Origin of the sequence: Bradyrhizobium sp., assembly GCF_030646015.1 — a bacterium.
Lineage (GTDB): Bacteria > Pseudomonadota > Alphaproteobacteria > Rhizobiales > Xanthobacteraceae > Bradyrhizobium.
In genome coordinates, this window is the sequence record NZ_JAUSLT010000039.1 from 1 (window position 1) to 56590 (window position 56590).

55 protein-coding genes (1 of these 55 cut by a window edge) are annotated in these 56590 nt (G+C 64.4%); 27 read left to right on the forward strand and 28 right to left on the reverse strand.

The window, feature by feature from the left end:
- Nucleotides 1–79: 79 nt before the first annotated feature.
- From rplU to Q7T45_RS05825, 3 genes are all read left to right on the forward strand, one after another.
- Nucleotides 80–562, forward strand: coding sequence for a 50S ribosomal protein L21 (rplU, locus tag Q7T45_RS05815; RefSeq protein WP_304868670.1), 483 nt, complete (start codon nt 80–82; stop codon nt 560–562).
- 78 nt (nt 563–640) lie between these two features.
- Nucleotides 641–913, forward strand: a complete 273-nt coding sequence (gene rpmA, locus Q7T45_RS05820; RefSeq protein ID WP_304737199.1) for a 50S ribosomal protein L27 — start codon at nt 641–643, stop codon at nt 911–913.
- A 175-nt stretch (nt 914–1088) separates the two neighbouring features.
- Nucleotides 1089–1685, forward strand: a complete 597-nt coding sequence (locus Q7T45_RS05825; protein ID WP_304868672.1) for a GNAT family N-acetyltransferase — start codon at nt 1089–1091, stop codon at nt 1683–1685.
- Nucleotides 1686–1720: 35 nt separating this feature from the next.
- On the opposite strand, the gene Q7T45_RS05830 is transcribed toward Q7T45_RS05825, so the two are convergent.
- Entirely contained in the window at nt 1721–2638 is a 918-nt protein-coding gene (locus Q7T45_RS05830; RefSeq protein ID WP_304868673.1) for a DMT family transporter, read from the reverse strand.
- A 202-nt stretch (nt 2639–2840) separates the two neighbouring features.
- Between Q7T45_RS05830 and Q7T45_RS05835 the strand changes: the two genes are divergently transcribed.
- The gene (locus Q7T45_RS05835) at nt 2841–3320 is read left to right on the forward strand and encodes a MaoC family dehydratase (protein WP_304868675.1); all 480 of its coding nucleotides are present in this window, start codon (nt 2841–2843) and stop codon (nt 3318–3320) included.
- A 124-nt stretch (nt 3321–3444) separates the two neighbouring features.
- Here Q7T45_RS05835 and Q7T45_RS05840 read toward each other — a convergent pair whose 3' ends face one another.
- From Q7T45_RS05840 to Q7T45_RS05870, 7 genes are all read right to left on the reverse strand, one after another.
- Nucleotides 3445–4881, reverse strand: a complete 1437-nt coding sequence (locus Q7T45_RS05840; protein ID WP_304868677.1) for an NAD-dependent succinate-semialdehyde dehydrogenase — start codon at nt 4879–4881, stop codon at nt 3445–3447.
- A gap of 73 nt (nt 4882–4954) precedes the next feature.
- Nucleotides 4955–5599: an ATP-binding cassette domain-containing protein gene (locus Q7T45_RS05845; protein ID WP_304868679.1), complete on the reverse strand. Its 645-nt coding sequence runs from the start codon at nt 5597–5599 to the stop codon at nt 4955–4957.
- Nucleotides 5599–6300: an ABC transporter ATP-binding protein gene (locus Q7T45_RS05850; protein WP_304868681.1), complete on the reverse strand. Its 702-nt coding sequence runs from the start codon at nt 6298–6300 to the stop codon at nt 5599–5601. Before Q7T45_RS05850 ends, Q7T45_RS05845 begins: the two co-directional genes overlap by 1 nt.
- On the reverse strand, nt 6297–7040 hold the full coding sequence (locus tag Q7T45_RS05855) for an ABC transporter ATP-binding protein (protein WP_304868683.1): 744 nt from the start codon (nt 7038–7040) through the stop codon (nt 6297–6299). Before Q7T45_RS05855 ends, Q7T45_RS05850 begins: the two co-directional genes overlap by 4 nt.
- Nucleotides 7031–8074 (reverse strand): branched-chain amino acid ABC transporter permease, encoded by a 1044-nt coding sequence (locus Q7T45_RS05860; protein WP_304868685.1) that lies wholly within the window; start codon nt 8072–8074, stop codon nt 7031–7033. Before Q7T45_RS05860 ends, Q7T45_RS05855 begins: the two co-directional genes overlap by 10 nt.
- Nucleotides 8071–8991 carry a branched-chain amino acid ABC transporter permease gene (locus Q7T45_RS05865; RefSeq protein ID WP_304868687.1) on the reverse strand — a complete coding sequence of 307 codons (921 nt, stop codon included), beginning with the start codon at nt 8989–8991 and terminating at the stop codon, nt 8071–8073. Before Q7T45_RS05865 ends, Q7T45_RS05860 begins: the two co-directional genes overlap by 4 nt.
- Before the next feature lie 105 nt (nt 8992–9096).
- Nucleotides 9097–10392, reverse strand: a complete 1296-nt coding sequence (locus Q7T45_RS05870) for an ABC transporter substrate-binding protein (RefSeq protein WP_304868689.1) — start codon at nt 10390–10392, stop codon at nt 9097–9099.
- A 125-nt stretch (nt 10393–10517) separates the two neighbouring features.
- Between Q7T45_RS05870 and Q7T45_RS05875 the strand changes: the two genes are divergently transcribed.
- From Q7T45_RS05875 to Q7T45_RS05940, 14 genes are all read left to right on the forward strand, one after another.
- Nucleotides 10518–11354 (forward strand): MurR/RpiR family transcriptional regulator, encoded by an 837-nt coding sequence (locus Q7T45_RS05875; protein ID WP_304868690.1) that lies wholly within the window; start codon nt 10518–10520, stop codon nt 11352–11354.
- 25 nt (nt 11355–11379) lie between these two features.
- Complete coding sequence (locus tag Q7T45_RS05880; protein ID WP_304868692.1) at nt 11380–12204, forward strand: SDR family NAD(P)-dependent oxidoreductase; 825 nt, start codon at nt 11380–11382, stop codon at nt 12202–12204.
- A 150-nt stretch (nt 12205–12354) separates the two neighbouring features.
- Complete coding sequence (gene obgE / locus Q7T45_RS05885; protein ID WP_304868694.1) at nt 12355–13404, forward strand: GTPase ObgE; 1050 nt, start codon at nt 12355–12357, stop codon at nt 13402–13404.
- A 77-nt stretch (nt 13405–13481) separates the two neighbouring features.
- The gene (locus tag Q7T45_RS05890) at nt 13482–13853 is read left to right on the forward strand and encodes a VOC family protein (RefSeq protein WP_304868696.1); all 372 of its coding nucleotides are present in this window, start codon (nt 13482–13484) and stop codon (nt 13851–13853) included.
- Nucleotides 13854–14042: 189 nt separating this feature from the next.
- Nucleotides 14043–15176, forward strand: coding sequence for a glutamate 5-kinase (gene proB, locus Q7T45_RS05895; protein ID WP_304868698.1), 1134 nt, complete (start codon nt 14043–14045; stop codon nt 15174–15176).
- A gap of 194 nt (nt 15177–15370) precedes the next feature.
- Nucleotides 15371–16663: a glutamate-5-semialdehyde dehydrogenase gene (locus Q7T45_RS05900; protein ID WP_304868700.1), complete on the forward strand. Its 1293-nt coding sequence runs from the start codon at nt 15371–15373 to the stop codon at nt 16661–16663.
- A 22-nt stretch (nt 16664–16685) separates the two neighbouring features.
- The gene (locus tag Q7T45_RS05905) at nt 16686–17330 is read left to right on the forward strand and encodes a nicotinate-nucleotide adenylyltransferase (protein ID WP_304868702.1); all 645 of its coding nucleotides are present in this window, start codon (nt 16686–16688) and stop codon (nt 17328–17330) included.
- Between the two features lie 226 nt (nt 17331–17556).
- Nucleotides 17557–17910 (forward strand): ribosome silencing factor, encoded by a 354-nt coding sequence (rsfS, locus tag Q7T45_RS05910; protein WP_304868704.1) that lies wholly within the window; start codon nt 17557–17559, stop codon nt 17908–17910.
- 105 nt (nt 17911–18015) lie between these two features.
- Complete coding sequence (gene rlmH, locus Q7T45_RS05915; RefSeq protein ID WP_304868706.1) at nt 18016–18498, forward strand: 23S rRNA (pseudouridine(1915)-N(3))-methyltransferase RlmH; 483 nt, start codon at nt 18016–18018, stop codon at nt 18496–18498.
- Nucleotides 18499–18584: 86 nt separating this feature from the next.
- A complete protein-coding gene (locus tag Q7T45_RS05920) occupies nt 18585–19895 on the forward strand; it encodes a murein hydrolase activator EnvC (RefSeq protein ID WP_304868708.1) in 1311 nt (436 codons plus the stop codon).
- On the forward strand, nt 19892–21247 hold the full coding sequence (locus tag Q7T45_RS05925; RefSeq protein WP_304868710.1) for a S41 family peptidase: 1356 nt from the start codon (nt 19892–19894) through the stop codon (nt 21245–21247). The genes Q7T45_RS05920 and Q7T45_RS05925 overlap by 4 nt, the downstream gene beginning before the upstream one ends.
- Before the next feature lie 181 nt (nt 21248–21428).
- Nucleotides 21429–22628 (forward strand): divergent polysaccharide deacetylase family protein, encoded by a 1200-nt coding sequence (locus tag Q7T45_RS05930; RefSeq protein ID WP_304868712.1) that lies wholly within the window; start codon nt 21429–21431, stop codon nt 22626–22628.
- Between the two features lie 117 nt (nt 22629–22745).
- Nucleotides 22746–23249, forward strand: coding sequence for an RNA pyrophosphohydrolase (locus Q7T45_RS05935; RefSeq protein WP_304868714.1), 504 nt, complete (start codon nt 22746–22748; stop codon nt 23247–23249).
- 6 nt (nt 23250–23255) lie between these two features.
- Nucleotides 23256–23768, forward strand: coding sequence for an RNA pyrophosphohydrolase (locus Q7T45_RS05940; protein WP_304868716.1), 513 nt, complete (start codon nt 23256–23258; stop codon nt 23766–23768).
- An 86-nt stretch (nt 23769–23854) separates the two neighbouring features.
- On the opposite strand, the gene Q7T45_RS05945 is transcribed toward Q7T45_RS05940, so the two are convergent.
- The 5 genes from Q7T45_RS05945 to Q7T45_RS05965 all read right to left on the reverse strand — a co-directional run bounded on the left by Q7T45_RS05945 (nt 23855) and on the right by Q7T45_RS05965 (nt 28958).
- Nucleotides 23855–24262: a F0F1 ATP synthase subunit epsilon gene (locus Q7T45_RS05945; RefSeq protein WP_304868718.1), complete on the reverse strand. Its 408-nt coding sequence runs from the start codon at nt 24260–24262 to the stop codon at nt 23855–23857.
- Between the two features lie 84 nt (nt 24263–24346).
- Complete coding sequence (gene atpD / locus Q7T45_RS05950) at nt 24347–25789, reverse strand: F0F1 ATP synthase subunit beta (protein WP_304868720.1); 1443 nt, start codon at nt 25787–25789, stop codon at nt 24347–24349.
- A 51-nt stretch (nt 25790–25840) separates the two neighbouring features.
- Nucleotides 25841–26719: a F0F1 ATP synthase subunit gamma gene (locus tag Q7T45_RS05955; RefSeq protein ID WP_304868722.1), complete on the reverse strand. Its 879-nt coding sequence runs from the start codon at nt 26717–26719 to the stop codon at nt 25841–25843.
- 149 nt (nt 26720–26868) lie between these two features.
- Nucleotides 26869–28398, reverse strand: coding sequence for a F0F1 ATP synthase subunit alpha (gene atpA, locus Q7T45_RS05960; protein ID WP_304868725.1), 1530 nt, complete (start codon nt 28396–28398; stop codon nt 26869–26871).
- On the reverse strand, nt 28398–28958 hold the full coding sequence (locus Q7T45_RS05965) for a F0F1 ATP synthase subunit delta (RefSeq protein WP_304868727.1): 561 nt from the start codon (nt 28956–28958) through the stop codon (nt 28398–28400). Before Q7T45_RS05965 ends, atpA begins: the two co-directional genes overlap by 1 nt.
- A 654-nt stretch (nt 28959–29612) precedes the next feature.
- Here Q7T45_RS05965 and Q7T45_RS05970 point away from each other — a divergent pair.
- A complete protein-coding gene (locus tag Q7T45_RS05970) occupies nt 29613–30104 on the forward strand; it encodes a septal ring lytic transglycosylase RlpA family protein (protein ID WP_304868728.1) in 492 nt (163 codons plus the stop codon).
- A 261-nt stretch (nt 30105–30365) separates the two neighbouring features.
- Here Q7T45_RS05970 and Q7T45_RS05975 read toward each other — a convergent pair whose 3' ends face one another.
- Nucleotides 30366–32573, reverse strand: coding sequence for a primosomal protein N' (locus Q7T45_RS05975; protein WP_304868729.1), 2208 nt, complete (start codon nt 32571–32573; stop codon nt 30366–30368).
- A gap of 241 nt (nt 32574–32814) precedes the next feature.
- Here Q7T45_RS05975 and Q7T45_RS05980 point away from each other — a divergent pair, with 241 nt between their 5' ends.
- Nucleotides 32815–33717, forward strand: a complete 903-nt coding sequence (locus tag Q7T45_RS05980; protein WP_370691218.1) for a tyrosine recombinase XerC — start codon at nt 32815–32817, stop codon at nt 33715–33717.
- 106 nt (nt 33718–33823) lie between these two features.
- Nucleotides 33824–34414 carry a DUF4337 domain-containing protein gene (locus tag Q7T45_RS05985; RefSeq protein WP_304868731.1) on the forward strand — a complete coding sequence of 197 codons (591 nt, stop codon included), beginning with the start codon at nt 33824–33826 and terminating at the stop codon, nt 34412–34414.
- Nucleotides 34415–34487: 73 nt separating this feature from the next.
- Here Q7T45_RS05985 and Q7T45_RS05990 read toward each other — a convergent pair whose 3' ends face one another.
- From Q7T45_RS05990 to Q7T45_RS06045, 12 genes are all read right to left on the reverse strand, one after another.
- A complete protein-coding gene (locus Q7T45_RS05990) occupies nt 34488–35018 on the reverse strand; it encodes a hypothetical protein (protein WP_304868733.1) in 531 nt (176 codons plus the stop codon).
- A 27-nt stretch (nt 35019–35045) separates the two neighbouring features.
- Complete coding sequence (lpdA, locus tag Q7T45_RS05995; protein WP_304868735.1) at nt 35046–36449, reverse strand: dihydrolipoyl dehydrogenase; 1404 nt, start codon at nt 36447–36449, stop codon at nt 35046–35048.
- Between the two features lie 35 nt (nt 36450–36484).
- A complete protein-coding gene (locus Q7T45_RS06000) occupies nt 36485–37234 on the reverse strand; it encodes an SDR family oxidoreductase (protein ID WP_304868737.1) in 750 nt (249 codons plus the stop codon).
- A 92-nt stretch (nt 37235–37326) separates the two neighbouring features.
- Nucleotides 37327–38571, reverse strand: a complete 1245-nt coding sequence (odhB, locus tag Q7T45_RS06005; protein WP_304868739.1) for a 2-oxoglutarate dehydrogenase complex dihydrolipoyllysine-residue succinyltransferase — start codon at nt 38569–38571, stop codon at nt 37327–37329.
- A gap of 161 nt (nt 38572–38732) precedes the next feature.
- A complete protein-coding gene (locus Q7T45_RS06010; RefSeq protein WP_304868741.1) occupies nt 38733–41696 on the reverse strand; it encodes a 2-oxoglutarate dehydrogenase E1 component in 2964 nt (987 codons plus the stop codon).
- Between the two features lie 132 nt (nt 41697–41828).
- The gene (sucD, locus tag Q7T45_RS06015) at nt 41829–42713 is read right to left on the reverse strand and encodes a succinate--CoA ligase subunit alpha (RefSeq protein ID WP_304868743.1); all 885 of its coding nucleotides are present in this window, start codon (nt 42711–42713) and stop codon (nt 41829–41831) included.
- A 37-nt stretch (nt 42714–42750) separates the two neighbouring features.
- Complete coding sequence (locus tag Q7T45_RS06020; protein WP_304868745.1) at nt 42751–43230, reverse strand: DUF1579 family protein; 480 nt, start codon at nt 43228–43230, stop codon at nt 42751–42753.
- Between the two features lie 4 nt (nt 43231–43234).
- On the reverse strand, nt 43235–44431 hold the full coding sequence (sucC, locus tag Q7T45_RS06025) for an ADP-forming succinate--CoA ligase subunit beta (RefSeq protein ID WP_304868747.1): 1197 nt from the start codon (nt 44429–44431) through the stop codon (nt 43235–43237).
- 174 nt (nt 44432–44605) lie between these two features.
- Nucleotides 44606–45574: a malate dehydrogenase gene (mdh, locus tag Q7T45_RS06030; protein WP_304744191.1), complete on the reverse strand. Its 969-nt coding sequence runs from the start codon at nt 45572–45574 to the stop codon at nt 44606–44608.
- A 172-nt stretch (nt 45575–45746) separates the two neighbouring features.
- Entirely contained in the window at nt 45747–46931 is a 1185-nt protein-coding gene (gene zapE, locus Q7T45_RS06035; RefSeq protein WP_304868750.1) for a cell division protein ZapE, read from the reverse strand.
- Between the two features lie 220 nt (nt 46932–47151).
- Nucleotides 47152–47688 (reverse strand): RNA 2',3'-cyclic phosphodiesterase, encoded by a 537-nt coding sequence (gene thpR / locus Q7T45_RS06040; protein WP_304868752.1) that lies wholly within the window; start codon nt 47686–47688, stop codon nt 47152–47154.
- A 135-nt stretch (nt 47689–47823) separates the two neighbouring features.
- Nucleotides 47824–48540, reverse strand: coding sequence for an arylesterase (locus tag Q7T45_RS06045; RefSeq protein ID WP_370691216.1), 717 nt, complete (start codon nt 48538–48540; stop codon nt 47824–47826).
- Between Q7T45_RS06045 and Q7T45_RS06050 the strand changes: the two genes are divergently transcribed.
- The 6 genes from Q7T45_RS06050 (at nt 48539) to Q7T45_RS06075 (ending at nt 55451) form a co-directional block, all read left to right on the forward strand.
- A complete protein-coding gene (locus Q7T45_RS06050; RefSeq protein ID WP_304868753.1) occupies nt 48539–49276 on the forward strand; it encodes an ABC transporter ATP-binding protein in 738 nt (245 codons plus the stop codon). The two genes, Q7T45_RS06045 and Q7T45_RS06050, sit on opposite strands and share 2 nt — an antisense overlap.
- The gene (locus Q7T45_RS06055; RefSeq protein ID WP_304868754.1) at nt 49273–51867 is read left to right on the forward strand and encodes an ABC transporter permease; all 2595 of its coding nucleotides are present in this window, start codon (nt 49273–49275) and stop codon (nt 51865–51867) included. The genes Q7T45_RS06050 and Q7T45_RS06055 overlap by 4 nt, the downstream gene beginning before the upstream one ends.
- A gap of 283 nt (nt 51868–52150) precedes the next feature.
- Entirely contained in the window at nt 52151–52966 is an 816-nt protein-coding gene (locus Q7T45_RS06060; RefSeq protein ID WP_304868756.1) for a Bax inhibitor-1/YccA family protein, read from the forward strand.
- A gap of 252 nt (nt 52967–53218) precedes the next feature.
- Entirely contained in the window at nt 53219–53749 is a 531-nt protein-coding gene (locus tag Q7T45_RS06065; protein WP_304868758.1) for a GNAT family N-acetyltransferase, read from the forward strand.
- Between the two features lie 362 nt (nt 53750–54111).
- Nucleotides 54112–54597: a DUF2087 domain-containing protein gene (locus Q7T45_RS06070; RefSeq protein ID WP_370691217.1), complete on the forward strand. Its 486-nt coding sequence runs from the start codon at nt 54112–54114 to the stop codon at nt 54595–54597.
- Nucleotides 54594–55451, forward strand: coding sequence for an alpha/beta fold hydrolase (locus Q7T45_RS06075; RefSeq protein ID WP_304868762.1), 858 nt, complete (start codon nt 54594–54596; stop codon nt 55449–55451). Before Q7T45_RS06070 ends, Q7T45_RS06075 begins: the two co-directional genes overlap by 4 nt.
- Before the next feature lie 142 nt (nt 55452–55593).
- Here the strand turns inward: Q7T45_RS06075 and Q7T45_RS06080 are convergent, their stop codons facing one another.
- The gene (locus tag Q7T45_RS06080) at nt 55594–55965 is read right to left on the reverse strand and encodes a DUF2794 domain-containing protein (protein ID WP_304868763.1); all 372 of its coding nucleotides are present in this window, start codon (nt 55963–55965) and stop codon (nt 55594–55596) included.
- Between the two features lie 489 nt (nt 55966–56454).
- On the reverse strand, nt 56455–56590 hold the 3' end of the coding sequence (locus Q7T45_RS06085; protein WP_304868765.1) for a thioredoxin family protein. It continues 629 nt past the right edge of the window; only the last 136 of its 765 coding nucleotides appear in the window; the start codon falls outside the window, past its right edge — the gene reads right to left on this strand; it ends in the stop codon at nt 56455–56457.

The window sequence follows — 56590 nt, forward strand, 5'->3', positions numbered from 1 at the left end:
AAATTGAACCCATAACGACTGAAGAAAAAGCCGGCCCGGACTTGTCCGAGGCCGGGATCGAACACGAAGGAATTAAACGATGTTCGCAGTCATCAAAACCGGCGGCCGGCAATACCGCGTCGTTCCGGATGATGTGCTCGAGATTGGCAAGATCGCCGGCGATGTCGGAACGATCGTGCAGCTTGGCGAAGTTTTGCTGGTCGGCGGTGATGCGCCGGTGCTCGGGGTGCCGACGGTGGCCGGCGCTTCCGTTGCGGCCGAAGTGCTGCAGCACAAGCGCGGCCCCAAGGTCATCTCGTTCAAGAAGCGCCGCCGCAAGAATTCGCGCCGCAAGCGTGGCTATCGTGACGAGATCACGGTGCTGCGCATCACCGAGATCCTGACCAACGACAACAAGCCGACCATCGGTCCGCGCCCGAAGCGCGAGAAGCCGGTTGTAGTGGCGCCGGTCGATGGCGACGATGATGACGCGCCGGTGGCCAAGAAGAAGGCGCCCGCCAAGAAGCCGGTGGCCAAGGCCGCGGCCAAGCCCGATGCGAAGAAGCCTGCCGCGAAGAAGTGATAAAGACTGCGCGACAAAATGTGAGATGATTCCGTCAGGGAATTGATCTAGAATTTATACAGAAGTTGGAGACGGGCTATGGCTCATAAAAAAGCAGGCGGTTCATCGCGAAACGGACGAGATTCCGCAGGCAAGCGCCTCGGCATCAAGACGTATGGCGGCGAGCACGTGATTCCCGGCAACATCATTGCGCGTCAGCGCGGCACCACCTGGCATCCCGGCCTTAATGTCGGCATGGGCACCGACCATACTCTGTTTGCCAAGGTCGAAGGCCATGTCGAGTTTCGTGCCAAAGCCAACGGCCGCACTTTCGTATCGGTTGTTCCGATGATGGAAGCCGCGGCCGAGTAAACGGTGGACAACATGAGTCCGCCGGTCCTGTTGAACCGGTGGAGCTCCTGAAAGGCTCCGAAGGGGAGGCGGGAAACCGGCCTCCTCTTTTTTTGTGCGTGTACCGCAAAAGTGGACACCGGTTTTGCGACCAGAACACGCACCATGGTCAAAGAGCTGCCTACAGGAGCCCGACATGCTGCAGGATATCCCGACCCCGACATTGCGCGAGGGCAGTCCCTGCGTCCTCGAGACCGAACGGCTGATGCTGCGCAGGCCGACGCTCGCGGACGTAAAAGCGATCGCGGCTCTGGCCAACGACCGCCGCATTGCAGAAATGACCCGCCGCCTGCCGCATCCCTACACCCAGGATCATGCGATCGAGTTCGTGCGCGCGATGGCGAGCGATGCCCGCGAGACCATGTTCCTGATCGAAAACAATTTCGTGCCGGTCGGCATGGTCGGCGTCGACTGGCGCGAACCGGACGCGCCGGAACTCGGCTACTGGCTCGGCGTCGACCATTGGGGCCAGGGCTTTGGCACCGAGGCGGCACGCGCCGTGATCGATTTTACCTTCGAGGAATTCGAGGTCGAACACCTGATCTCCGGCGCCCGGGTCGCCAACCCGTTGTCGCGCAACATTCTGGAGAAATGCGGCTTCCAGTGGAGCGGCGTCGAGTTGCACCGCTTCGAGGCACTGGGATCGTCGACCCCGGTCGATCGCTTCCGGCTGAGCCGAAGCGTCTGGTCGTCGCTGAAGAACTGGGGCAGTTCGACACGGCGGGAGGGGTAGTTTGCTCTTCACCCTCCCCTGGAGGGTAAGAAAGATCACGCCGGCGGGTTGACCACCGCTTCCTCGCGTCCGAGCTTTTGTTCGCGCCAGAAAATATAGATCCCCGCGCCGATGATGATGGCCGCGCCGATGATGGTCGGCGGCTGCGGTACGTCGCCCCACACGAAATAGCCGAACATCACCGCCCACACGATCATCGAATATTGATACGGCACCACCACGCTGGCCGGCGCGAGTTTCAGCGAGCGGTTGACGCAGAGCAGCGCCCCCACCGAGATGAAGCCGGCCGCCGCGAACAGCCCGAGGCTGCCGAGGCTGGGCGTCACCCATCCGAACGGCGCCATCAGCGCGCCGAGCGCGAAGGTGCCGACAAATTGCGAGGTCGCCAGCACGATATCCGGTGTCGCGCGCAGCGAGCGGGTAATCAGCATCAACAACGCGAACGACAGGCTGCCGCCGAGCGCGATCATGGCGGGCCAGCTCACCGTCTGTGCCGACGGCCGCAGCGCGATCAGCACGCCGCAAAATCCGATCAGCACCGCGGTCCAGCGCCGCCAGCCGACATGCTCGCGCAGTACCAGCGCCGACAGCGCGGTGACGAAAATCGGTGCGGCCAGATAGTATGTGATGACGTCCGCGAGCGGCAGATAGACCGTCGCGATGAAGAACGCCGCGACTTCGAGGGTGGAGAGCGTCACCCGCAACAGCTGCAGCCACGGCCGCTCCAGCCTGCCGAACGCCGCGCGCTGCCGCCAGACCATCGGCAGCAGCACCAGCAGCGCCGCGCAGGCACGCAGCCACAGCAATTGCCCGACCGAATAGGTCGCGACCATGTACTTGCCCAGCGCGTCGCCGAACGAGAACATGAAGATCGCCAGCAGCATCAACCCGATGCCGGCCAACCGCGCGGAACGCTCGTCCAGCCCGGTCGAGATTCTTGAAAGCAGAGTCATGGCACCCGGGCGTTTCCCATTTATTCTTTGCGATGGCTCGCTCCGGCCATCCGCGTCTCTTGCGCACCGCTGTTTTAAAGGCGTGGAGACCTGAGACAAGCCCGGGCATGACGAATTGAACCAATTGTCGCAGGTTCGGCTCTGCGATACCGGTACGTCGCTCTTGTACGTCGCTCTTGCAAACCATCACAGGAAATCAGGCATGACCGAGTTCGATCCCGCCTTGCACCGCATGGTGCCGGAACAACGCTGGTTCGAGGATTTCGTGCTCGGCGAGCGTTTCGTCATTCCCAGCCGCACCCAGACCTCGGCGGTGTTCGCCGCATTCCAGACCGCGAGCGGCGACACCCATCCGATCCATTACGACGTCGAATATTGCCGCGCGCGTGGCATGCCGGACCTGCTGGCGCATGGCTTCCAGACCCTGGTCCACACCGCGCCGGGGGCCGGCCTGTTTCCCTATATCGTCGAGGAATCGCTGGTCGGCTTTCTCGAGCAATCGAGCAGATTTCTGAAGCCCGTCTATGCCGGCGACACCATCTATCCCGCGCTGGAAGTAACGGAGCTGGTGCCGGGCCGAACCACCGGCGTGGTGACCCTGCGCAGCACCGTGTTCAACCAACGCCGCGAACTGGTGCTGGAAGGATTACAGAAATTCCTGATCAGGCGGCGACCAGCCTAGGCGGTGCACGGCAGGGCCTGGACAAAAATCGCGAAAACAACCCCATGCACAGTAGAGATGACCCGGATCGCAGCACTCATGCTGCGCTGCGTCCGGGGGCAGATCGACTTGGCTCAAAGCTCGCTCAGACGCCGGTCTGTGAAATGAACTTGGTGTTGAAATAGGCATCCATCGCTTCGGTGCCGCCTTCCGAACCATATCCAGAGTCCTTCACGCCTCCGAACGGCACCTCCGGCAACGCCAGACCGAAGCTGTTGATCGAAACCATGCCGGCTTCGATGTTGGCGCCGATTGCGGTGGCGGTCCTGGTCGAGCTGGTGAAGGCGTAGGAGGCCAGACCGAACGGCAGGCGATTGGCCTCTTCGGTCACCTCGTCGAGTGTCGAGAAGCGCGAGATCAGCGCCAGCGGTCCGAACGGCTCCTCGTTCATGGCGCGGGCGTCCTTCGGCACGTCGCTGACGACCGTGGGCTCGTAGAAGTAGCCCTTGTTGCCGACGCGATGGCCGCCGGTCTCCAGTTTGGCGCCCTTGCCGAGGGCATCCTGCACCATGCCCTCGATCGCGGTGACGCGGCGCGGATTGGCGAGCGAGCCCATCTTCGAGTCGGGGTCCATGCCGTTGCCGACATTCATGGACCTGGCGCCCTCGACGAACTTGTCGACGAATTCGCGGAACACGTCGTCCTGCACCAGCATGCGGGTCGGCGAAATGCAGACCTGGCCGGCGTTGCGGTATTTCGCCGCCGACAGGATTTTGGCCGCCGACGTCACGTCGGCGTCGTTAAAAACGATCGCCGGCGCGTGTCCGCCCAATTCCATGGTGGCGCGCTTCATGTGCAATCCGGCCAGCGCCGACAATTGCTTGCCGACCACGGTCGAGCCGGTGAAGGAGATTTTTCGGATCACCGGATGCGGGATCAGATATTCCGAGATCTCCGACGGCACGCCATAGACCAGATTGATCACGCCATCCGGCACGCCGGCGTCGGCAAAGGCGCGGATCAACTGCGCGGGCGAGGCCGGGGTTTCCTCCGGCGCCTTGACGATGATCGAGCATCCCGACGCCAGCGCGGCGGAGAGTTTTCGCACAACCTGGTTGATCGGGAAATTCCACGGCGTGAAGGCCGCGACCGGGCCGACCGGCTCCTTGATGGCCATTTGATAGATGCCCGGCCCGCGCGCCGGAATCAGCCGCCCATAGGCGCGCTTGGCTTCCTCGGCGAACCATTCGATGACGTCGGCGGCCGCCATCGCTTCCATTTTGGCTTCGGCCAGCGTCTTGCCCTGCTCCATCGTCAGCAGCGGCGCGATTTCGTCGTTGCGCTCGCGCATGATGGCGGCGGCCTTGCGCATGATCTTGCAGCGGTCGAACGCCGATACTGCGCGCCAGACCTTGAAGCCGGCGGCCGCGGCGGCCAGCGCTTCATCGAGGTCGGATTTTTCCGCATGCGCGACCGTGCCGATCGTCTCTTCCGTCGCGGGATTGAGCACCTCGATGGTCTTGCCGCTGTGGGCGGCACGCCATTTGCCGTTGATGAATAATTGTGTGTTCGGATAGGCCACGAAAGTCTCTCCCTGATCGGACGTTATTGCGGGCGCAACATGCGAAGTGTTTTGCGAAAGATCAAGCCGGAGCCTATGCGGGGCCGGCCAGCGTTTCGGCAGCCCGGGTCATCTCCGGGCCAAGATAATTGCGAAACCTCGGCTCCTTCACCAGCGTGCGGAAATCCGGCTGGCGGGTGACGCCGCCATCCGCGACCAGCAAAAACTGCTCTGATATCTCGGCGAGGATTTCCAGGTGCCAGCTCGCGGTCGGATGCAGGCACAACACCACCAGCCGGCCCTCGGCGCGCAGCTTGCGGAAGAAATCGAGCATGAAGCCGATATAACCGTCCTGCAGGTTGAACTGCGGCTCGTCGAACAAATGCACCATCGGTGCTGTGCTCGGGGATGCCTGCAGAAACGCCGACGGCACCAGCTTGCGGAAACGGCGGACCTGATAGGACTGGTGATAGTGGATCGCCAGCCGGTCGCGCTCGCGATATTTTACCCGGTGGATGTCGGTGCCGGCGACATAGACATGGCCCGCGGACGGCACGTTGGAGCCGGTCATCATCTCGAACAACGTGGTCTTGCCGGCCCCGTTCGGGCCGACCACGCCGATAATGCCGGGTTGATCGATCACGAGATCGGCTTCCAGGGTAAACGTCGGACGGCGCACGATGCGCCCTCGCGTGTAAACCTTGCGAACGCGGTCGAGGGCGAGCAGCGGCGCGGCCATCAGTGAACTCCCAGCAGGCGCGCGCGCAACGCGCCGTCTTCGCGCAAGGTCCGGGCGTCGCCGCTCCAGGAAATCCGGCCGCGGTCGATCACGGCGGCATGGTCGGCGACCGAGAGCGCAATCTCCGCATTCTGCTCGACGACCAGCGAGGCGACGCCCGCCTCCCGCAGCTTGCGGATGGTCGCCAGCACGTCGCCGACGATTTTGGGCGCCAGACCCTGGCTCGGCTCGTCGAACAGGATCAGGCCGGGGGCGCCGACCAGCGCGCGGGCGATCGCTACCATCTGCATCTCGCCGCCGGAGAGATTCTCGCATTCCCGCTCCATCAGATATTCGAGCGGCGAGAAAATTTCGCAGGTTTCCTTGATGCTCCAGGCTCTGAAGCGCGTTCGCTTTTGGGCGATGCGCAGATTGCGCGCCACCGTCAGGGTCGGGCACAGCCGGCGGTCGTCGGGCACCCAACCGATGCCGGCGCGTGCGATCTCGTGGGTCGGACTGCGGGTCACTTCCTTGCCGTCGAACCTGATCGCGCCGCGGCGCGGCCGGGTCAGGCCGAGGATCGAGCGCAGCATCGTGGTCTTGCCGGCGCCATTGGGGCCGAGCAGCGCAAACACTTTTGCGCGCGGCACGACCAGCGAGGCCCCGAACAGCGCCTGCGTCTCTCCATAAAACGTATCGACCGCATCGACCTGGAGAATCATGCGAACCGCCCGAGGTTGGAACGCCTGACCCATTCGTTCTGCTGCAGCTCCTGCGGCGTGCCGCGCGCCACCACCTGGCCCCAGTGGATCACCGAAATGCGGTCGGCGAGCGCGAACAGGAATTCCATGTCGTGCTCGATCGCCACGATGGTGAGCTTGCCCTTCAGCCGCCCCACCAGCGCCGCCAGCCGCTGCACGCCGTCGGAGCCGAGGCCCGAGGTCGGCTCGTCGAGGCAGAGCACGCGAGGGCTCTGCGCCAGCGCCACCGCGATTTCGAGCGCCCGGCGGTCGCCGTAGGAGAGATCCTTGGCGCGGACATCGGCCTTGTCGGCAAGACCGACAGTGGCGAGGATTTCCAGGGCGCTTTCGGCAAAGCCGGGATCGCTGGCGGCGGCGTGGCGCATGTCGAATCCACGGGCGCGAAATGCGGGCAGACCAACCGTGACGTTCTCGCGGGCGGAAAACTCGTCGAACAGCGTCATGATCTGGAACGATCGCGCGACGCCGTGGGCGGCGATACGATGCGAGCTCAGGCCAGTGACATCCTTGCCGTCGAGCCGAACCTTGCCACGGCTCGGTTTTACCCGCCCGGTGAGCACATTGAAGAACGTAGTCTTGCCAGCGCCATTCGGGCCCATCAGGCCGTGGAATTCACCTTCGGGCACCGCGAGATCGATGCTCTCCAGCACCACGCGGTCGCCGAACCGGACATGCACGCCTGCGGCTTCGATCAGCGCCATCGTTCGCCTCCGAACAATAGCCGCATCGCCGAATTGCCTTGCCGCCGAATGAGCGAGTGCTTCTGGAACGCGGCGCTGACCGCGCCGGCGATGCCCTCGGGCCGGAACAGCACGATGGCGATGAACAGAAGCCCGAAGTAGAGCATCCAGGCGTTGGTCAGCGCGCCGATCACGTCGCGCGCGATCAGGAACACGAAGACGCCGACCACCGGCCCCCAGAAGCTGACGAGGCCGCCGCCGACCAGCGTCATCATCACGACATAGCCGGATTGATGCAGGCTCATCACGTCCGGGAAGGCCGCGAGCTGCGCCATCGCGAACAGGCCGCCGGCCAGTCCCGAAATCGCCGCCGATAGCGTGAAGATCGAGGCCTTGTAGATCCAGACGTTGTAGCCGAGATGGGCAGCGCGGGTTTCGCTTTGCTTGATCGCGGCGACGACGCGGCCGTACGGCGAATGCGTCAGCCGCCACATCGCCATGACAGCCAGCGCAAACAGCACCAGCACGAAATAATAGAACGCGACATTGTCGTTGAGGTTGAACGAAGCCACGCCGAAATCCGCCGGCAGCCGGGCGATCTTCAGGAGGCCGTCCTCACCGCCGGTGATGCCGTGCGACTTGATCGCCAGCGTCCAGAAGATCTGCCCGAAGGCGATGGTCATGAAGGCGTAATAGATGCCGCGCCGGTGCGAGATGAACAGCGCCACCAGCGCGCCGGCCAGCCCCGCGACCGCAAACGCCGCCACGAGACAGACCCAGAGATTGGCGACGACGTTGAACTGGCAGAGGCCGAACGCGTAGGCGCCGATGCCGAAATAGGCGCCGTGGCCGAACGACGGCAGCCCGGCGGTACCCAGCACCAGGTTGAATGCCAGCGCGTAGAGCGACCAGATCAGGATCTCGATGCCGAGATAGGGATAGAGTCCGACCTTGGCGATCCACAGCGGCACCGTGGCGAGCACCAGCCAAAGCACCAGCATGGCCGGAGTAACCAGACGCGTCGCATCGGAGGAAGGCGGCGGGGTTATGGTCATGCTTCGAGCACGCTCTTCTTGCCCCACAGGCCGCGGGCGCGGAAAGTGACGACCGCGACCAGCAGGATGTACATCGACAGCAGCGACCATTCCGACGCATAGGCGCCTGACAGCCCGACACAGAGCCCGACCAGCAGGCCGGCCACCACAGCGCCCCAAAAGCTGCCGACGCCGCCGAGCACGATGACGAGGAACGCCGGGATCACGGCATCGACACCCATATGCGGACGGATGCCCCAGATCGGCGCCACGATAATGCCGGCAATCGCGGCCAGCACGGTGCCGAGCACGAACACCAGAAGCCGCAGCCGCGTGAGATTGATGCCGAGCGCGCGCACGATCTCGCTGTCATGCGCCCCGGCCTTGACCGTGGCGCCGAACGAGGTCTTTTCGATCACCAGCCAGACCACGCCGATGATCGCGACCGAGATGCCGGCGGCATAGAAGCGATAGGTCGACCAGATCAAATCCCCGAACAGGAAGCCGCCCGAGACCGCTTGCGGCACCTGCAGCACGTAGTCGCGGGTGCCCCATACCAGCCGGATGGTTTCTTCGATCACCATCGCCGCGCCGAAGGTGAGCAAGAGGCCGTAGAGCGGATCCTTGCCATAGGTGCGGCGCATGCAGAATTCGATGGCGATGCCGACGAGGCCGACCGCGGCCGGCGCGATCACCAGCGTCGCCGCGTAGCGCCAGCCGAGCGGCATCGCGAACCAGACTTTTACCAGCTCGGCCGGGAACGGCGGACGCGAGCCCATCAGCTGCATGGCGAAATAGGCGCCGAGCGCGAACAGCGAGCCGTGCGCCAGATTGATCTGTTCCATCAATCCGACGATCAACATGAAGCCGAGCGCGATCAGCGCGAACAGCAGTCCAAGCGTCAGGCCATTGAGGAGGTGCGGAAGAAGGTCGAACAAGCTCTGTCTCGTTTTTCTTGATTGTGAGACGGCTGCCCGGACTCTGAATGGGAGTCCGGGTGGCCACTGACCAAGCACGGGCGCGCGGAGTCGGCCGATTGAGGATCAGGAATCGACCGTCGGCACCTGCTCGTAGGGAACAAGCTTGCACTTGGCCGCAGCAGCCGTATCCTCGGCGGCCTTGGGCTCGGTCCAGCTGATGATGTCGAACAGGTCGGTCTTGTCCACCGGCTTGGCGTTGCGGCGCGCGAGATAGATGGTCTGCTGCATCTGGTGGGTGACCGGATCCATGTAGGCATCGAAGTGCTGCATGCGGTCGGTAGCCGGGACCTTCAGGTTCTCCAGCTCCTTGATGATCTTGACGTTGTTGGTCGAACCCGCGCGCTCGATCGCCTTTAGCAATTCGCGGGTCGCCATATAGCCATTGTAGGAGACGTTGCCGGGGACCGGGATGCCGCCTTCCTTGTTGGTGGCTTGCCATTTCTTGACGAACTCGGCGACGCCGGGCAGTTGCAGCTTGTGATACCAGGTGGTGCCGAACACGCCGAACAGGCTGTCGGGCGAACCCCACACGTCGGGCCAGTCCTGCTGGTTGTTGATCCAGGCCGGCTTGCCGTCGAGCTTGAGCTGCGCGACCTGCTCGCGTAGCGCCTTGATGTCGTCGCCGCCGATCGCAGTCGCCACCACGTCCGGTTTTGCCTGTTGAATCTTCAACAAGTACGCGGTGAAGTCCCGGGTGTTCTGCGGCACCAGCAGATTGTCGACGATCTTTCCGCCGGAGCTCTCGACCAATCCCTTGGTCGACGCCGAGGTGGTGTGGCCCCAGACATAATCGTTGGTCAGCAGCATCCAGTTCTTGCCGATCGAATCGACCGCGTTCTTGACCGACGCCTTGGAGAAATTGGTGCCGTTGCCGTCCCAGACGAATTTGACGCGCGAACAGTTCTCGCCAGCCTCGCTCGGAGCGGACGAATTGGTGTTCATGTAGATCACGCCGTATTTGCTGGCGACTTGCGTGATCGCGTTGGCGACACCGGAGTGGATCGCGCCGAGCAGGATAGTGCAGTCTTCCCTTGTGATGAAACGCTCGGCGACCCGGCTGCCGGTGGCCGGCGTGGTTTCGGTGTCAGCCGTGATCCAGGTGATCTTGCGGCCCATTACGCCGCCCTTGGCGTTGACCTCGTCGATCGCCATCAAGATGCCGCGCATATCATCCTGGCCGCTGTTGCCGTACTGGCCGCTGGCGTCGCAGGTCAGCCCGAGCTTGATCGGCTTGGCGGCGCCCTGCGCCCAAACCCGGTTTTCCTTCCAGGGGCCGAAGAAACTGCCGGTGCCACCGATGACGCTGGCCATCAGGCTGCCCTTCAGAACGCCCCGTCGCGAGATCCCACGCTTCTTCATCGCTTCCTCCCTTGGTCCTGTTCAGTTTCTTGTTGCGGGACTTAGAATGAACGTTCTATTGTCACCTGTAAAGTGGAATATTTGATCCAAGCGGCGAAACGCCGCGACTGGGGTAGAGTGCGGCGATGAACAAGGCTGCCGACAAATCCATGAGTTATGACGAGCTGCGCGGCGCGATCGCCCAGCGACACCGCGCGCTGTCAGGCCGGCTGCAGCAGATCGCCGAATTCGTGCTCGATCATCCAACCGAGGTCGCGCTCGGCACCGTGGCCGAGGTCGCGGCGCGCTCGGGCGTGCCACCCTCGGCGATCGTCCGCTTCGCGCATGCGCTGGGCTTCGGCGGTTTTACCGAGATGCAGCAGGTGTTCCGCTCGCGGCTCGTGGCCGGCGTGGCGCCGAGCTACAAGGCGCGGCTCGCACGCATGAAGCACGAGGAAAAATCGATCCTCGGCCGCAAGCCCGCGGCGGTGCTCGGGCGCTTCGTCGCGGAGGCGCAATCGGCGCTGGTGACGCTGAGCGAGTCGGCGCATGCGCGTGAAATGGACGCTGCGACCGCCATCCTGGCAAACGCGCGCGACATCTATCTGCTTGGCCTTGGCGGTTCATTTCCCGTGGCCATCCATCTGGCCTACGTGCTGCGCAAACTCGGACGACGGGTGATGCTGCTCGACGGCATCGGCGGCAGCATCCACGAACAGTCGCATCCGGCCGGCCCCGAGGATGCGCTGGTGGCCATCAGCTTTCGCAACTATTACCCGGATACGGCGCGGCTGTTTCCCGAACTGGTCGCGCGCGGCGTTCCCGCGATCTCGATCACCGACAGCCTGCTGAGCCCGATCGTCGAAGGCGCCGAGGTCGTGTTCGAGATCCAGGACATGCCGGAACCGGCGTTGCGCACGCTGGTCGCGCCGATGTGCCTGGTCCAGGCCCTCGCCATCGGCCTCGATCTGGCGGCAGACTGACATCTTCAAAATCGAGGAGAACGACATGACGTCATCCGACGGCGCTCGACCGCTAACGGGCAAGGTGGCGCTGGTGACCGGCGCCGGACGCGGGCTCGGCCGCGCCTTTGCCGAGCGGCTCGCCAGCCTGGGCGCCGATATCGCCATTCACGGCATGCGCGAGAACGGCCCGGCAGAATATGGCGAAGGCACCACGCTGACGGCGGTGGCGGAAGCGGTGGCGGCGGATCACGGCGTGCGCACCGTCCGCGTGCTCGGCGACCTGACCAAGGGCGGAGACATCGACCGCATCGTCGAGACGACATCCCGCGCGCTGGGGCCGATCGATATCCTGGTGCACAATGCCGGCGGAGACATTGCCGCGGCCGGCGGCAAGCCGAACCCGAACGATGCCGTCGGCATTCGCGAGGAGGACGTGCGCGCGGTGCTGGATCGCAACCTGCTTTCGACCATCCTGACCTGCCAGGCGGTGGCGCGCGGCATGATGGAACGGCGCTCCGGCCGCATCGTCACCATCGGCTCGGTCGCCGCCTTCAAGGGCCGCACCCAAGGGTCGATCTATGCCGTCGCCAAGGCCGGCATGACGCACTATACGCGCTGCCTCGCCGACCAGTTGCGGCCCTACGACATCAACGTGAACTGCATCGCGCCCGGCGACACCCGCACCGGCCGGTTCATGGGAACGCGCGCCGTGGATCAGGCCCGGCTGGCCGAGACCGGCACGCTGGACCGTATCGCCACCGTCGACGAGGTGGCGCGGGTGGTCGAGGTCTTTGCCGGCCCGCTCGGTGCGTTCGTCTCCGGCCAGGTGCTGCGGGTCGATGGCGGCGGCCAGTGCTGGCCGGGCTGAGGCCTTTCCGATCTGGCCAATTCGGGCCCGTTCACCCTATCGCGGGGAATACCGCCAAAAGCCTCAAAAAGGCCCGAAAATGCGAGCTTTTCGCGGATATTCCAGCATCTAAAGGTTGCCCCGACGGGCCCCCTGCACTACCTGTAGCCCATGAAATTCCTTGACGAAGCAAAGGTCTATATCCGCTCCGGCGACGGCGGCAACGGCTGCGTGGCGTTCCGCCGCGAGAAGTATATCGAGTTCGGCGGCCCCTCCGGCGGCAATGGCGGCCGCGGCGGCGACGTCATCATCGAAGTGGTCGACGGGCTGAACACGCTGATCGACTACCGCTATCAGCAGCACTTCAAGGCGCAGAAGGGCACCAATGGCATGGGCAAGGACCGCCATGGCGCCAACGGCAAGCCGATCGTGCTCAAGGTGCCCGTAGGCACCCAGCTGTTCGACGAGGATCGCGAGACCCTGATTCACGATTTTACCGCGCTCGGCGAAAAATTCGTGCTGGCCGAAGGCGGCAATGGCGGCTTCGGCAACGCGCATTTCAAGTCGTCCACCAACCGCGCCCCGCGCAACGCCAATCCCGGCCAGGAAGGCGAAGAACGCTGGATCTGGATGCGGCTGAAACTGATTGCCGATGCCGGCCTGGTCGGCCTGCCCAATGCCGGCAAGTCGACCTTCCTCTCGGTGGTCAGCGCCGCCAAGCCGAAGATCGCCGACTATCCGTTCACGACGCTGCATCCGCAGCTCGGCGTGGTCGACGTCGACGGCCGCGAATTCGTGCTGGCGGATATTCCGGGCCTGATCGAGGGCGCGCATGAAGGCGCCGGCCTCGGCGATCGCTTTCTCGGCCATGTCGAACGTTGCCGCGTGCTGCTGCATCTGGTGGATGCAACCTGCGAGCATGCCGGCAAGGCCTACAAGACGGTGCGGACCGAGCTGGACGCCTATGAAGGCGATCTCGCCGACAAGATTGAGATCGTCGCGCTCAACAAGATCGACGCGGTGACGCCGGACGAATTGAAGAAGCAGAAGGACCGGCTGAAGCGCGCCGCGAAGAAGACCCCGCTGCTGATCTCGGGCGTCACGGGCGAGGGTGTGAAGGACGCGCTGCGGGCGCTGGTCGCGGTGATCGGCGAAGCGCCGGTGTCGCTCAAGGCCAAGGGCACCCCGGCCGAGCCGTGGTCGCCGTCGCCGCAGGGCTGACATCAGCCCTGACTTGCGCCGGTTCCGGCCCGCTGCGAAACTCCGCCATTCCACAACAATCCCAGGGAGGACGATCGATGATCGGCTATGTCACGTTGGGCACCAAGGACTTGAAGAAGGCCGCGGAATTCTATGACAAGATCGCCGCCGAGTTGGGCATAGGGCGCTTCATGGAGTCCGACACCTTTATCGCCTGGGGTTCGGCAGGCGGTGGCGCGGGCCTCGGGCTGACCAAACCCTTCGACGGCAAGCCGATGTCGGTTGGAAACGGCGTGATGGTCGCCCTCGCCGCCAAGGACAAGGCCCAGGTCGATCGCATCTACAAGCTCGCGCTGTCGCTGGGTGGCACCGATGAAGGTCCTCCCGGCCCGCGCGGCGAGGGCGGATTCTACGCCGCCTATTTCAGGGACCCCGAGGGCAACAAGCTCAACGCTTTTGTCATGGGCTAACCTGTGGCCGACATGGGAATCTTCTGACCTTCACCTCCCCCATCGGGAGAGGTCGGCGCGTAGCGCCGGGTGAGGGGTTAAGGCATAACGATGGACCGTACCCCCTCACCCCAACCCTCTCCCCATGGGAGAGGTAGCGCACCTTCACTGTCGCGACCTTCTCGAAGCCTTCCTGTAAAGTCTGCATCCATGACCCGCCCCAGCCTGAAAAATTTCCGCCGCATCGTCGTCAAGGTCGGCTCCTCGCTGCTGATCGACTCCGACGCGGGCGAAGTGCGGGCAGCGTGGCTCGCCGCGCTGGCCGCCGACATTGCCAAACTGCACGGCGAGGGTCGCGAACTCCTGATCGTCTCCTCAGGCTCGATCGCGCTTGGCCGCAGCCGCCTGAAGCTGCCGCGCGGCGCGTTGAAGCTGGAGGAGAGCCAGGGCGCCGCCGCGGTGGGGCAGATCGCGCTGGCGCGGATCTGGTCGGAGGTGCTGGGACATCACGGTATCGGCGCCGGGCAGATCCTGGTGACGTTGCAGGACACCGAGGAACGCCGCCGTTACCTCAACGCGCGCTCGACCATCGCCAAGCTCTTGGAATGGCGCGCGGTGCCTGTCATCAACGAGAACGACACCGTCGCCACCAATGAAATCCGCTACGGCGACAATGACCGCCTCGCCGCCCGCGTCGCCACCATGGCGAGCGCGGACCTTTTGATACTGCTGTCGGATATCGACGGCCTGTATGATGCGCCGCCCGGCGCCAATCCCAACGCAAAGCTGATTCCGATTGTCGAGTCCGTCACCTCGGAGATCGAGGCGATGGCGGGGGCGGCGGAATCGGAATTGTCGCGCGGCGGCATGCAGACCAAGATCGAGGCGGCCAAGATCGCCACCACCGCCGGCACCCACATGCTGATCGCCTCCGGCAAGATCGATCACCCGCTGCAGGCCATCGCCGATGGCGGGCCCTGTACCTGGTTCCTGACCCCCGCCAATCCCGTCACCGCGCGAAAGCGCTGGATCGCGGGCTCGCTGGAGCCGAAGGGCACGCTGACCATCGACGCCGGCGCCGTGAGCGCGCTGCGCGCCGGCAAGAGCCTGCTGCCGGCCGGCGTGATCCGGGTCGACGGACAATTCGCCCGTGGCGACGCCGTGGTGGTGCGCGGCCCCGACACCCACGAAATCGGCCGCGGCCTCGTCGCCTATGACGCCGAGGACGCCGAGAAGATAAGAGGCCGCTCGTCGCCGGACGTGATGATCATCCTCGGCATCAGCGGCCGGGCGGAGATGATCCACCGGGATGATTTGGTGGTCGGTACTGTGGCGCGGGGGTGATCCAGCTAGGCCGATGGCCTACCGGGGGGACCTTTACCAAAATCGCGAAAACAACCCCATGCACAGAATGGCTAGTCGCGACCCGATCCGATCCCACCACATCTAGCCGCCGCCCGCCAGCCATGCCGCCCCGGCCCTTCGCAGAACCGGGATTTCCGTGCTAGGACATAACCTTAATTGACCAGGGAACCGCCATGAGCGCGCCGCTCAAGGCGATCGACGGCAACGCCGATTTGCCTGCCTTGATGACCGAGCTTGCCTCCCGCGCGCGCGCCGCCGCCCGGGTGCTGGCGCTTGCCTCGCCGGAGCAGAAAAATCGGGCGCTGGAGGCGATCGAGCGCGCCATTCGCGCCAATGCCCCTGATATCCTCGCCGCCAATGCCGAGGATGTCGCGGAAGTCCGCCATGGCGGCGCGACCAGCGCCTTCATCGATCGCCTGACACTGACGCCGGCGCGCATTGACGCGATGGCCGATGGTGTCGCGACCGTGCGCGGGATCGCCGATCCCGTCGGCCTCGTCACCGAGAGCTGGCAGCGCCCGAATGGCATGACCATCGAACGCGTGCGGGTACCGCTCGGCGTCGTCGCGGTGATTTTCGAAAGCCGCCCCAACGTCGCCGCCGACGCCGGCGTGCTGTGCCTGAAATCCGGCAATGCGGTGATTTTACGCGGTGGCTCGGACAGCTTCCGCTCCTGCCGCGCGATCCACGATTGCCTGGTGCAGGGCCTGCGCGAAGCCGGCCTGCCGGAGGCCGCGATCACGCTGGTGCCGACGCGGGATCGCGCCGCGGTCGGCCTGCTGCTGACCGGACTGAGCGGCGGCGTGGACGTCATCGTGCCGCGCGGCGGCAAGAGCCTGGTGGCGCGGGTCGAGGCCGAGGCGCGGGTGCCGGTGTTCGCGCATCTCGAAGGCGTCAACCACGTCTATGTCGATGCCGCCGCCAACCCCGACATGGCGAAGTCGATCGTGCTGAACGCCAAGATGCGGCGCCCCGGCGTCTGCGGCGCGGCCGAAACCCTGCTGGTCGATCGCGCCGGCGCGCCCGCGATGCTGAAACCGCTGGTGACGATGCTGATCGACGCCGGCTGCGAGGTGCGCGGCGACGACGCCGTGCAGCGCGTCGATCCCAGGGTGAAGCCGGCTTCCGAGGAGGACTGGGACACCGAATACGAGGACGCGATCATGTCGGCGAAGGTCGTCGACGGCGTCGGCGAGGCGATCGCGCATATTCACAACCACGGTTCGCATCACACCGATGCGATCGTAACGGAGGACGCGGACACCGCCCGCCAATTTCTCAACGAGGTCGACTCGGCGATCGTGCTGCATAACGCCTCGACCCAGTTCGCCGATGGCGGCGAGTTCGGGTTTGGCGCCGAAATCGGCATCGCCACCGGCAAATTCCACGCCCGCGGCCCGGTCGGCGCCGAGCAACTGACCAGCTTCAAATACCGGGTCCACGGCACCGGACAGACGCGGCCGTGAGAACAACATCGCGGTGGCGCGTTTGAGTAAACCTTCGGCCGCCGCGCTTTCGGTCGCCCAATCCATCCCGCTCTACAGCAACGGCATGCGCATCGGCCTGCTCGGCGGCTCGTTCAATCCGCCCCATCTCGCGCATCGCGCCATCAGCCTGTTCGCGATCAAGCGGCTGAAGCTCGACCGCGTTTGGTGGCTGGTGACCCCGGGCAATCCGCTCAAGGAAACAGGTGGATTGCATGATCTCGACGCGCGCGCCGAAGCGGCGCGAAAGATGGCCGATGATCCGCGCATCGATATCAGCTGTCTCGAATCCGTCATTGGAACGCGTTACACTGTCGACACCGTCAGCTACCTGCGCCGCCGCGCTTCCGGCCTGCGCTTCGTCTGGATCATGGGCGCCGACAACCTTGCGCAATTCCACCGCTGGCAGAACTGGCGGCGGATCGCCTCCGAGATGCCGATCGCGGTGATCGACCGTCCGCCGCAAAGCTTTCGTGCGCTCGCAGCCCCCGCGGCCCAGGCGCTGGCGCGCTATCGCCTGCCCGAGAATCAGGCAGGCCGGCTGGCGGACCAGCGCGCGCCGGCCTGGGTGTTTCTGACCGGCATGAAGCTGAACCTGTCATCGACCGGCCTGCGGAACCCGGACGGCAGCTGGAAGACAAAGAAGTAACAGTCGGAGTCGAAGTGAGAGCCGGGGTTCACTGGAATATTGAAACCATTAACCCCACATGCCTAGAATAGCCCGCGGATGCCAAGATTCGGTGTTCGCGATACAGTGAAAGGAATGGTCCCTGACCACATCTGTATTGTCCAAGTCTGTTTTACCCAAGGTTGCGAAAACGGCCGCAAAAACCGCACCCAAAACCGCGCGTAAGACATCGACTAAAGCTGTCGCCTTGAAGGCGCTACCCGACGCCGACAAGACCCTGAACCTGATCCTCTCCCGCCTCGACGACATGAAGGCGGAAGAAACGGTCACCATCGACCTTCGCGGCAAATCGGCATTTTCCGACTACATGATCGTCACGACCGGCCGGGCCAACCGGCATGTCGGCGCGATCGCGGAAAATGTCGCCAAGAGCCTCAAGGAAAACGGAATCAAGAAGCTTCACATCGAGGGCTTGCCCAATTGCGACTGGGTGCTGATCGATTCCGGCGATGTGATCGTGCACGTGTTCCGACCCGAAGTGCGCGAATTCTACAATCTCGAGAGATTGTGGACCCAGGGCCCGACGGCGGCGGCGACTTAGGCTGATCGGTTTGGGCCGATCGGTTTGGGCTGATCGGTTGCGCCGATGCAGATCGGCTGAGCGCACGGTAACGTGCGGCGCGCGAATGCGCGTGGAAATGCAGATATGCGCCTCGTCGTCGTCTCAATCGGCCGGCTGAAGCAAGGCCCGGAACGGGAACTCGCTGAGCGCTATCGCGAGCGGTTCGGCGACATCAGCCGCAAACTCGGCTTTCGCGGGCTCGAGATCCATGAAATTCCGGAAAGCCGCGCGCGCGACGCCGCAACCCGGATATCAGAGGAAGCCGCGGCGATTTCGGCCGCAATCCCGGACAAATCCGTGCTGGTGGCGCTGGATGAGCACGGCGACAACATCGACAGCGCCGCCTTCGCCCGGCTTCTTGGTCGCTGGCGCGATGAGGGCCTCGCTAATACTATTTTCGCGATCGGCGGCGCGGACGGACTTTCGCCCGATTTGCGGCGCAAGGCTAAACTCTGCGTTGCGTTCGGCGCCGCGACCTGGCCGCACCAAATGGTTCGCGTGATGCTTCTGGAACAAATTTACCGGGCCGCGACGATATTGGCCGGGCACCCCTATCACCGCGTTTGAAGCTTAGAGCACGATCGGAATCGATGCAGCCAAGGCGGAACATTCAATCGTACCCAGACACCGCCAGTCGCGGTCAGCTGTGTTCGATGCGTATGCCCCTTTCCATCGCCTTGCTGACCGCCGGTCTTGCCGGCATTCACCTTGCGCCGGCAGCCGCCCAGGTTGCGGCCGCCCCGCCGCAGACCGTTTCAACCTCACCCGACGCCATCAAGCAGCGCGAGCAGGAACTCGAAGCCACCCGCGCGCAGCAGAAGAACGCCGCGGAATTGCAGGCGAAGCTCAAGGCCGATATCGCGGCGATCGGACAGGATCGCAGCAAGCTCAACGCGCAGCTGATCGACATCGCCGCCCAGGTGCGCGGCGTCGAGACAAGGATCGGCGATGCCGAAGCCCGGCTGCGCCCGCTCGACAGCCGCGAGCAGCAAATGCGCGGCTCGCTGGATTCGCGCCGTTCCGAAATTATCGAAGTGCTGGCGGCGCTGCAGCGCGCGGGAAGGCGCACGCCGCCGGCGCTGCTGGTGCGACCGGAAGACGCGCTGCAGTCGCTGCGTACCGCCATGCTGCTGGGATCCGTGGTCCCCGAGCTGCGCGGGCGCGCGGAGAAACTGGCCAGCGACCTCACCGAGTTGGTGGCATTGCGCAAGACCATCGCCACCGAGCGCGACCGGCTTGCGGTCGACCGCGACAAGCTCCGGGACGACCAGACCCGGATGGCCGCCCTGGTCGAGGAACGCCAGCGCAAGCAGAGTGCGGCCGAGAAGGACATGGAGGCGGAGGGCGCCCGCGCCATCGCCCTCTCCAAACAGGTCGACAGCCTGCAGGGCCTGATCGGCAAAATGGAGCAGGATCTGAAGAGCGCCGCGAAAGCGGCCGCGACCGCCAATCTGCAGGGCGCCCCGACCGGCAAGCCCAATCTGGGGGCGTTGAAGGACCCCGCCCGGATGAGCCCGGCCATTGCCTTTGCGTCCGCCAAGGGCTTATTCGCAATGCCGGTTAATGGCAGCAAGATTCGCGAATTTGGCGGTTCCGACGGTGCTGGTGGCGTAGAAAAGGGCATTTCTTTGGCAACCCGGGTCGGCGCCCAGGTCACAACACCGTGTGACGGCTGGGTTGTTTACGCCGGACCCTTCCGCAGCTACGGACAACTCTTGATCCTCAACGCCGGGGGCGGGTATCATGTGCTGATCGCCGGGATGGAGCGCATTTCGGTTAACATCGGCCAGTTTGTACTTACGGGGGAGCCGGTCGCGACCATGGGAACGAGATCCCAGGTTGCATCCATCCTCGCCACCAATGCGAGTCAGCCCGTGCTCTATGTCGAGTTTCGTAAGGACGGCACTCCAATCGATTCAGGTCCATGGTGGGCCGCAAATGAAGGCGAAAAGGTTCGCGGATGATGCGCAAGACTTCTGTAATTCTCCTTAGCGCCGCGACCGGCGCGGCATTGACGCTGTTCGTGACCCAGCCCCGCGCCGTCCTGATGGGATCGAGCGCGCGTGCCGCGACATCGGACACCTATCGCCAGCTCAATCTGTTCGGCGATGTGTTCGAGCGGGTCCGCAGCGACTATGTCGAGAAGCCCGACGACAGCAAGCTGGTCGAATCCGCCATCAGCGGCATGCTGACCGGCCTCGATCCGCATTCCAGCTACATGGACGCCAAGAGCTTCCGCGACATGCAGGTGCAGACCCGCGGTGAATTCGGCGGTCTCGGCATCGAAGTCACGATGGAAGACGGCCTGATCAAGGTGGTCTCGCCGATCGACGACACGCCCGCCTCCAAGGCTGGCGTGATGGCCAACGACATCATCACCAATCTCGACGATGAAGCCGTGCAGGGCCTCACCCTCAACCAAGCCGTCGAGAAGATGCGCGGCCCGGTCAACACCAAGATCCGGCTGAAGATCATTCGCAAGGGCCAGGACAATCCGATCGACGTCACCCTGGTGCGCGACAACATCCGCGTCCGTTCGGTCCGTGCGCGCACCGAAAGCGAAGATATCGGCTATATCCGCATCACCACCTTCAACGAGCAGACCACCGAAGGCCTGAAGCGGGAAATCGCCAACCTGACCACGCAGATCGGTGCCGACAAGCTGAAGGGCTTCATCATCGACATGCGCAACAATCCCGGCGGGTTGCTGGAGGAAGCGGTGACCGTTTCCGACGCCTTCCTCGAGCGCGGCGAGATCGTCTCGACCCGCGGCCGCAATGCCGAGGAAACCCAGCGCCGCGCCGCCCATGCGGGCGACCTGACCAAGGGCAAGCCGGTGATCGTGCTGATCAATGGCGGTTCGGCATCGGCATCGGAAATCGTCGCCGGCGCGCTGCAGGACCACAAGCGGGCAACGCTGGTCGGCACCCGCTCGTTCGGCAAGGGCTCGGTGCAGACCATCATTCCGCTCGGCAGCGGCAACGGCGCGCTGCGTCTCACCACCGCGCGCTACTTCACGCCGTCGGGCAAATCGATCCAGGCCAAGGGCATCGTTCCCGATATCGAGGTGCTGCAGGACGTGCCGGACGAATTGAAGTCGCGGACCGACACCAAGGGCGAGGCCTCGCTGCGCGGCCATCTGAAGTCCGAGGGCGACGAGAAGACCGGCTCGCAATCCTACGTGCCGCCGGACGCCAAGAACGACAAGGCCCTGAAGATGGCGGCCGACCTGCTGCACGGCATCAAGGTCAATGCGTCAGCGCCGACCGGCGACAAGGCCCAGATCGACAAGCCCGCCAGCAAGGTGGCGAACTGATTGGACCCCCTCCCACGGGGTTTGCGAACAGGGCGGCCTTTGGGCCGCCCTTTTTGCTGGATGGCCCCACCGGTTCCCGGCCGCGTCCTGACTGCGTCTTTCGCCGGACTCTCGGCGTGGCGTATCTGCCGCGGTCTCGCCCCGCCGTGGTATCGTCGACCCCGTTGATTCGGGGAGACCTATGGCAGAGACGGCCGACGATCTGAGCACACCGCTCGGACAGCAGACGGCGCACCGCAAGCGCCGTTTCCGGCTGCCGTTTACCGGTATTCAGGCACTTGCCGTCTTGCTAGGCCTGTTTCTGGCTGTCTTTGCGGGCTTCGCCATCTTCGGCGACAATCCGCTGGGCGGCGAGCCGGTGGTGCGCATCGCGCTGCGTCCGCCAGCCACGCCGGCCGACCAGGGCGAAAAATCCGCCATGGCGCCCCCCGGCGCCGCCGAGCCCGCCAAATCTGCGACCAAACAAGCAGCCGAGCAAAAGACCGTCACCATTATCGACGGCTCTAGCGGCAAGCGGCAGGACGTCGTGATCGGCGACGCCGCTGACAAGGCCGAGGCCGACAAGGCGCCCGCCATGATGGCCGGGGTGGAACAGCGCCTGCTTGAGAAATCACGCTACGGCATGATCCCGGTGGTGTTCGAAGGGCTGAAGCCTTTCACGGTTTACGCGGCCGAAGCCGACCGCGCCAAGGCTGCCAAAATGCCGGTGGTGTCGATCGTCGTCGCCGGTCTTGGGGTCGGCGCGGCCAAGACCACCGACGCGATCATGAAGCTGCCATCCGCCGTGACGCTGGCATTTACGCCCTACGGCTCGGATCCCTCCAAACTGGCCGAACGGGCGCGTGCGCAGCGCCACGAAATTCTGCTGCAGATTCCGATGGAGCCGTTCGACTATCCCGACAACGACCCCGGTCCGCAAACCCTGCTCACGACGCTCTCGGCCGATGCGAATCTGGACCGGCTGTACTGGCATCTCAGCCGCTTTCAGGGCTATGCCGGAATCGCCAATTTCATGGGCGCGCGTTTCGTCGTCACCGACGCCGTGATGCAGCCGATCATCCGCGAGGCCGCCAAACGCGGGCTCGGCTATCTCGACGACGGCTCGGCGCCGCGCTCCACCGCGCCCGCTCTGGCGGCGGCCCAGGCGATGCCGTTCGCCAAGGCCGATTTCGCCATCGATGCGGTGCCTACCGCGGGGGAGATCGACCGGGCCCTCGCCAGGCTGGAGAATCTGGCGAAGGAGCGCGGCACCGCCATCGGCGTCGCCTCGGCGCTGCCGATTTCGATCGAACGGATCGGCATCTGGACCAAGGCACTCGAGAGCCGTGGCATCATGCTTGTGCCATTGACAACCGCGATGCTGAAATCAAAATCGGGCTGATTGCCGGCTGGCATGACTTCGGACCAAAGGTTTTGGGACCCGAGGTCTTGCCGCCAGATCAGCACCTGTGACTGCAAGAGGGCTACAAGAGGTTTGACGGCAAAGGGCTTGAACGGAATGGCGCGCTACGAAGACCTGCCCTATCGAACATGCGTCGGCATGATGCTGATCAACGCAGCGGGGCTCGTCTTTATCGGCCGCCGCGCCGGCGGCATCGAGCATGTCGACGAGACCCACGTCTGGCAGATGCCGCAGGGCGGGGTCGATCCCGGTGAAGACACCTGGGAGGCGGCCAAGCGCGAACTTTACGAGGAAACCAGCGTCCGCTCGGTCGAGAAGCTCGGCGAAGTCCAGGACTGGCTGATCTACGACATTCCGCGCACCGTGGCCGGCCGCACCTGGAAGGGCCGCTATCGCGGCCAGCGCCAGAAATGGTTCGCGGTCCGCTTCACCGGCAAGGACAACGAGATCAATGTCGCGAGCCCCGGCGGCGGCCACAAGGCGGAGTTCGTCAACTGGCGCTGGGAGCCGATGAAGAATCTGCCCAACCTGATCGTTCCGTTCAAGCGCCCGGTCTATGAGCGCGTGGTGAAGGAATTTTCCGACCTGGCTGGCAGCTAGGGTCGGATGTCCGTGGGCAAACCCTACCGCCCCAATGTGGGCATCGCGCTGTTCAACGCCGCCGGTCAGGTTCTGATCGGGCGGCGTTTCAGGGACGACGGACCGGAAATCATTCTTCCAGGCCTGGAATGGCAGATGCCGCAGGGCGGCATCGATGCCGACGAGAATCCGCGCGACGCGGTGATGCGCGAATTATGGGAAGAGACCGGCGTCAAGCAGGCCAACTATCTCGGCGAAACCGGCTGGCTGACTTACGAGTTTCCGGCCTGGGACGGACCGCCGTCGCACCGGCTGGCGAAATTCCGCGGCCAGCGCCAGAAATGGTTCGCGCTGCGCTTTGCGGGGAACGACGCCGACATCGATCCTTTGACGCCGCGCAACGGCCAGCCGGCGGAATTCGACCAGTGGCGCTGGGAACGGCTCGATGCCGTCGCCGATCTCGTGGTGCCGTTCCGGCGCGAGGTGTACCGGACGGTGGCGCGGGAATTTGCGGGGTTCGCGCTGCCCCAGGCGGTCTAATTCGGTCCGCACGCGAACGGATCGATCGCCCCGGCGTGCTCGAATGAGAAGATTATGACGGGTCTGATTCCGAGCTGAATCGGACCCTAATGCATCGCCGTCGAAGTGAGCTGATGCTGGATGCTCTTGAAGTGATCGAGCCGCTCGAGGGCGCGGTCGAGTTCGGAGCCCGCATGCTCGGCGAGCTTTTCTTCCATGACGGAAATCGTATCGGCGAACTGCGCCCGGTCCAGGTCCTGCACCGAGGTCGCGACGTCGGCCAGCACCGTGAGGCCCTTGTCGGAGACTTCGGCGAGGCCGCCGAGCACGATGATTTTCTGCTGCGTGCCGCCTGCCGTCACCGTCAGGATTCCCGGGCGGATCACGGCCACCACGGGCGCGTGGCCGGCGAGCACGCCGAAATCGCCCTCGATGCCGGGCACGTCGACCTGATCGACCTCGCCGGAGAAGGCGAGTTTTTCGGGCGAGACGAGATCGAAGTGGAAGGTGGCCATGAAGAACCTGCGAATGGTGAGTGGCGAATAGCGAGTGGCGAAGGAAGAGGAGCTATTCGCTACTCCCTATTCGCCATTCGCCCCTTAAGCTGCTTCCGCCGCGAGCTTCTTGCCCTTCTCGACGGCTTCTTCGATCGCGCCGACCATGTAGAAGGCGGCTTCCGGGAGGTGATCGTACTTGCCTTCGCAGATGGCGCGGAAACCCTTGATGGTGTCGGCGAGGTCGACGAACTTGCCCGGCGATCCCGTGAAGATTTCGGCGACGTGGAACGGCTGCGACAGGAAGCGCTCGATCTTGCGGGCGCGGGCGACCGCGATCTTGTCCTCTTCCGACAGTTCGTCCATGCCGAGAATGGCGATGATGTCCTGCAGCGACTTGTAGCGCTGCAGCACCTGCTGAACCATACGCGCGGTCTGGTAGTGCTCCTCGCCGACGATCAGCGGCGACAGCATGCGCGAGGTGGAGTCGAGCGGATCCACGGCGGGATAGATGCCCTTTTCCGAGATCGCGCGGTTCAGCACCGTGGTGGCGTCGAGATGCGCGAACGAGGTGGCGGGCGCGGGGTCGGTCAAGTCGTCGGCCGGCACGTAGATCGCCTGCACCGAGGTGATCGAACCCTTGTGCGTGGTGGTGATGCGTTCCTGCAGCGCGCCCATGTCGGTGGCCAGCGTCGGCTGATAGCCCACCGCCGAAGGGATACGGCCGAGCAGCGCCGACACTTCGGAACCTGCCTGGGTGAAGCGGAAGATGTTGTCGATGAAGAACAGCACGTCCTGGCCCTGATCGCGGAAATGCTCGGCGACGGTGAGACCCGACAGCGCGACGCGCATGCGGGCGCCGGGCGGCTCGTTCATCTGGCCGAACACCAGGGCGCATTTCGATTTGACGCTCGGGTCCGGATTGTGCGGATCGGCGTTGACCTTGGACTCGATGAACTCGTGATAGAGGTCGTTGCCTTCGCGGGTGCGCTCGCCGACGCCGGCGAACACCGAGTTGCCGCCATGCGCCTTCGCGACGTTGTTGATCAGCTCCTGAATCAGCACGGTCTTGCCGACGCCGGCGCCGCCGAACAGGCCGATCTTGCCGCCCTTGGCGTAGGGCGCCAAGAGGTCGACGACCTTGATGCCGGTGACCAGAATTTCGGCTTCGGTGGCCTGGTCGGTATAGGTCGGCGCTTCCGCATGGATCGGGCGCAGGCCTTCATTGGTGATCGGGCCGGCTTCATCGATCGGCTCGCCGATCACGTTCATGATGCGGCCGAGCGTGCCGGCGCCGACCGGCACCTGGATCGGGCCACCGGAGTCGCTGACTTCCTGGCCACGGACCAGACCTTCGGTGGTATCCATCGCGATGGTGCGCACCGTGGATTCGCCGAGATGCTGCGCCACCTCGAGCACCAGACGGTTCTTGCCGTTCATGGTGGTGATGGCGTTCAGAATCGCCGGCAGATGTCCTTCGAACTGCACGTCGACGACGGCGCCGATGACTTGCGTGACGCGTCCGGTCTGGTTGGCGGGGGTGGCCATAAAACTATCTCCTTGAAGTCCGAAAACTTAAACGATGGTCAGCTGCGGTTCTCAGAGCGCCTCGGCGCCGGAGATGATCTCGATCAGCTCCTTGGTGATCATCGCCTGACGGGTGCGGTTGTAGATAAGGGTCTGCTTGCGGATCATGTCGCCGGCGTTGCGGGTGGCGTTGTCCATCGCGCTCATCTGCGCGCCGTAGAACGAAGCGTTGTTTTCCAGCAGCGCGCGGAAGATCTGCACCGCGAGATTGCGCGGCAGCAGGCCGCTCAGGATCTCGTCTTCTTCCGGCTCGTACTCGTAGGATGTCGCCGGACCGGCATTGGCGGCGGGCGCTTCCACGACCAGCGGAATGATCTGCTGCGCGGTCGGGATCTGCGAGATCACCGACTTGAAGCGCGAATAGAACAGCGTGCAGACGTCGAACTCGCCGGCATCGAAGCGCGCGATGACTTTCTTGGCGATGTCCTCGGCATTGACGAAGCCGAGCTGGCGGACCGAGCGCAGCTCGACGTTCTCGACGATCTGCCGCTCGAAATTGCGGCGCAGCTGCTCGAAGCCCTTGCGGCCGACGCAGAAGAATTTGACTTCCTTGCCCTGGTTCATCAGGGCCAGCGCGCGCTCGCGGGCGAGCCGCACGATCGACGAGTTGAATGCGCCGGACAGGCCGCGCTCGCCGGTGCAGACCAGGAACAGATGCACCTGATCCTTGCCGGTGCCCGCCAGCAGCGCCGGGGCGCCGGGGGAGCCTGCGGCAGCGCTGGCGATGTTGGAAATCACCGCATCCATTTTTTCGGCGTAGGGCCGCGCCGCCTCGGCGGCGCTCTGCGCGCGGCGCAACTTGGAGGCTGCGACCATCTGCATGGCCTTGGTGATCTTCTGCGTCGCCTTGGTGGAGGCGATGCGGACCCGCATGTCTTTCAGTGAAGCCATTCTCAGTTCACCCCGGCGATCCGGTTCATGACCCGACCGCAAGCCCATTTTTCGTCATGCCCGGCCTTGTGCCGGGCATCCACGTCTTGTCGTCATCCACGCCCCAAGACGTGGATGGCCGGGTCAAGCCCGGCCATGACGGCATTATTTTAAGCAAACGTCTTGGCGTAACCCTCGACCACGGCCTTGAGCTTGGCGGCAGTATCGTCGCTGAGATCGCGGCTGTCGCGGATGGTATTGAGGATGTCGACGTTCTTGCCGCGCAGCAGCGACAGCAGGCCGTCTTCGAAGCTACGGACCTTGGCGACCGGCAGCGTGTCGAGATAGCCGTTGACGCCGGCGTAGATCACCACGACCTGCTCTTCCATCTTCAGCGGCGAGAATTGCGGCTGCTTCAGGAGTTCAGTGAGGCGCGAACCGCGGTTCAGCAGGCGCTGCGTCGAGGCGTCGAGATCGCTTCCGAACTGCGCGAACGCCGCCATTTCGCGGTACTGCGCCAGCTCGCCCTTGATCTTGCCGGCGACCTTCTTCATCGCCTTGGTCTGCGCCGATGATCCGACGCGCGACACCGACAGACCGACGTTCACCGCCGGGCGGATGCCCTGGAAGAACAGGTCGGTTTCCAGGAAGATCTGGCCGTCGGTAATCGAGATCACGTTGGTCGGGATGTAGGCCGACACGTCGTTGGCCTGGGTTTCGATGATCGGCAGCGCCGTCAGCGAGCCCGAGCCCTGGGAGTCGTTGAGCTTGGCGGCGCGCTCGAGCAGGCGGGAATGCAGATAGAACACGTCGCCGGGATAGGCTTCGCGGCCCGGCGGACGGCGCAGCAACAGCGACATCTGGCGGTAGGCGACGGCCTGCTTCGACAGATCGTCATAGATGATGACGGCGTGCATGCCGTTGTCGCGGAAATATTCGCCCATGGTGCAGCCGGTGAACGGCGCGATGTACTGCATCGGCGCCGGATCGGACGCGGTGGCCGCGACGATGATGGAATATTCCAGCGCGCCCTGCTCTTCGAGCACCTTGACGAACTGGGCGACGGTGGAGCGCTTCTGGCCGATCGCGACATAGACGCAATACAGCTTGATCTTCTCGTCGGTCTGCGCGTTGAGCGGCTTCTGGTTCAGAATGGTGTCGAGCGCGATCGCGGTCTTGCCGGTCTGACGGTCGCCGATGATCAACTCGCGCTGGCCGCGGCCGACCGGGATCAGGGCGTCGATGGCCTTGAGGCCGGTTGCCATCGGCTCGTTGACCGATTTGCGCGGGATGATGCCGGGCGCCTTGACGTCGACGCGCATGCGCTTGTCGGCCTGGATCGGACCCTTGCCGTCGATCGGGTTGCCTAGCGCGTCGACGACGCGGCCGAGCAGGCCCTTGCCAACCGGCGTATCGACGATGGCGCGGGTGCGCTTGACGGTCTGGCCTTCCTTGATCTCGCGGTCGGCGCCGAAGATCACGATGCCGACGTTGTCGGTTTCGAGGTTCAGCGCCATGCCGCGGGTGCCGTTCTCGAATTCGACCATTTCGCCGGCCTGGACGTTGTCGAGGCCGTAGACGCGGGCAATGCCGTCGCCGACGGACAACACCTGTCCGACTTCGGAAACTTCAGCCTCCTGGCCGAAATTCTTGATCTGGTCCTTGAGGATCGCGGAAATTTCCGCGGCGCGGATGTCCATCAGCCTGCCTCTTTCATCGCGTGCTTGATCGAATTGAGTTTGGTGCGAAGCGAACTATCCACCATGCGGCTGCCAAGCTTGACGACGAGGCCGCCGATGATCGAGGGATCGACATTCACGTTGAGCGCGACGTCCTTGCCCGTTACCGATTTCAGGGCGGTCTTGAGGGCGTCGAGATTCTTGTCACTGAGCTTTTCGGCGACCGTCACGTCGGCGGTGGCCTCGCCCTTGAACTTCGCCACCAGCGCGCGGAACGCGCGGATCACATCGGTGACGGCGAACAGGCGGCGGTTGGCGGTGAGGACCTTGAGGAACTTGGCGGCAACGCCTGAAATTCCAGCCTTTTCGAGCACGGCGGCCAGCGCCCGCGACTGCTCGCCCGCCGAGAAAACCGGACTGCGGACCAGCCGCTTCAAATCGATGCTATCGGCCAGCATGGCCTCGAATTTCTCGAGATCGGCCTTGACCGCATCGATGGATTTTTCATCGCGCGCCAACTCGAACAGAGCCGTTGCGTAACGACCGGACACTCCCGAAACCGACGGATCTTCAGCAGCCACTAGCGCGCTCTTTTTTGCTGTCAAACTCGCAAGGGAAAAACCGTCGCCACGATGCGGCGCCTAGCGATCCAAGCCCTTGGAATTCAAGCGGGACTTCGATTTACGACCGGCACTGACAGCACCGGGCTCGTTAAAATCGCGGCTTTGCTAACATAGCAAGAGCGCAGGTGCAACATGACCGCGGCGACTGGCGATGCCTTGTCGCAGGTTCTTTGCAAAGGGCCACCGGAGGCATTTTGCGACCAATCCGGCGCCGCCAATTTGGTGACCATCCGTCCCACCATTGGCGCGCTGTTCGCGATCTGCCCTCTCGTTCCTGCGGCTGCTGCATGGCTCCCATGACCGACCGGCGGGAACGTCAGCCTCCCCCGAACCATTCCGTCTTGGCCAATACTTGCGTAAATCCCGTCGCGACTGACGATGACTTTGCTTGTCAATATTTCCAAGTAATAATTAGTTAAAAATGTGTTAACGCGCGAGATTACGGAACATTTGTTGATTACCTGTGTTCAGTCACAAGATGTTTCAGGCCAACCTGAAAACGATATACTGCCCAGCTTACGCCTTATTAGCCCACCAAACGGCGTTCACTCACATTGGGACGGGGGTTCCACTTGCCACATATGTGGCATTACTATCTCGAGGGACGTTTTTATGCAGACTTCCAATAACCCGGCACTGGGAAAAATAACCCGGTCGCACACGGCGCTAGCTCTTTTCGCCGCAACTCTCCTGATCGGTGCAGGCGTCACCGAGGCCTCGGCCAAATCCAGGCACCATCGCCACCACCATTCCCACCACGCGGCCAAATCCCAGGCATCCCTGCTCAACGCCAACGCGGCGATCGCGCCTTCGTCCGGTTCCGGACGCAGCTTCTCGGGAATGGCTTCCTTCTATGGCAACGAGTCCGGCAGCAAGACCGCGTCCGGCCAGCGCTTCAACCAGAACGCCATGACCGCGGCTCACCGCTCCCTGCCGTTCGGCACCAAAGTGAAGGTGACCCATGGCAGCCAGAGCGTCGTCGTCACCATCAATGATCGCGGTCCGTTCATCAAGGGACGCGTGCTCGACCTGTCGACCGGTGCTGCGCGCGCGGTCGGCCTGACCAGCCGCGGCGTCGGCCGCGTGGTCGCCGAGGTCATGTGATCGCTTCGGGCGATTTGACCGCCCATTCCTTCGAACAGCTTCAGTAAGCGTTGCGTCCGAGTACGGCCGCGAGTTTCCTGCGTGCCGAAACAGAGCCTGCCGTCAGCCATGACGGCAGGCTTTTTCGTTGTTTCATGCGCCCCGCCCCCCTCAACGTCATTGCGAGCGCAGCGAAGCAATCCATTCTTTCTTCGTGCTGTGAGATGGATTGCTTCGTCGCAAGGGCTCCTCGCAATGACGTTGAGAGAGCAGTTGCGCTCATCACAAAAAACTCTGCGGATCGACGTCGACCTCGAGCTTGAGCGTGCCTTTGGTCTTCGGCGCGGCCGCGAGCCATTCGCGCAGATACTCCGACAGGTCGACATTGCGCAGCGATTTTATCAACAGCCGGAAGCGATAGCGGCCCTTGATCACGGCCAGCGGCGCTTCGGCGGGACCCAGCACCTGGATCCGCTCGTCGATCGGCGCGATCGCCGCCAGTTTTCGCGCAAAACCTTCCGCGGTGGGGCGGTCGCCGGCCGAAATGATCAGGCTGGCGAGCCGGCCGAACGGCGGATAGCCTGATCGTTCGCGTGCCTCGATCTCGCTGGCGTAGAACGCCTCGCGGTCGCACGCCACCAGCGCTTTCATCACGGGATGCTCGGGCTGATGGGTCTGCAGATAGCCGACGCCGCGGCCCTGGTCGCGGCCGGCGCGGCCGATCACCTGGTTGAGCAGTTGGAAGGTCCGCTCGGCGGCGCGCGGATCGCCGTTGCTGAGGCCCAGATCGGCGTCGATCACGCCGACCAGATTGAGCCGCGGGAAATTATGGCCTTTTGCGACGAGCTGGGTGCCGATGATGATGTCGACCCGGCCGGCGGCGATCTCGTTCAATTCGCTGCGCATGGTCTCGATCGAGGTGATGAGATCGCTCGACAGCACCATGGTGCGCGCTTGCGGAAACAATTGTGCGGCTTCTTCCTGCAAGCGCTCGACGCCGGGGCCGACCGCGACCAGCGATTCCTCGGCCTGGCAATGCGGGCAGACCGGTGGACGCGGCATCGAGAAGCCGCAGTGATGACAAACCAGGCGCTGGCGAAAGCGGTGATCGACCAGCCAGGCATCACAGATGGTGCAGGCAAAGCGATGGCCGCAGGCCCGACATAGCGTCAGCGGCGCGTAGCCGCGGCGATTGAGGAACAGCAGCGCCTGCTCCTTGCGTTCGATGGCGACCTTTACCTGCTCGGCCAGCACCGGCGAGATGAAACGGCCGCGTGGCGGCGCCGCGCGGCGCAGATCGATCGCCTCGATATGCGGCATGTGCTGGCCGCCGAATCGCGCCGGCAGCACCACGCGCTGATAGCGGCCTTTTCGCGCATTGACCTCGGTCTCGACCGACGGCGTCGCCGACGCCAGCACGATCGGAATTTTCGCGATATGCGCCCGCACCACCGCCATGTCGCGGGCGTGGTAATGCGCGCCCTCGTCCTGCTTGTAGGCTTGGTCGTGCTCTTCATCGACGATGATCAGCCCGAGATTGCCGTAAGGCAGAAACAGCGCGGAGCGCGCGCCCACCACCACGGGCGCCTCGCCCGCCGCGATGGCCGCCCAGTTGCGCTGCCGCGTGCGCGGGGTCAGTTCGGAATGCCACTCCAGCGGCCGCACCCCGAAACGCTCGGCAAAGCGGTCGAGGAACTGGCCGGTCAGCGCGATCTCCGGCATCAGGATCAGCGTCTGCTTGCCGCGACGGATCACTTCCGCGATGGCTTCGAAATAGACTTCGGTCTTGCCGGAGCCGGTGACGCCGTCGAGCAGCGCGACGTGAAAACTGCCGTTGGCCGCCAACGCCCGCATCGCGTCCACGGCGATGCGCTGCTGGCTGGTAAAGTCTGGCTGGGCAAAGGACGGATCGGGCGCCGGCGGCGGCAGTGCGCGCGGCATCGGCTCGACTGTCAGCGTGCCCTCATCGACCAGGCCGTCGATCACGCCGGCGCTGACGCCGGCTTCCCGGGCGGCCTCGGATTTGCCGTGCAGCAGGCCATCCGACAGAATATCGATCAGCCGCCGCCGCGCCGGCGTCAGGCGTTTTGGCGCCGCCCCGATCAGGCGCACGCCCATCCGCACCCGCTCGGGCCCGAGATGTTCGCCCATTCGCAAGCACATCCGCAGCACCATGCCGCGCGGCGACAACGTGTAGTTGGCGACCCAGTCCACCAGCGAACGCAGTTCCGGCTTCAGCGGCGGGACATCGAGTTTCTCGCCGACGTCCTTGAGCCGGTTATGCAGCCGCGGATCGGGATTGGCGTTTTCCGCCCATACCACCGCGACCACCTCGCGCGGCCCCAGCGGCACACACACCACATCGCCCGGCTTCAGATCCATGCCGCGCGGCACCCGGTAGGAATAGTTTTGATTGAGCGCCACCGGCACCAGCACATCGACGACGCGCGTCGATGATGCGGATGAGGTGGCGCGCGCGGAATGGTCCATTTGAGAATCAGACTCGAAGCCGGAAAGGCGGGCTAACTTAAGACCGTACGCCGGCCGGTGCCAGTGCAGCCGCCGTCCCCTTCGCCAGTTAGCGAACGGTAAACGAAAGAAGTGCGATATAGTCCATCAGAATCAGCAAGGCAGCGCCGTGGCCAAGTCCATTAGCAAGCCAATTCCAGCATCAGTTCCAGCCGTCCAGCCGATCGAGCTCGAATGCGCCGCCGACGACGTCGCGCTGCAGATGACGCGCTGGCTGTCGCATCTGTGCGCCGAACGGCGGCTGTCGCCGAAGACGCGGGAAGCCTATGCCCGCGACCTGCGCCAGTGCCTGGTGTTTCTCAGCCAGCACTGGGGCGGCCGCGTGACGCTGGCGCAGTTTGCCGCCCTCGAGGCCAGCGACGTCAGGGCGTTCATGGCGATGCGCCGCGCCGAGGATATCGGCGGCCGCTCGCTGATGCGGGCACTGGCGGGGCTGCGCTCGTTCGGGCGTTTCCTCGAACAGGAAGGCAAGGGCAAGGTCGGCGCGCTCTCCGCGATCCGCGCGCCCAAGGTCGGCAAGAGCCTGCCGAAGCCGATCCAGATGGCGGCGGCCAGGCGTTTTGCCGACGCCGACGAACGCGCCGGCGATACCCGCGATCCCTGGATCTGGGCGCGCGACGCCGCCGTGATGGCGCTGTTGTACGGCTCGGGCCTGCGCATCTCCGAAGCGCTGGGCCTGAAGCGCCGCGAGGTGCCGTTGCCCGGCGAAGGCGACGTGATCATCGTGACCGGCAAGGGCAACAAGACCCGCATGGTGCCGGTGCTGCGGAACGTGCTGGCGCTTGTGCAGGACTATGTCGCGATGTGCCCGCATCAGCTCAAGCCGGAAGGCCCGATTTTCGTCGGCGCGCGGGGCGGCCCGCTCAGCCCTCGAATCATTCAGCTCACCATGGAACGGCTGCGCGGCGCGCTCGGCCTGCCCGACAGCGCCACGCCGCATGCGCTGCGGCATTCCTTTGCCACCCACCTGCTGAACCGCGGCGGCGACCTGCGCGCGATCCAGGAGCTGCTCGGGCACGCCTCGCTCTCGACCACGCAGATCTACACCGGGATCGACTCTGAGCGGCTGCTGGAAGTCTACAAGTCGGCGCATCCGCGGGCGTGAGCCGCCGGCTTTCAACCCTGACACACTGGCGTCACATCGGCTTGGCACTTGCGCAGGCGGCGGTGTTCGGTCAATCGTGGATGCATTCCACAAGGGGGAGAGAATCATGGGCGCACATGAAAGCATGGAGCACGCGGAGCACGCCGAGCACGCTTCCGGCTCCAACAAGAACATCGCACTGCTGATCGCCGTTATCGCGTTGTTTCTGGCGTTCTCGGAAACGCTGGGCAAGGGCGCGCAGACCGACTCCATCAGCAAGAACGTCGAGGCCTCGAACCTGTGGGCATTCTTCCAGGCCAAGAGCATCCGCCGCACGGTGGTCGAGGCGACATCGGATCAGGCCCGCTTGAGCCTCGGCGTCATGGGCGACGACGCCGCCAAGGCGGCGCTGGAAAAGCAGATCGAGAACTGGAAGAAGACCGCGGCGCGCTACCGCTCGGAGCCGGAAACCGGCGAAGGTTCGGAGCAGCTGGCCAACCGCGCCAAGGAGGCCGAGAAGGCCCGCGATCTCTCGATGGCGCGCTATCATCATTACGAGGTCGCCTCGGCGGCGTTCCAGATCGGCATCGTGCTGGCGTCGGCCACCATCATCACCGGCATGATCGCGCTGGCCTGGGTCGCGGGCCTGTTGGCGGTCACCGGCCTGGTCTTCACGGCAATCGGCCTGTTCGCGCCCCATGCGGTGCATTTGATGTAGTCTCTTCACCTCTCCCCATCGGGAGAGGTAAGATCGACTTCGCCGTGAGACTGAATTCAAACGACTGACAGAACTACCGCGCTTCGTGCGCGTTCTTGCGGAAGCGCTGGATCAACTGCCGCGTCCGCGACAGCCAGCCGTCGCCTTCGCTGCGGATGAATTCCCTGATCCGCAGCTTGATCGGATTGACCAGCTCGGCGGCCTTGGCCCGCAATGCCAGCACCCATTCGTAGAGCTTGGCGAACCACTGCATTTGCAGCAGTTTCGGCCGCGTCACATCGAAGACGAAGGCGGTCACGCCGAGGCCGAGGAATTTCGCGAACACCATCAGCGTGACGGCGCTGATCCAGTATTCATGGGCGAGCAGCCAGAGCCCAAGCAGCTTCAGCGGAAACAGCAGGATGGCGGGCACGACGAACACGATCAGCGTGAGCGCCGGCGACAGCGCAGCGATTTTTTCGGCGAGCCAATGCTTGAAGGCGCGCAGCGGAATCCGCGCGACCACCCGCTCCACGACGGGTTCGAGGTGATCCCACAGCCATGCTTCGATCAGGAAGATGACCGCGAGCAGGACCCAGAGTGGCTTGAACACGCGGCGCATCAAATTTGTCTCCGCCCGGCCGGGCGCAGATCACATATGGATGGCGCGTTTGCCGACCGCAAGCGCGGCTTCCTTGACGGCTTCCGAGCGGGTCGGATGGGCGTGGCAGGTGCGCGCCAGATCCTCGGCGGAACCGCCGAACTCCATCAAGACGCAGGCCTCATGGATCAATTCCCCGGCTTCGCGGCCGATGATGTGCACACCGAGCACCCGATCGGTCTTCGCATCTGCGAGAATTTTCACGAAGCCATCCGTGGTCTGGTTGACCTTGGAACGGCCGTTGGCGGTGAATGGGAACTTGCCGACCGTATAGGCGACGCCGGCCTGCTTCAGCTCTTCCTCGGTCTTGCCGACGGACGAAACTTCCGGGGTGGTATACACAACGCCTGGAATAGCGTCGTAGTTCACATGCCCGGCTTGCCCTGCGAGAATCTCGGCGCAGGCGACGCCTTCGTCCTCGGCCTTGTGCGCGAGCATCGGGCCCGCCACGACATCGCCGATCGCATAGATGCCCTTCACGCTGGTGGCGAAATGCAAATCGATCTGGACGCGGCCGCGATTGTCGAGCGCGACGCCAGCTTCCTTCAGGCCGAGGCCCTCGGTGTAGGGAACGCGCCCGATGCAGACCAGCACCACGTCGGCTTCGAGCTTTTCGGCAGCCCCGCCCGCGGCCGGCTCGACGCTGGCCGACAATGTCTTGCCCGAGGTATCGACGCCGGTGACCTTGGCGCCGAGCTTGAACGCAAAACCCTGCTTTTCGAGAATGCGCTGGAACTGCTTTGCCACCTCGCCGTCCGTGCCGGGCAGGATGCGGTCGAGGAATTCCACCACGGTGACTTTCGCGCCGAGCCGGTGCCACACCGAGCCGAGTTCGAGCCCGATCACGCCGGCGCCGACGATCAGCAGGCTCGAAGGCACCTTGTCGAGCGACAGCGCGCCGGTCGACGACACGATGCGCTTCTCGTCGATCTCGATGCCCTTCAGCCGCGCGATATCGGAGCCGGTGGCGATCACGATGTGTTTGGTCTCGACCACCTGCGTCTTGCCGTCGCCGCCTGACACTTCCACCTTGCCGGTGCCGAGCACCTTGCCCTTGCCGTGGATGACGTCGATCTTGTTCTTCTTCATCAGGAAGTCGACGCCCTTGACGTTGCCGTCGATGCCCTGTTGCTTGAAATTCATCATCGCCGGCAGATCGAGTTTCGGCTCGGACACGCTGATGCCCATTTTGGCAAACGAGTGCCCGGCCTCCTCGAACATTTCAGAGGCATGCAGCAGCGCCTTCGACGGCATGCAGCCGACATTGAGACAGGTGCCGCCGAGCGTGGCGTTCTTTTCGACCACGGCGACCTTCATGCCGAGCTGCGCCGCACGCACCGCGCAGACATATCCGCCGGGGCCGGTGCCGATGATAACGAGATCGTAGGAAGCCATGGTTGAAGTCCTGTAGCTAGGATGTGTGACAGCTATTAGCGCCCGCCCGACACATCAAGCGTGGTACCGGTGACGTAGGAGGCTTCGTCCGACATCAGCCAGACGACGGCATTGGCGATTTCTTCCGCCTTGCCGACACGCTTCATCGGTACCATCGGCGCAAGGCGCTGCGCCCGATCGGGCTCGCCGCCGGAGGCGTGAATGTCGGTATCGATCAGGCCCGGGCGAATGCCTGCAACGCGAATGCCGTCGGTGGCGACCTCGTGGCTGAGACCGATGGTGAGGGCATCGATCGCGGCCTTCGAGGCGGCATAATCGACATAGGTGTTGGCCGAGCCGAGCCGCGCGGCGACCGAGGAAATGTTGATGATGACGCCGCCCTTGCCGCCGAATTTGGTCGACATCCGCTTCACCGCCTCGCGCGCGCACAGTATCGCACCGGTGACGTTGACCGCCATCACTTCCTGAATCCGCTGCGCCGTCATGTCCTCGACACGCACACCGCTCTTGCCGACGATGCCGGCATTGTTGACCAGCGCACCAAGCGTGCCAAAACCGTCCGCGGCCTTGAACAGCGCGAGGATGTCACTCTCGTGACCGACATCGCATTTTACGGCGATGGCCTTGCCGTTCTTGCCCTCGATCATGCCGACGACCTCATCGGCCGCCGCCTTGTTGCTGGCATAACCGACCACGACACGATAGCCGCGCGCGGCGGCCGCTATCGCGGTGGCGCGGCCGATGCCACGGCTGCCGCCGGTGATGATCACCACTTTGTCGGTCAAGATTTACCCCCCTCGCTCACCATTCCCGCCCGACTGTCAGCGCCAGCAGGACTGCGACGCCGCGTTGAAGCGGCAGCCGGTTGCGGAATGCGTCAGAGATCCAGCACCAGCCGTGCCGGATCTTCCAGGCTTTCCTTGACGCGGACCAGGAACGTCACCGCTTCCTTGCCGTCGATCACGCGGTGATCGTAGGACAGCGCCAGATACATCATCGGCCGGATCTCGACCTTGCCGGCGATCGCGACCGGGCGCTCCTGGATCTTGTGCATGCCGAGAATGGCGGATTGCGGCGCGTTCAGGATCGGCGTCGACATCAGCGAACCGTAGATGCCGCCATTGGTGATGGTGAAGGTGCCGCCCTGCATCTCGTCGATCTTGAGCTGGCCGTCGCGGGCGCGGCGGCCGAAATCGGCGATGTTCTTTTCGATATCGGCGATCGACTTGTTATCGCAGTCGCGCACGACAGGCACCACCAGGCCCTTGTCGGTGCCGACAGCGACGCCGACGTGATAGTAATTCTTGTAGATCAGGTCGGTGCCGTCGATTTCGGCATTGGCGGCCGGGATATCCTTCAGCGCCTGCACGCAGGCCTTGGTGAAGAAACCCATGAAGCCGAGCTTGGCTCCGTGCTTCTTCTCGAACACGTCCTTGTACTGGGCGCGCATCGCCATGATGTGGCTCATGTCGACCTCGTTGAAGGTCGTCAGCATCGCGGCGGTGTTCTGCACGTCCTTGAGGCGGCGCGCGATGGTCTGGCGCAGCCGCGTCATCTTCACGCGCTCCTCGCGCGCGGCATCGTCGGCCGGCGATGGCGCCCGCACCTGCACCGCGGCGGCCGGCTGATTGACCGGGGTCGGCGCCGAAGCCGCCTTCTCGATCGCAGCCAGCATGTCGCCCTTGGTCACCCGTCCATCCTTGCCGGAGCCGGGCACCGTGGCGGCATCGACGCCGCTCTCGGCGGAAATCTTGCGCACTGACGGCGCCAGCGGCGCGTCTGATGGCGCAGCTTTTGGCGCAGCCGCAGGGGCTGCGGCAGCGGGCGCCGGTGCAGCAGGTGCGGCAGCCTTGGCGGGCGCCGCGGCGGGCTTGGCGGCAGCGACGGCGCCGTCATTGATCTGGCCGAGCAGCGCGCCGACCGCAACGGTCTCGCCGTCCTTGGCGATGATGTCGCCGAGGGTGCCCGCGGAAGGCGCCGGAACCTCGATCGTGACCTTGTCGGTCTCGAGTTCGACCAGGGGTTCATCGACCGCCACGGCGTCGCCGGCCTTCTTGAACCAGCGGCCGATGGTGGCCTCGGTCACGGACTCGCCGAGTGTCGGAACGCGAATTTCAGTCATCGTTTTGCTTCCTCAATAGTCGCTTCTGCTGTCGTCGTCCGCCTTGTGCGCGATTGCGCACGGAGGCGGACGATCCAGTAATCCGTGACGGTCCCGATTGAAGGAGGCAGCGCGGTTACTGGATCCCCCGCTTTCGCGGGGGATGACGAATGAAAGTTTGTTCAGCCCAGCGCGTCGTCAAGAAACGCCTTGAGCTGCGCCAGATGCTTCGACATCAAACCGGTGGCGGTCGCCGCCGAGGCCGCACGTCCGGCGTAGCGCGGACGCTTGTTCGGCGCGTGGATCTGGTTCAGCACCCATTCGAGATAGGGCTCGATGAAATGCCACGCGCCCATGTTGCGCGGCTCTTCCTGGCACCAGACCAGTTCGGCGCCCTTGAAACGCGCGAGTTCGTGCACCAGCGCCTTCAGCGGCACCGGATAGAGCTGCTCGACGCGCATCAGATAGATGTCGTCGATGCCGCGCTTTTCGCGCTCCTCGTACAGATCGTAATAGACCTTGCCCGAGCACAGCACGACGCGGCGGATCTTGTCGTCCGGCACCAGCTTGATCTTCTCGTCCGGCAGCATCGCCGCGTCATCGTAGAGCAGCCGGTGGAACGTGGTGTCGGCGCCGAGTTCGTCGAGCCGTGAGACGGCGCGATTGTGCCGCAGCAGCGACTTCGGCGTCATCAGGATCAGCGGCTTGCGGATTTCGCGATGCAGCTGACGCCGCAGCACGTGGAAGAAGTTGGCCGGCGTGGTGGCGTGGACCACCTGCATGTTGTCTTCGGCGCACATCTGCAGGAAGCGTTCGAGCCGGGCAGAGGAATGTTCCGGTCCCTGCCCTTCGTAGCCGTGCGGCAGCATGCAGACGAGGCCGGACATGCGCAGCCATTTGCGCTCGCCCGAGGAGATGAACTGGTCGAACAGCACCTGGGCGCCATTGGCGAAATCGCCGAACTGCGCTTCCCAGACCGCCAGCGCCTTCGGCTCCGCCAGCGAATAGCCGTACTCGAAGCCGAGCACCGCTTCTTCCGACAGCAGCGAGTTGATGACTTCGTAATGGCCCTGATCGACGCCGAGATGATTGAACGGCGTGTAGCGGCTCTCGTCTTCCTGATCGATCAGCACCGAGTGCCGCTGCGAGAAGGTGCCGCGCTCGGAATCCTGTCCCGACAGCCGGACATGATGGCCTTCCTCCAGCAGCGTGCAGAACGCCAGCGCCTCGCCGGTCGCCCAGTCGATGCCGACGCCGTTGTCGATCGCCTTGGCACGGTTTTCCAGGAACCGCTGCACCGTGCGATGGACCCGGAAGCCGTCGGGCACCTTGGTGATCCTGCGGCCGATATCCCGGAGAACCTCGACATCGACGCCGGTGACGCCGCGGCGCGGATCCTCTTCCTGGTCGGCCGACTTGAACCCGGCCCATTTGCCGTCGAGCCAGTCGGCCTTGTTGGGCTTGTAGCCCGAGCCGGCCTCGAGCTCGGCATCGAGCCTGGCGCGCCAGTCGGCCTTGGCCTTCTCGACCTCGCCCTCGGTGATCACGCCTTCGGCGATCAGCCGCTTGGAGTAGATCTCGACCGTGCCGGGATGCGTCGCGATCTTCTTGTACATCACCGGCTGGGTGAACGCCGGCTCATCGCCTTCGTTATGGCCATGCCGGCGGTAGCAGAACATGTCGATAACGACCGGTTTGTGGAATTTCTGCCGGAATTCGATCGCCACCTTGGCGGCGAACACCACCGCTTCCGGATCGTCGCCGTTCACATGGAAGATCGGCGCGTCGATCATCTTCGCCACGTCCGACGGATAGGGCGACGAGCGCGAATAGCGCGGATAGGTGGTGAAGCCGATCTGGTTGTTGACGATGAAGTGCAGCGAACCGCCGGTACGGTAGCCCTTCAGGTCCGACAGCGCGAAGCATTCCGCCACCACGCCCTGTCCGGCGAATGCGGCGTCGCCATGCATCAGCATCGGCAGCACCGAAATGCGCATGTCCGGCGGATCGCCATGCTGGTCCTGCTTGGCGCGCACCTTGCCGAGCACCACGGGATCGACGATCTCGAGATGCGAGGGGTTGGCGGTCAGCGACAGATGGATCTTGTTGTTGTCGAACTCGCGGTCCGACGAGGCGCCGAGATGATATTTGACGTCGCCGGAGCCTTCGACCGCGTCCGGATTGGCGGAGCCGCCCTTGAATTCATGGAACAGCGCGCGATGCGGCTTGCCCATCACCTGGGTCAGCACGTTGAGGCGGCCGCGATGCGGCATGCCGACCACGATTTCCTTCACGCCGAGATTGCCGCCGCGCTTGATGATCTGCTCCAGCGCCGGAATCAGCGATTCGCCGCCGTCGAGGCCGAACCGCTTGGTGCCGGTGAATTTGACGTCGCAGAATTTCTCGAAGCCTTCGGCCTCGATCAGCTTCATCAGGATGGCGCGACGCCCTTCGCGGGTAAAACTGATTTCCTTGTCCGGGCCCTCGATGCGCTCCTGGATCCAGGCCTTCTGCGCGGCGTTGGTGATGTGCATGAACTCGACGCCAAGGGTCTGGCAGTAGGTGCGTTCGCAGATCGCGACGATCTCGCGCAGCGTCGCATATTCGAGGCCGAGCACGTGATCGAGGAAGATCTTGCGGTCGTAATCGGCCTCGGTGAAGCTGTAGGACCGCGGATCGAGCTCCTCGCGGTCGCGCGCCGGCTCGATCCCGAGCGGGTCGAGCTTGGCGTGGAAGTGGCCGCGCATGCGGTAGGCGCGGATCAGCATCAGGGCGCGGACCGAATCGCGGGTGGCCTGATGGATATCGGCCGCCGTCAACTCGCTGCCTTTGGGCTGCGCCTGCGCCTTGGCGACGAGCTTGGCGCCGACGGCCTTTTCGACCTGCGCCCAGTTCCCGTCGAGCGCGGAGGTCAGGTCGTCGCGCGGCGTCAGCGGCCAGTTGTCCCGGCCCCAGGACGGCCCGTCCGCGTTCTTTTGCGCGTCGGCGGGAGCGTCCTTCAGGCTCTTGAAGAAGGCCTGCCAGTCGGCGTCGACCGAATTGGGGTCCTTCTCGTAGCGGGCGTAGAGATCGTCGATATAGGGAGCATTGGTGCCCTGCAAAAACGAGGAGAGGGCAAAGGCGGCGTTCGCATCTTGGCGAGACATAAGGGCGTCCTGGTGATTTTCGAGCGCATGGAATACGGCGCAACGGCCGATCCGGGCACCGGATCAGCCTGATAGGGCACCTTTTACCCTATTTAGGGCGAATGTTCGCCCCGAAAAGAACCAAGGATTGAATTAAGACTTCAACTTTTCGACAAGAGTCTTGCCGAGCCGCGCCGGGGACGGCGAGACCGTGATTCCGGCCGCTTCCATCGCGGCGGTCTTGGAACCGGCGTTGCCCTTGCCGCCAGAAATGATGGCGCCGGCATGGCCCATGCGGCGGCCGGGGGGAGCGGTAACACCGGCGATGAAGCCGACCATCGGCTTGGAGCGCCCGCGCTTGGCCTCGTCCCGGATGAACTGGGCGGCGTCTTCCTCGGCGGAACCGCCGATTTCGCCGATCATGACGATCGAGGTGGTCTTGGGGTCGGCCAGGAACATCTCCAGCATGTCGATGAATTCGGTGCCCTTGACCGGGTCGCCGCCGATGCCGACCGCGGTGGTCTGCCCCAGGCCTTCCTGGCTGGTCTGGAACACGGCTTCATAGGTCAGCGTGCCCGAGCGCGAGACGATGCCGACATTGCCGGGCTTGAAGATGTTGGCCGGCATGATGCCGATCTTGCATTCGCCCGCGGTCATCACGCCCGGGCAATTCGGCCCGATCAGCCGCGACTTCGATCCTTCCAGCGAGCGCTTGACCCTGACCATGTCGAGCACCGGGATGCCCTCGGTGATGCAGACGATCAGCGGAATTTCCGCATCGATGGCTTCGCAGATCGCATCGGCCGCACCCGGCGGCGGCACGTAGATCACGCTGGCATCGGCGCCGGTCTTTTCCCGCGCCTCGGCCACGGTGTCGAAAACAGGCAGATTGAGATGCACCGATCCGCCTTTGCCGGGCGAAGTGCCACCGACCATCTTGGTGCCATAGGCGATCGCCGCTTCCGAATGGAAGGTGCCGTTCTTGCCGGTAAACCCCTGGCAAATGACTTTCGTATTCTTGTCGATCAGAATGGACATGACTGGATTTGCTTTCGCGGACGGCGGGTCAAAGGGATCAGTGGATGCGCCGGTAAACGCCGGTGAGCACGTCGGCCCAGCCTTCCGCGTCAGGCGAGAACTGGATTTTCATGCTGTAGCTGTTGTCGTCGATGATTTCATAGACATGGCGCGCATTGCCGCGCAGCGAGCCGCGCACCAGGATCAGGGTCTTGCCGGTCCAGCCGCCGGAGGCCGGCGACGGCGGGTAGTAGCCGAGCGAGTCGTGCCAGAACAATTTGTAGAGCCGGTCTTCGCGGTCGTAGGTGAACACGCCATGCGTCGCGAAGGTCTCCGCGCCGTCGCGGGTCTGGCGGGTGTCCTGGATCAGGTAGAAGCCGTTGAGATCGATGCGGGCGGTGACGTGCGACGTGGCTGGTCCGCCGGCGGTCCAGCGCGACGGATACACCATCTCCTCGCCGGACCACTCGCCCGCGAACGCCGCGAGCTTGCGATGCTCCTCGAGCGGCGTCGGTGCGGCGAGATGGTCCTGGGCCATCGGATCAGGCTCCCTTTACGGCCTTGACGATTTTCTGCGCGGAGTCGTCGAGATTGTCGCCGGTCAGCACGTTGAGCCCGGAATCGGCGATGATCTTCTTGCCGGCCTCGACGTTGGTGCCTTCCAGCCGGACCACCAGCGGCACCTTCAGACCGACTTCCTTCACCGCCGCCACCACGCCCTCGGCGATGACGTCGCATTTCATGATGCCGCCGAAGATATTGATCAGGATGCCCTTCACGTTGGGATCGGCGGTGATGATCTTGAACGCCGCGGCGACCTTGGTCTTGTCGGCGCCGCCGCCGACATCGAGGAAGTTCGCCGGCGCCATGCCGTAGAGCTTGATGATGTCCATGGTCGCCATCGCGAGGCCGGCGCCGTTGACCATGCAGCCGATGGTGCCGTCCAGCGTGATGTAGTTGAGGTCGTATTTCGACGCCTCGATTTCCTTGGCGTCTTCCTCGGTCTCGTCGCGCAGCGCCACGACTTCGGGATGGCGGTACAGCGCGTTGCTGTCGAACGATACCTTGGCGTCGAGCACGCGAAGTTCGCCCTGTTTCGTCACCACCAGCGGATTGATCTCCAGCATCGCCATGTCCCTGGCGACGAACGCGGTATAGAGCTGCCCCACCAGCTTTCCCGCCTGTTTGGCCAGATCGCCGGTCAGGCCGAGCGCTTTCGCGACGGTGCGGCCGTGATGACCCATGATGCCGGTGGCGGGATCGACCGAGAAGGTGATGATCTTTTCGGGACTGTTATGGGCAACGTCCTCGATGTTGACGCCGCCTTCGGTGGACACCACGAACGCCACCCTTGAGGTTTCGCGGTCGACCAGGATGGACAAATAGAACTCCTTGTCGATCTCGGAGCCTTCCTCGATGTAGAGCCGGTTGACCTGTTTGCCAGCCGGTCCGGTCTGGAGCGTAACCAGCGTCGCGCCCAGCATCTGCTTGACGAACTGGTTGACGTCGGCGGCGGACTTGGTGACGCGCACGCCGCCCTTGTCGCCGGCGGAGGCTTCCTTGAATTTGCCTTTGCCGCGTCCCCCGGCGTGGATCTGGCTCTTCACCACCCAGACCGGGCCGCCGAGTTCGTCGGTGGCGAGGTCGGCGTCGGACGCCTTGAGGATGGCGACCCCGCGCGGCACGTTCACGCCGAATTCGCGCAGCAACGCCTTGGCCTGGTATTCATGGATGTTCATCTGGACGTTCCCCGAATCCTCGTGCGGTGAATTTGGAATTCACCCGCTTTTGCCATCTGGCATACCATATACCACGGCCACTGCAAATCCAAAATGCTCCGGAAATCCCGGCGCCTGTGACGCGCCGGATTCCGGGGGCCGCCTTCAGGCGAACCCCGGACAATCCAGACGGGATCAGCGGCCGAGCAGATCCGGCGCGATCTTCTTGCAGGCATCGACCAGACCCTGCACCGCGCCGACCGACTTGTCGAAGGCTTCGCGGTCCTTGCCGGCCAGCTCGATCTCGACAATACGCTCGACACCCTTCGATCCGATGACAACGGGCACGCCGACATACATGTCCTTCACGCCGTATTCGCCGTTGAGATAGGCCGCGCAGGGCAGCACGCGCTTCTTGTCGCGCAGATAGCTCTCGGCCATCGCGATCGCGGAAGCCGCCGGGGCATAGAATGCCGAGCCGGTCTTCAGGAGGTTGACGATCTCGGCGCCGCCATTGCGGGTGCGGTCGACGATCTCGTCTATCCGCGCCTGCGAGGTCCAGCCCATCTTGACCAGGTCGGGCAAGGGAATGCCGGCCACGGTGGAATATTTCACCAGCGGCACCATGGTGTCGCCATGGCCGCCCAGCACGAAGGCGGTGACGTCCTCGACCGAGACGTTGAACTCGTCGGCCAGGAAATAGCGGAAGCGCGAGGAATCCAGCACCCCTGCCATGCCCACCACCTTCTTGTGCGGCATGCCCGAGGCCTTCTGCAGCGCCCACACCATGGCGTCGAGCGGGTTGGTGATGCAGATGACGAAGGCGTCGGGGGCGTATTTCTTGATGCCGGCGCCGACCTGCTCCATCACCTTGAGATTGATGCTGAGGAGATCGTCGCGGCTCATGCCGGGCTTGCGCGGCACGCCGGCGGTGACGATGCAGACCTTGGCGTTGTCGAGCGCCTCATAGGAATTGGCGCCGGTGAAATGCGCATCGAAACCGTCGACCGGTGAGGATTGCGCGATATCGAGCGACTTGCCCTGCGGCACGCCCTCGGCGATGTCGAACATCACGACGTCGCCGAGCTCTTTCAGGCCGATGAGATGAGCCAGTGTTCCGCCGATCTGACCGGAGCCAATCAAAGCAATCTTGTCACGCGCCATGGGAAATCTGTCCTGTAAAGGTCAAGGAGGAGGGGTAGAGAAGCTGGATGGCTGGTTATCCCTTTCGCGGGACCCGTTCAAGTCAACCTATGCCCAATTATCGGCCCTGCCTTGATTTCGGTCAGGGGTATACCAGAGCCGCCCTATCCCACCGGCACCGCCATGGCGGGCGTTAGGTTTCCACCAATCCGGTGCTCGACCCGCTCGCCGCGGAATCCTTGTGGCCGTGGGGCAGCGCAAGATAGGATTCCGAACTCATTTCAATCAGCCGCGACGACGTCCGCTTGAACTCGTTGGCCTCATGGCCTTCGGTCGCGGCATACAGCGACAGCGGATCGGCCTCCGCCGAGGCCATCAGCTTCACCGCGTTGTCATAGAGCGTGTCGATCAGCGTGATGAAGCGCTTGGCGGCGTTGCGATCGGCGTAGCCCATCACCGGGATGCTATCGATCATGATGGTGTGATAATCGTGCGCGAGCCGCAGGTAATCGGAGGCCGCCAGCGGCTTCTCGCAGATGTCCGCGAAGGAAAACCGCGCCACGCCATGCGCCGAACACGGCACATGCAGCTTGCGGCCCTTGATCGCGATATCGCGCGGCCGGCATGGCGCATTGCCGGTCATCTTGATCCAGGCCCTGTCGAGCGCATCAGCGGCGTCGTGATCCGCCGGCACCAGCCACATCTTCACGCCTGCGAGTTTTTCCAGCCGGAAATCGGTGCGGGCGTCGAGCCGCAGCACGTCCATATGCTTGGCGATCTGCGCGATGAAGGGCAGGAACAGCGCCCGGTTGAGGCCGCCCTTGTAGAGATCCTCGGGCGCGACGTTGGAGGTCGCCACCACCACGGTGCCGAGCTCGAACAGTTTTGAGAACAGGCGGCCGAGGATCATCGCATCGGCGATGTCGGTGACGTGGAATTCGTCGAAACACAAAAGCCAGGCCTCGTCGAAAATCGCAGCTGCGGTGAGCCCGACCACATCGCCGTCGGAGATCTCGCCGCGCTTGATGTTCTGGCGATAGCCGTAGATCCGTTCATGCACCTCGGCCATGAATTCGTGGAAATGGGCGCGGCGCTTGTGCCGCACCGGGCTGTGCTGGAAAAACAGATCCATCAGCATGGTCTTGCCGCGCCCGACTTCGCCATGGACATAGAGGCCGCCCGGCGGCGCCTCGGCCTTGTCGGCGAACAGCCGGCCGAACAGGCTCTGCTTGCGCAGCGGCTTGTAGCCGGTCAGCCGCGCCTCGAGGTCCGCGAACGCTTCGGCGGCCTCCGCCTGCGCAGCATCGGCCTCGATCGCGCCCGAGGACACGAGGCTCTGATAATGGCTACGGAACGAGGCGTCGGGCGGAGACAGCATGGCCCCCTTACGGCCCTAGCGGGAGCAAAATTGCAAGCCGTGAAATGGTGTGAGGGGTATGCGCGATCCCGTGTCCCGGACGCGGTGCAGCGTTCTTCACGATGCACCGCAGAGCCGGGACCCATCTCTATCTGTCTGGTGGATCAGTCAGGGCCCCGGCTCTGCAGCGCATCACGCCGAAGGCGGCGCGCCGCGCTGCGTCCGGGGCACGCGACCGACCTCACGCGCTCAGCGCGTAGGAATCCTCGACCACATAGGGGCCGCCGCCGGTGGAGGCGCGCGAGGAGAACAGCACGAAGCGCGACGCCGTGAACACCCGCGTCGGGAAATAGCCGCGCACCGACAGATAGTCGGCGACGTCCTGGTTGGAGGCGTCGCGCAGCCGCGCCAGCGTCACATGCGGGGTGAACTTGCGGCCCTCGGGGTCGAGCCCGATGCGCTGCATCAGGCGTTCCAGCTCGGCCTGCAGTTCGATCAGGGGGCGGCTCGGCACCACCGAGGCGACCACCGCGCGCGGCTTCTTGCCACCGAAACTCTGCAGGCCTTGCAGCGCGACCTCGAACGGCTTGCGGTTGATGCGAAACAGCAGCGAGGCGATTTCATTCGCCGCGACGCCGTCGATATCGCCGATGAAGCGCAAGGTGACGTGATAATTTTCGGGGTCGATCCAGCGCGCGCCCGGAAGGCCGCCGCGCAAATTGGAAAGCGTCTGGCCGATCTCGGCCGGGATTTCCAGTCCAGTGAACAAACGCGGCATCGCACGACTCCCGATGCAAGAAACCCGGTATCGAATCACCGATGGCTATTTTTACCGTAGGAATGTGACTCTGCGAAGCATCCGGCGCGAGGACCTGAGAAAACTCCTGTGCTTAAGGTTATCGCTGCCTGTTTTTCAACTGGGTTGCCCTGTTATCGCGCCCAGAAATGCCTCCACCGCGGGCAGGATGTTCTTGACGATGACGTCGATCCCTTCCGCGGTGGGATGCAGCCCGTCCGGCTGATTGAGCCTGGCCTCGGTGGCGACGCCCTCGAGGAAAAACGGATACAGCGGCACGCCGAACTGCCTGGCGATATCGGGATAGATCGCGTTGAAGCGGGCCGAGTAGTCGGCCCCGTAATTCGGCGGCGCCAACATCCCGCACAGCAAAACCGAGATCCCGCGCGCCTTCAGCCGCGTCAGGATGTCGGCCAGGGCCGATCGGGTGACCTTGGGATCGACACCGCGCAGCGCGTCATTGGCGCCGAGCTCGAGAATCACCGCCTGGGTTCCCTCCGGCACTGACCAGTCGAGCCGGTCGCGGCCGCCCGAAGTGGTGTCGCCGGAAACCCCGGCGTTGATCATGTCAACGGCTATCCCTTTGGACTGCAAGGCCTTTTGTAGCCGCGCCGGGAATGCCGCGGGGGCCGACAGGCCAAGGCCGGCACTGAGCGAATCACCCAAAACGACCATCTTCACCGGCGTGGTCTCCCGGGCTGCCGTGGCTTGGGCAGCGGCTTGGGCAAAGGCCGTGGCCGGCGCCAGCAGCAGCAGGCTCAACACGAGCATGTGCGCGAACATGCGCTGTGCCCCCTCGACCTGTCGCAAGGAAGTGCCATATGAGCGGACCATGGACAGTCTCATCAAACCCTCATCGCTGGCCGGCCTCGCGCCGGACACCATTGCCATCTCGAACGTCAACCTCTCGCTCGGCACGGGCGCGGCGCGCGTTCATATCCTCAAGGATATCAGCCTGCGGGTCGCTCCAGGTGAAGCGATCGGCCTGATCGGCCCCTCCGGTTCAGGAAAATCCACCCTGCTGATGGTGATGGCGGGATTGGAGCGTCCTGACAGCGGAGAGGTGGTGGTCAGCGGCACCCCGTTCAATGCCCTCGACGAGGACGCGCTGGCCCGCTTTCGCGGCCGCCAGGTCGGCATCGTGTTCCAGTCGTTTCATCTGATCCCGACCATGACGGCGCTGGAAAATGTCGCGGTGCCGCTGGAACTCGCCGGCAATCCCGATGCGTCCCGGCGCGCGGCGCAGGAGCTGACATCGGTCGGTCTCGGCGACCGGCTGCATCATTACCCCACCCAATTGTCCGGTGGCGAACAGCAGCGCGTCGCACTGGCCCGCGCGCTGGCACCCGATCCGGCGATTCTGGTAGCCGACGAGCCCACCGGCAATCTCGACGAAACCACCGGCAAGCAGATCGTCGATCTGCTGTTCACCAAGCATGCCGAGCGCGGCATGACCCTGGTGCTGGTGACCCACGATACCTCACTGGCGCAGCGCTGCGACCGCGTGGTGCGGCTGCGCTCCGGCCGGATCGACAGCACCCAGCCGGCCGATCGCGAAGCCGCTTCATGAGTCTGGTCAGGACCGCCGAGAGTATAGCCGCCGAACCCGCCTCCGGCGGCAGCCGCGGGGCTTCGCTCGCTTTGCGTTACGCCCTGCGCGAACTGCGCAGCGGCCTGCGCGGCTTCTATGTGTTCATCGCCTGCATCGCGCTCGGCGTGATGGCGATTGCCGGGGTCGGCTCGGTGGCGGCGAGCCTCGGCGACGGACTGGCGCGCGAGGGCCGCACCCTGCTCGGCGGCGATGTCGCCTTCTCCCTGATCCAGCGCGAGGCCAAGCCGGACGAAATCGCGTTTCTGCGATCGCGCGGCGAAGTATCTGTCGCGGCGACGCTGCGCGGCATGGCGCGCACCGGCGATGGCCGCCTCGCTTTGGTCGAGCTCAAGGCGGTGGACGGCGCCTACCCGATGCTCGGCGAGCTGACGCTCCAGCCGAAATTGCCGGTGGCGGATGTGCTGGCGGAGCGGGATGGTGCGTTCGGCGCGGCCGCCGATTCGATTCTGCTGGCGCGGCTCGACCTCAAGATCGGCGACCGCATCTCTGTCGGCAATGCGACATTCCAGATCCGCAGCGTGGTCTCATCCGAGCCGGACAAACTGGCCGGCGGCGTCGGTCTGGGCCCGCGGTTCCTGGTCAGCGAAGCCGGCCTGCGCGCCACCGAATTGCTGCAGCCGGGCAGCCTGGTGCGCTGGATCTACCGGGTAAGACTGCCCGATAATGCCGCCGATGATCGCGCCGCGACCGCGCTCGCCAATGATGCGCGAAGCACCCTGCCCGAGGCCGGCTGGGAGATTCGCAGCCGCGGCAACGCCTCGCCGCAACTCGAACGCACCATCAACCGCTTCACCCAGTTCCTGACCCTGGTCGGCCTCGCCGCCCTGCTGGTCGGCGGCGTCGGGGTCGCCAACGCCGTCAAGAGCCATATCGATCGCCGCCGCGACGTCATCGCCGCCTTCAAGGCGCTGGGCGCCACCGGCCGCGACGTCTTCACCATCTATTTGACCCAGGTGGTCGTGCTCGCCACCGTCGGCTCGGTGATCGGCCTTGTCGCCGGCGCGGCGCTGCCCTTCGCCATCGTGGGCGTGTTCGGCAAGCTGTTGCCGTTGCCCGTGGTGCCGGCGCTGCATCTCGATGAACTCGCGCTGTCGTTCGTCTACGGCCTGTTGACCGCGCTCGCCTTCGGACTGTGGCCGCTCGGCCGGGTACATGACGTCCCGGTAGCGGCGCTGTTCCGCGAGGCGGTCAGCAGCGAATGGCATCGCCCGCGCTGGGGTTATCTGGTGCTGATGGCTGCCGTGATCGCGCTGCTGATCGCGGTGGCGATCGGGCTGGCCTATGACAAGCGGGTCGCGGCGGTGTTCGTGGCCTCCTCGATCGTGGTGTTCGCGCTGCTGCGCGGCATCGCTGCCGGGCTGATGGCGCTGGCGCGGCGCCTGCCGCGCACCCGCATCACCATGCTGCGGCTGGCGATCGCCAATATCTACCGGCCCGGCGCGCTGACGCCCTCGGTGGTGATGTCACTCGGCCTCGGCCTCGCGGTGCTGGTCACCATCACCCAGATCGACGGCAATCTGCGGCGGCAATTCCTGGCGGCATTGCCGGACCGCGCGCCGTCGTTCTATTTCATCGATATTCCCACCGGCGAGTCCGGGCGCTTCGACGCCTTCCTGAAGCAGACCGCGCCGCAATCGACCGTCGAGGACGTGCCGATGCTGCGCGGCCGCATCGTCGGCGCCCGCGGCGTCAAGGCCGAAGACCTCAAGCCCTCGTCCGATATCGCATGGGTGCTGCAGAGCGATCGCGGCCTGACCTATACCGGCGAGATCCCCAAGGGGTCCAAGGTGGTCGAGGGCCAATGGTGGCGCGCCGATTATGCCGGCCCCCCACTGGTCTCGATCGAGAAAAAAATCGCCGACGGGCTCGGGGTGACGATCGGCGACGAGATCGTCGTCAATGTGCTCGGCCGCGACATCAAGGCCACCATCGGCAATATGCGCACCGTGGACTGGCAGGGCCTCGGCATCAATTTCGCGCTGGTGTTCTCGCCCAACGCCTTCAAGGGCGCGCCGCATACCCATATCGCGACCCTGACCGAGGCCCATCCGGACCCGGCCGGCGATGCCCGGATCGTCAAGGCGGTGGCCGACGCCTTCCCGATGGTGACCAGCGTGCGGGTCCGCGAGGCGCTGGAAACCATCGGCACTGTCGTGACCAATCTGGTGCTGGCGATCCGCGGCGCCAGCACCGTGACCCTGATATCGGCCATTCTGGTGCTGGGCGGCGCGCTGGCCGCCGGCCACCGCCACCGGGTCTACGACGCCGTCATTCTGAAAACCCTGGGCGCCACAAGGGCGCGGCTGCTCGGCGCCTACGCGCTGGAATATCTGATGATCGGCTTTGCCACCGCGATTTTCGGGGTGATCGCCGGTTCCGTTGCCGCCTGGCTGATCGTGACCCGGCTGATGACCCTGAGCTTCATCTGGCAGGCCGGCAGCGCCGCGGGCGTGGTCGTGGCAGCGCTGATCGTGACGGTAGGCCTCGGGCTGCTCGGTACGCTGCTGGCGCTGAACCAGAAGCCGGCTACCGTGCTGCGGAACTTATGACAAATTGAAGCAGGCGGCCCGCAGGGTTAACGCGGGGCGGCGAAGCCCCTGTTATCCCGCGTTGAAGACTCGCCAGCAGCGGGTACCGCCTGATAACATGCCGCAGGGCGACATTCAGCCGCGCATGGAAGCTTGCGATGAATGTGTTAGTTTCCCACATGCCAATCGGGTCGGACGCCGGCTTGTTGACGCAAATGAGTGTCACAGGTGACGGTATCTGAGATAGTTTCTAGCTGGCGCCGCAAACCCTTGCTGCGCCGGGCCAACCAACGGGAATTCGACAATGTCGGACCTAGACCGCAACTACGCTTCTCCTTTCGGCCGGGCCGCCGGGCGCATTGACGCTGCGACCGTCGACGCCGGTCTGCGCTCCTATATGCTGAGCATCTACAACTATATGGCGATCGGCCTGGCCATCACCGGCCTTGCCGCGCTCGGTGTCTATAAATTCGCCGTCACCAGCGACATGGCCGAGGCGTTCAGGTCGGCAACCGGTGCGGCCTTCCGGGTCGCCGAAGGCCAGTTCCTGACCTCGTTCGGCCACATGATGTTCGCAAGCCCGTTGAAATGGGTGTTCATCCTGGCGCCGCTCGCCATGGTGTTCGCGATCTCGTTCGGCATCAACCGGCTCAAGCCCGCCACGGCACAGCTGATGTTCTGGGCGTTCGCCGCGCTGATGGGCATCTCGCTGTCGTCGATCTTCCTGGTGTACACGCACACCTCGATCGTGCGGGTGTTCTTCATCACCGCGGCCACGTTCGGTGCGCTGAGCCTGTACGGCTACACCACCAAGCGTGACATGAGCGGCATGGGCTCGTTCCTGATCATGGGCCTGTTCGGCATCATCATCGCGAGCGTGGTCAACATCTTCCTCGCCAGCTCGATGCTGCAGTTCATCGTGTCGGTGGTCGGCGTGCTGGTGTTCGCGGGCCTCACCGCCTGGGATACCCAGCGGCTGAAGAACGAGTACATCTACGGCTACGCCTCGGAGGGCGGTGAAGTGGCGGAGCGTGCGGCGATTACCGGCGCATTGTCGCTCTACCTGAACTTCATCAACCTGTTCACGCTGCTGCTGCAGTTGCTCGGTCAGCGCGACTGACCGCTCGCTCAGGCGAGTAATTCGAGCCCCGGCCTCACGGCCGGGGCTTTTCTTTTTCTTCCCTTCTCCCCTTGCGGGAGAAGGTGGCGCGAAGCGCCGGATGAGGGGTCTCGATCCGCGGAGACAGACCCCTCACCCGTCCGCGCCGCTTCGCGTCGCGGCCACCCTCTCCCACAAGGGGAGAGGGGAAGAAGACCGCGGCCCTGACAAACCGAATTTCACTTCGCCAAAAAAGATTCTAATCTCCGCCCCATGCAAACTCTCGAGATCAGGCCCACCACCGCGGCCGACCTGCCCGCCATCACCGAGATCTACGAACACGCGGTCCGCTACGGCACCGCGACCTTCGAATTGATCCCGCCCGACCTCACCGAGATAACCCGGCGCTTCGACGTGCTGATGGACGGCGGCTTTCCCTATTTCAGCGCCAGCCTCGAAGGCCGCGTGATCGGATATGCCTACGCCGGCGCCTACCGGCCACGGCCGGCCTATCGCTTCACGGTGGAAAATTCGGTCTACCTGCAGCCGGCGATCCACCGCCGCGGGGTCGGGCTGCAATTGCTGCAGCGGCTGATCGCCGAATGCGAAGCGCGCGGCTATCGCCAGATGATCGCGGTGATCGGCGATTCCGCCAACGCCGGATCGATAGGCGTCCACACCAGATGCGGATTTCAGATGATCGGGACCCATCCCGATGTCGGCTTCAAATTCGGCCGCTGGCTCGACACCGTGATGATGCAGCGCGCGCTGGGAGACGGGAGCACGACGCTGCCGGCGGGCTAGCCTGCCTTGTCACAACATTGTCGCTCTACGGGATACGGATTGGGCCGGTACGATCGGTGAGCCGAACGCCAACGGAGAATCTTGCGGCGACCTGCGGGGCCCGGCAGCCGGGCTGCCCGCGCCTTGATTTCGGTCGCTTCCCATTATAGGAAGCAATTTCAGGGTCCGCAGTTCACCCAGACGTCACCGCCCCGCAAGGGGAGCTAAACCTGCGATCGAGACTCCATTCACACGTCATCCTGTGCCGCGTCGCAAGACGGTGACTTCCGACATCCCTCAGGGAACGGGCGCAATGAGGATGAGCCATGTCACGAACGTCTTTCCCCCTTCTGGCGGCAGACATAGCCGCAGTCGCTAGATCGTTGCGCGTCCAGCTTGAGGGCCGCGAGCATCCGCCCGGCCACGTCGAATTGCTCAATATTCTGGCGCGTGCCGTCGGCTATCGGAACTATCAGCATTTCCGCGCCCAGGCCTGCGCAGCGATGCGGCTTTCCTCCGAGCCGGCCGTGCCAGAGCCAGTCGACTACAGGCGAGTCGAACGCATCGCCCGTCATTTCGACCCGAACGGCCGACTGATCCGCTGGCCGGGAAAAGCAAGCCATCAGGACGAGTGCCTCTGGCCACTGTGGGCGGCCTTTCCGGCAACCGAGACCTTCTCCGAGCGGGAGGTCAACGCATTCCTGAATGAACGCCACCTCTTCGGCGACCATGCTCTTCTGCGGCGCGCGCTCTGCGATGCAAACCTGCTGGTGCGGACCCCGGACTGCCATGTCTATCGTCGCGTGGAGCGTCGGCCGTCGGCCGACGCCGTGGCGCTGATCCGCCGTCTGAGGATCGCTTCGGCATGAGCGGGCCAGCTATCGTCGAGACCGCCAGGGGCCCGATAGAATGCGCCGTGGCTGGTGCGGGAGCTCCGCTTCTCGCCCTCCATGGCGGCATGGGCGGCCATGATCAATCGACACTGCTCGCGCGCGCGCTGATTGCGGATGAGCGCAGGCACCGTGTCATCGCGGTGTCGCGTCCGGGCTATCTCGGCACGGGACTTTCGGTCGGCGGGAGCCCAGAGGATCAGGCGGATGCCTTTGCGGGGCTGCTCGATCGGCTCGACATCGCCTCGACAGTCGTCGCTGCGGTATCCGCTGGCGGACCGTCGGCGCTTCAGTTTGCAATCCGACATCCCGAGCGCTGCCGCGCGCTGATCCTCGTCTCGGCCTGCGCCGGCCACCTCGATACGCCCGCCGAGATTCTGTCGCGGTTGCGCGTCATGGCCAGGTTCGCTCGGGTTCCCGGCCTGTCGGCATTCCTGGGATGGCGGGCGCGGCGAAATCCGGAGGCCGCGGCGGCGAGGGCGATCCCCGATCCTGTGCTGCGAGCGAGCACCATGGACGATCCGGTCGCCGGCCCATTGCTTCGTGCATTGCAGGCCAGCGTGTTCGATCGTCTTGCCGACCGGCTGCCGGGCAGAATCAACGACATTGCCCGGTTTGGTTCGCTGGGCCCTATCGCCCTTGAGAGCATCTCGGCGCCGACGCTCGTGGTCCATGGACGATCTGACGATATCGTACCGGTTTCCCACGCAGAAGTAGTTCTGGGGGTTATCGCCGGCGCTGAAGGCCTTCTCATCGAGCGCGCCGGCCATGTCGCGCTTTTTACCCATCTCGCAAGCGTGCGGGAGAAAGTTGCGCGCTACCTGACAGCTTAGCAGGGTTAGCGAGGACGCCGGCAACTTCGTCCGCCATGCCTTGGCCGCGGCGAATGCCGCGCTGCCGCTCATCGGGGGATGCGGTCAAGCAACGCGGAATCCGAAGCCGCCGCTCTTCGGGAAGAGGACCCGGTAAAGCGCCCTACACCACCGCCAGCTTGCGGTCGATCACCAGCAGCACGCGATCGAGTTCATGGCCGCGGCGCAGGATCAGCCCGCTCGCCGAGATCACGCTGTAGATTCCCTGCTTGCGCGCCAGCCGCGGATCTTTCTCGATGCGGTAGATCGGAACTTCCGAGGCGCGGCGGAACACCGAGAACACCGCGCGGTCCTTCAGAAAGTCGATGGCGTAGTCGCGCCATTCGCCGTCGGCGACCATGCGCCCGTACAGATTCAGAATGCGATTGAGTTCGATACGATTGAACGTCACAAGGCCCGGCAGCGGACTCGCAGCGGCATTGCGCGCCGCCGCGCGGGTTTCGCTTGGATCAGCTTCCTCCGACATTGAGCTCATGGGCGCCTCCTGTCATCACTCCGACATGATCGCGCCAACCGGGCGCGGCTGCAAGAGGCCCCGGCGATCGAATTCACCCACGACCCACGGTTCCGGCCCCGCAAAACATCGTCACGGGAACGTTAGCGGAATCATAATACCGCCCTACTTCCGCCAAGCGACCGCCCTTTCAGGTTGCGATAAATAAATCCTGCGTTGGCCCGGTCCTTTCAGCTCCGGATTCCTCAGCCCCCAGCCCCCCGGGGCAGTCGGGATCGGGCCTGTTCGCAGGATAGTTTATCCCCATACTGGGCCAACGAAAGTTGGTCCTTTTTCTTTTGGGGCGCTGTCATTCCGGGGCGCGCCAACGGGTCCGCGCAAAGCGCGGCCCGATGACAGGCTCCGCGCGAGCCCGGAATCCATACTCTCGATCGTGGTTATGGATTCCGGGCTCGCTCGCTTTGCTCGCGCCCCGGAATGACAATTTTTTTGATTTCAGTCGTTTGGAATTCAGTGCAGCGACGCGGAGGCGGCGCCCAGCATCGCGCCGGGCTTTTCGCGGCTGCCGCCCTGGACAAACACCACTGCGGTATCGATGCCTTCGCGGGAGATATTTTCCAGCGGCACGGTCCAGCTGCCGGCAGCG

What these genes read in the sequence shown, in the direction of transcription:
- rplU (WP_304868670.1), top strand. Translation starts at nt 80, where the DNA reads ATGTTCGCAGTCATCAAAACCGGCGGCCGGCAATACCGCGTCGTTCCG.
- rpmA (WP_304737199.1), top strand. Translation starts at nt 641, where the DNA reads ATGGCTCATAAAAAAGCAGGCGGTTCATCGCGAAACGGACGAGATTCC.
- Q7T45_RS05825 (WP_304868672.1), top strand. Translation starts at nt 1,089, where the DNA reads ATGCTGCAGGATATCCCGACCCCGACATTGCGCGAGGGCAGTCCCTGC.
- Q7T45_RS05830 (WP_304868673.1), bottom strand. Translation starts at nt 2,638, where the DNA reads ATGACTCTGCTTTCAAGAATCTCGACCGGGCTGGACGAGCGTTCCGCG.
- Q7T45_RS05835 (WP_304868675.1), top strand. Translation starts at nt 2,841, where the DNA reads ATGACCGAGTTCGATCCCGCCTTGCACCGCATGGTGCCGGAACAACGC.
- Q7T45_RS05845 (WP_304868679.1), bottom strand. Translation starts at nt 5,599, where the DNA reads ATGGCCGCGCCGCTGCTCGCCCTCGACCGCGTTCGCAAGGTTTACACG.
- Q7T45_RS05850 (WP_304868681.1), bottom strand. Translation starts at nt 6,300, where the DNA reads ATGATTCTCCAGGTCGATGCGGTCGATACGTTTTATGGAGAGACGCAG.
- Q7T45_RS05855 (WP_304868683.1), bottom strand. Translation starts at nt 7,040, where the DNA reads ATGGCGCTGATCGAAGCCGCAGGCGTGCATGTCCGGTTCGGCGACCGC.
- Q7T45_RS05860 (WP_304868685.1), bottom strand. Translation starts at nt 8,074, where the DNA reads ATGACCATAACCCCGCCGCCTTCCTCCGATGCGACGCGTCTGGTTACT.
- Q7T45_RS05870 (WP_304868689.1), bottom strand. Translation starts at nt 10,392, where the DNA reads ATGAAGAAGCGTGGGATCTCGCGACGGGGCGTTCTGAAGGGCAGCCTG.
- Q7T45_RS05875 (WP_304868690.1), top strand. Translation starts at nt 10,518, where the DNA reads ATGAACAAGGCTGCCGACAAATCCATGAGTTATGACGAGCTGCGCGGC.
- Q7T45_RS05880 (WP_304868692.1), top strand. Translation starts at nt 11,380, where the DNA reads ATGACGTCATCCGACGGCGCTCGACCGCTAACGGGCAAGGTGGCGCTG.
- obgE (WP_304868694.1), top strand. Translation starts at nt 12,355, where the DNA reads ATGAAATTCCTTGACGAAGCAAAGGTCTATATCCGCTCCGGCGACGGC.
- Q7T45_RS05890 (WP_304868696.1), top strand. Translation starts at nt 13,482, where the DNA reads ATGATCGGCTATGTCACGTTGGGCACCAAGGACTTGAAGAAGGCCGCG.
- proB (WP_304868698.1), top strand. Translation starts at nt 14,043, where the DNA reads ATGACCCGCCCCAGCCTGAAAAATTTCCGCCGCATCGTCGTCAAGGTC.
- Q7T45_RS05900 (WP_304868700.1), top strand. Translation starts at nt 15,371, where the DNA reads ATGAGCGCGCCGCTCAAGGCGATCGACGGCAACGCCGATTTGCCTGCC.
- rlmH (WP_304868706.1), top strand. Translation starts at nt 18,016, where the DNA reads ATGCGCCTCGTCGTCGTCTCAATCGGCCGGCTGAAGCAAGGCCCGGAA.
- Q7T45_RS05920 (WP_304868708.1), top strand. Translation starts at nt 18,585, where the DNA reads ATGCGTATGCCCCTTTCCATCGCCTTGCTGACCGCCGGTCTTGCCGGC.
- Q7T45_RS05925 (WP_304868710.1), top strand. Translation starts at nt 19,892, where the DNA reads ATGATGCGCAAGACTTCTGTAATTCTCCTTAGCGCCGCGACCGGCGCG.
- Q7T45_RS05930 (WP_304868712.1), top strand. Translation starts at nt 21,429, where the DNA reads ATGGCAGAGACGGCCGACGATCTGAGCACACCGCTCGGACAGCAGACG.
- Q7T45_RS05935 (WP_304868714.1), top strand. Translation starts at nt 22,746, where the DNA reads ATGGCGCGCTACGAAGACCTGCCCTATCGAACATGCGTCGGCATGATG.
- Q7T45_RS05940 (WP_304868716.1), top strand. Translation starts at nt 23,256, where the DNA reads ATGTCCGTGGGCAAACCCTACCGCCCCAATGTGGGCATCGCGCTGTTC.
- Q7T45_RS05945 (WP_304868718.1), bottom strand. Translation starts at nt 24,262, where the DNA reads ATGGCCACCTTCCACTTCGATCTCGTCTCGCCCGAAAAACTCGCCTTC.
- atpD (WP_304868720.1), bottom strand. Translation starts at nt 25,789, where the DNA reads ATGGCCACCCCCGCCAACCAGACCGGACGCGTCACGCAAGTCATCGGC.
- Q7T45_RS05955 (WP_304868722.1), bottom strand. Translation starts at nt 26,719, where the DNA reads ATGGCTTCACTGAAAGACATGCGGGTCCGCATCGCCTCCACCAAGGCG.
- atpA (WP_304868725.1), bottom strand. Translation starts at nt 28,398, where the DNA reads ATGGACATCCGCGCCGCGGAAATTTCCGCGATCCTCAAGGACCAGATC.
- Q7T45_RS05970 (WP_304868728.1), top strand. Translation starts at nt 29,613, where the DNA reads ATGCAGACTTCCAATAACCCGGCACTGGGAAAAATAACCCGGTCGCAC.
- Q7T45_RS05975 (WP_304868729.1), bottom strand. Translation starts at nt 32,573, where the DNA reads ATGGACCATTCCGCGCGCGCCACCTCATCCGCATCATCGACGCGCGTC.
- Q7T45_RS05980 (WP_370691218.1), top strand. Translation starts at nt 32,815, where the DNA reads ATGACGCGCTGGCTGTCGCATCTGTGCGCCGAACGGCGGCTGTCGCCG.
- Q7T45_RS05985 (WP_304868731.1), top strand. Translation starts at nt 33,824, where the DNA reads ATGGGCGCACATGAAAGCATGGAGCACGCGGAGCACGCCGAGCACGCT.
- lpdA (WP_304868735.1), bottom strand. Translation starts at nt 36,449, where the DNA reads ATGGCTTCCTACGATCTCGTTATCATCGGCACCGGCCCCGGCGGATAT.
- odhB (WP_304868739.1), bottom strand. Translation starts at nt 38,571, where the DNA reads ATGACTGAAATTCGCGTTCCGACACTCGGCGAGTCCGTGACCGAGGCC.
- Q7T45_RS06010 (WP_304868741.1), bottom strand. Translation starts at nt 41,696, where the DNA reads ATGTCTCGCCAAGATGCGAACGCCGCCTTTGCCCTCTCCTCGTTTTTG.
- sucD (WP_304868743.1), bottom strand. Translation starts at nt 42,713, where the DNA reads ATGTCCATTCTGATCGACAAGAATACGAAAGTCATTTGCCAGGGGTTT.
- Q7T45_RS06020 (WP_304868745.1), bottom strand. Translation starts at nt 43,230, where the DNA reads ATGGCCCAGGACCATCTCGCCGCACCGACGCCGCTCGAGGAGCATCGC.
- sucC (WP_304868747.1), bottom strand. Translation starts at nt 44,431, where the DNA reads ATGAACATCCATGAATACCAGGCCAAGGCGTTGCTGCGCGAATTCGGC.
- mdh (WP_304744191.1), bottom strand. Translation starts at nt 45,574, where the DNA reads ATGGCGCGTGACAAGATTGCTTTGATTGGCTCCGGTCAGATCGGCGGA.
- zapE (WP_304868750.1), bottom strand. Translation starts at nt 46,931, where the DNA reads ATGCTGTCTCCGCCCGACGCCTCGTTCCGTAGCCATTATCAGAGCCTC.
- thpR (WP_304868752.1), bottom strand. Translation starts at nt 47,688, where the DNA reads ATGCCGCGTTTGTTCACTGGACTGGAAATCCCGGCCGAGATCGGCCAG.
- Q7T45_RS06050 (WP_304868753.1), top strand. Translation starts at nt 48,539, where the DNA reads ATGGACAGTCTCATCAAACCCTCATCGCTGGCCGGCCTCGCGCCGGAC.
- Q7T45_RS06045 (WP_370691216.1), bottom strand. Translation starts at nt 48,540, where the DNA reads ATGGTCCGCTCATATGGCACTTCCTTGCGACAGGTCGAGGGGGCACAG.
- Q7T45_RS06055 (WP_304868754.1), top strand. Translation starts at nt 49,273, where the DNA reads ATGAGTCTGGTCAGGACCGCCGAGAGTATAGCCGCCGAACCCGCCTCC.
- Q7T45_RS06060 (WP_304868756.1), top strand. Translation starts at nt 52,151, where the DNA reads ATGTCGGACCTAGACCGCAACTACGCTTCTCCTTTCGGCCGGGCCGCC.
- Q7T45_RS06065 (WP_304868758.1), top strand. Translation starts at nt 53,219, where the DNA reads ATGCAAACTCTCGAGATCAGGCCCACCACCGCGGCCGACCTGCCCGCC.
- Q7T45_RS06075 (WP_304868762.1), top strand. Translation starts at nt 54,594, where the DNA reads ATGAGCGGGCCAGCTATCGTCGAGACCGCCAGGGGCCCGATAGAATGC.
- Q7T45_RS06080 (WP_304868763.1), bottom strand. Translation starts at nt 55,965, where the DNA reads ATGAGCTCAATGTCGGAGGAAGCTGATCCAAGCGAAACCCGCGCGGCG.